Raw genomic sequence first — 55,142 nt, 5'->3', positions numbered from 1 at the left:
CGGTGGGCGCTGCGGCGCAGGCGGCGGACGCGATCATGAACCCGGTGACACCGATGACGAACAGCCGCTTGCGCCCGGCGATGTCACCGAGCCGGCCGCCGGTGATCAGCAGCACCGCGAACGGCAGGGTGTAGGCGGTCGTGAACCACTGGATGTCGGAGACCGACCCGCCCAGATCAGCATGGATCTTCGGTGCGGCGACCTGCACGATGGTCGCGTCCAACAGGTTCATCGCCTCACCGAGCAGCAGGGCGGTGAGCGCCAGCCACCGCCATCGGTACGCCGTGGGGTTCGGCGACAACACACGCTCAGCAGTCATCAGGGGATTCCTCTCCACCGTTGTCGACACGCCGGCCCGGCCTCGGCGAGCGAGGCTTCGTGGCCGACCACCACTGAGCGTGGCGGCGAGGAGAAGGGGTGCTCCAGCCAGAGCGGGGACTTGGCGGATTCCTTCCATCGGTGCCACCCCTGGAGTCGATTTCCCACAGGCCCACCGGGTGGGAGTACGGCGTCCGCGGCACCGTCGTCCGGGCCTGGGAGCCGGGCACGCGGTGTGAGGTTCCTTCAACAGGGCGCTCCCGATGGAAGAAATGCTCCAGTCCACCGCCGTCACTGGAGCAGCCGCCCGTGATCACTTCACGCTGGGGTTCCCCGGCCGCCACCGGCGTTCCGGGGCCCGACCCCGTCACGTACATCCTGTTCAGGAGCGCGCATGGCCGTAGTGCCCGCCACCCAGAGAGAAGTCCGCCTCCTCACCAAGCCGACCGGGCTGCCCCGTCCGGAGCATTTCGGTGTGGTCGAGACGCCCGTCGTACCGCCAGGGGAGGGGGAGGTTCTGGTACGCAACCTCTTCTTCCATGTCTTCGCCACCCTGCGCATCCTCATCGCGGGTGCGACCCAGGACACCCCGTTCCCGGTGCTCGGCGCCGGTGACACCCTCGTCGGCGCGGCGATCGGCGAGGTGGTCGAAGCACCGGAGGGCAGCGGCCTCGGGGCGGGCGACCTGGTCTCGCACTGGCTCGGCTGGCGTGAGTACGCCGTCGTACCGGAAGCCGAGTGCACCCGGCTGGACCGCACGGTGCTGCCGGACCCGGTCGCTCACCTCCAGCAGGGCTGGACGGCGTACGCGGCGCTGACCCGCGGGGTCGAACTCCGCCCCGGAGACACCGTGTTCGTCTCCGCCGGCGGCAGCGGCATCGGTTCGATGGCCGGCCTCATCGCCCGGCAGCTGGGGGCCGGGCGGGTCATCGCCAGTGCCGGTTCGCAGGAGAAGGCCGACCGGTTGCGGACCGAACTCGGCTACGACGACGTGGTGGTCCGCGGCGCGGGACCGCTCGCCGAGCAGCTGGCGAAGGCGGCACCCGACGGCATCGACGTCTACTTCGACAACGTCGGCGGAGAACAGCTGCGAGCGGCCGTCGACGCGGCGCGCCCGGGCGCCCGGTTCGTGCTCATCGGCGCGCTGTCCGGGCAGCTGGCACCGGAGGGCACCGGAACCACGGCCCCCGTCGAGCTGGACTCGCTGCCGCTCATCCACAAGCGGATCGAGATGCGCGGCTTCAGCTCCGACGACTACGACGACAAGGACGAATGGACCGAGCGCTTCGGTGCGTGGCTCAGGGCCGGGGAGATCACCTTCCCCCATGTACGCGTCAAGGGCATCGAGAACGCGCCGCGAACCCTCCTGGAGGTGATCGAAGGACGGCACATCGGTGCCGTCGTCGTCGAGCTGTAGCTCCGTAACCGCCCCGTTCACCCACCGAGTCAGGAGTCCCAGTGTCGCGAGCCGCAACCGAGGTCCTCGACCTTCCCATCGACGTCACGCCGGAGCCGGACGAGCTGATCCGAGCCGCCATGGCGTGGCACTTCGGCCCGGAGACGGGGTCACCGTTCTGGCTGGAACGGGCCAAGAGTCTGCCGTTCGATCCACTCACCGACGTCAGGACCCACGACGACCTCACCCTGTTCCCGAACATGGCGGCCGAGCTGCGGGACGTACCCGCGCAGGACCTCATACCGCGTGGGTACGGCCAATCGCCCGACGTCATAGGGGTGTTCGAGAGCGGCGGCACCACCGGGGCACCGAAGCGCGTCGTCCTGCTGCGGGACTGGCTGGAGCGGATGCTCCACTGGAGCAACCTCAACCTCGACGCCCACGGCTTCCAGCGGGGTGTCGACTGGCTCGGCCTCGTACCCAGCGGCCCGCACATCGTCGGCGAGTACTTCCGCAGGTCCGCGGCCACCCACGGACGGTACGGCTTCACCCTGGACCTCGACCCCCGCTGGGTGAAGAAACTGATCGCCTCGGGCCGCCGGGCCGACGCGGACGCCTACGCCGAACACCTCGTCGACCAGGCGGCGTTCGTGCTGCGCACCCAGGACATCGGCGTGCTGACGATCACTCCCCCGCTGCTCGAACGCATCGCCCGGCGGGACGACCTGACCGAGCTGGTCAACGAGAAGGTCCGGGCGATCCGCTGGGGCGGAACCCAACTGGACCCCGACTCGCGCCACCTCTACAAGACCGAGATCTTCCCCGATGTCGTTCTGTGCGGGAACTACGGCAGCACCATGATCCTCGGCTTCGCCGGCGAACGCCCGGGGCTGCCGGACGACGCCGGCTGTGTCTTCGACCCGTACAGCCCGTACGTCACGTTCTCCGTCGTCGACCCGAAGACACTGCGCCCGGTCGTCCACGGAGACCGTGGGCGCGTCCTCGTGCATCACGTCAGCAAGTCGTTCTTCCTGCCCAACAACCTGGAGCGGGACACCGCGACCCGGATCGAACCGCTCACCGGACACGCGGGCGACGCCGTGGCCGACATCGCGCCGGTGACGACCTTCGAGAACGAGGCCGTGATCGAGGGGGTGTACTGATGACCGGGCCCCGTTCCGACGTGGTCCCGCTCGACGCCCTGGGGCCCCGAGGACCGTACCGTGCACGCAACCGCCTGGCCGTGTCCGACGTGGCGGGCCGGGAGAGTGCCGAACTCAGCCTCGTACCGGCCCTGTTCGTCGATCGCACGATGAAGGCCCTGCACAGGGCCAGCACTCCCCCGCCCGACGAGCGGATCGGCATGATCGGCCGGGCCGCCGAACTCTTCGCCACCGCCACCCTGGACGGCCTGTCACCCGATGAGTACGCCCACCGGGTCAGCCGGGTCGGCGGAACACCGATCTCCGTGGTGCGGGCCACCGCGACAGCCATCTCGGCACGGCTGCGCAAAGCCCACTACAGCGTGGAGCACGCCAGGCCGACCGGTGCGGTGCACCGGTGGGACGACCCGCTGACCCGCACCGGGCGCGCGGTGTGGGTGCGGCGCGGGAACGTGTTCGCGGTGCACGCGGCCGGCAACCATCCCGGACCGCACAGCCTGTGGCCGGAGGCCCTCGCTCTGGGCTACCGCGTCGCCGTACGGCCGTCCCGCCGTGAGCCGTTCACTCCCCACCGCCTGGTCACGGCTCTGCGCGCGGCCGGCTTCGGCGACGACCAGGTGGCTCTCCTGCCGACCGACCACACGACGGCGGACGCCCTGTTGCGGGGCTCCGATCTCGGGCTGGTGTACGGGGGCGAGGACATGGTGCGCAAGTACGCGGGCGACCCCTCGGTGCTGCCGCAGGGTCCTGGCCGGTCGAAGATCCTGCTGACCCGGGAGGTGGACTGGCGGGAACACCTCGACACGATCGTCGACTCGGTGAGCGGTCACGGCGGCACGGGCTGCGTCAACACGACGGCCGTCTTCGTGGAGGGTGATCCCGCCCCGCTGTGCGCCGCGCTCGCCGAACGCCTGGCCGCCGTCCCGAGCCTGCCACCGGAAGATCCGGCGGCCGTCTTCCCCGTCCAGCCACTGGCCACCGCCAAGGCGCTCGAAGCCCATCTGCTGCATCGGGCGACCGGCACCACGCCGTGGCTCGGCGGCGACGGCATACGGGACGAACTCGGCGACGGCAGCGCCGTACTGCGCGCCGCGGTCCACCAGCTCGACCGGCCCGACGCTCCGCAGGCCGCCGTGGAACTGCCCTTCCCCTGCGTGTGGGTGGCGCCCTGGACGCGTGCGGCGGGTCTCGCTCCCCTGCGCGACAGCCTGGTCCTGACCGCGGTCACACACGACGACCGGCTGGTGGCCGAGCTGGTGGAGGAACCGTCGATCAGCAACGTGTACGTGGGGAAGCACCCGACGTACTGGATGGACTCCGGGCTGCCGCACGACGGCTACCTCGCCGAGTTCCTCATGCGGTGCAAGTCGGTGATCAGGGACTGACACAGGTTCCGTCGCCCGAGGCGGTGAATCCCCACCGCCCCCGCCGACGGGGGAGCTGCTTCCCTCCCCGTCGGCGGCCGTGTTTCATCCTGCCCCGCAGGATGCGTGAAGGATGGTGTGCGAATGCTCGACGAACTCGACCGCGCCCTGATCCACGCGCTGCACATCGACGGACGCGCCTCCTTCACTCAGCTGGCCACCGTGCTGGCGGTGTCCCCGCAGACGGTCTCCCGCCGCTACGACCGGCTCCGCGAACAGGCCGCTCTGCGGGTCGTCGGGCTGCCCGACCCTCAGCTGACGGGCCACGAGCAATGGCTGCTGCGCCTCACCGCCGCCCCCGAGACCGCCCTGGACCTCGCGCACGCTCTGGTGCGCCGGCCGGACACCTCATGGGTGTACCTCACCGGAGGGGGCACCGAGATCGTCGCCGTGCTGGAGACCCCCCTGGGCACCGCGCACGGCCACTCCCTGCTCCTGCACGAACTGCCGCCGAGTGTGGGTCTCACGGCCGTCTCCGCCCACCACCTGCTGCACACCTACCTGGGCTGGCGCACCCCATGGCGCATGAGCGCCAACACACTGACCCCGCGTCAGCAACGCATGCTGGGCGGAAGGACGTTCACCGGGTACGGCGGGACGCGGCCCCACGACGACTACCGCCAGGTCCAGCTGTCCCCCGCGGACCACGCCCTGATGGACGCGCTGCGACGGGACGGACGGGCCGCCGTCGCGGAACTCGCCGCCGACACCGGCTGGTCACCGGCGACGGTCTCACGACGACTCGATCACCTGCGCGCCTGCGGGGCGATCTTCTTCGACATAGAGATCGACCCCGTCCTGCTGGGCGGAAGCGTCAGGGTCCTGCTGTGGATGGCGGTCGCCCCGGCTCATCTCGACGAGGTGGCGGAGTCCCTGTCCCGCCATGACGAGCTGGCCTTCGTGGCCCACACCACCGGCCCCACCAATCTCGTGGCACACGCCCTGTGCCCGGACAGCGCCGCGCTGTACCACTACCTCACCCACGGCCTGGGCGCGGTCAAGGCGATCAGCACTCTGGAGACGGCACCGGTGCTGCGTACGCTCAAAGCGGTAGGGACGATCGCACCCCCAGGACGACCTGATCGCCGCGGATGAACCGTGCGGAGACCATCGTAGGAAACACGCCACCGCGAGGGCAGGCGAGAGAAGCAGCAGTTCAGAGGCAGTTTCGGGACGCGTGATCAGGACCGTTCGCTGATGGCTCGGTAGGCCGCGATGAACAGGGTGTAGGACAGGTCGATCAGTTCTTCGACGGCTGCCTTCTGGTGACCGAGCGTCCAGTCGACGAGGAGTTCGTTGACTCCGCCGACCAGGCTCATCGCGGTCATGGTGACCCGGCTGGAGGGGGCTTCCGGGGCGGGAAGCGGTCCGACGACGGCGGCGACCATCGCGGCGAATTCGTGCAGGACCTCACGGCGGCGTACTTCGAGGCGGGGGCTGGCGCCCACGACCTCGATGAGCACCAGGCGGGCCATGCGGGCGTCGCCGGCCAGTGTGCGGATGAACACCTCAAGGCCGGCGCGCAGTTGGGCGTCGACATCGGGTGCGGCGGCGGCTGCGGCCTGCGCGGTTTCGGCGCTGATCGTAGCGATCAGGTCGTTGTAGACCCCGGCGAGAAGGTCTTCGCGGTCCTGGAACGACTCGTAGAAGTAGCGCTGGGTCAGTCCGGCATGCGAGCACACCTGCTTGACGGAGACCGAGGCGTATCCGGACGTGCCGAACAGGTCGAGGCCCGCCTGGATGAGGCGGGTGCGGCGCTCCTGCTGTCGTTGCGCCGCTTCACGTCCGCCGTAGCGCCGCCCGGCGGTCTGTGTGCCGGTCATTTCTCCCCTTCGCAGAGGTGTTGACACCGGTGTGCTCCGAACTGACACTCTAGCTTGTCAGTTCATCTGACACGTCAACGTGTCAGAAGTGTGTGGGGGCCGCTTGCCGCTCAGCGGTCCGCTCACGCTCAGGGCAAGGAAGGGGCTCGACCGTGGCAGCACCGCCCAAACACCCGTATGCGTTCAGCCGGAGAGACCGCGACAGCCTTCCCCACACACAACCGCTGACCGGCCGAGTGATCGCGGTCACCGGGGCGGGCCGCGGGATCGGGCGTGCCGTCGCCGCCCGGCTCGCCGCGGCCGGAGCCGCCGTGGCGATCGGCGATCTCGACGCGGGGCTTGCCGGGGAGACGGCCGGCGCCATCGGCGCGCGTCCCGGTGGCCGACTGCTCGGACTGTCTCTCGACGTCACCGACACACCTTCCTTCGATGACTTCCTACGCACCGTCGAGACTGAGCTGGGGCCGATCGACGTACTGATCAACAACGCCGGAATCATGTGGGTGGGCCCCTTCGAGGAGGAACCGGAGGAAGCCGCCCTGCGCCAGTTCGACGTCAACGTCCACGGCGTACTGCGCGGGATGAAACTCGTGATCCCGGGGATGCGGAAACGCGGGCGCGGCCACGTGGTGAACATCGCCTCCGCCGCCAGCAAGGTCGCCCCGGCAGGCGAGGCGACCTACGCGGCGACGAAGCACGCCCTCCACGGCTACAGCGCAGCCGTCCGCGCCGAACTGCGCGGCACCGGCGTGCACGTGTCCCTGGTGATGCCCGGCGTGGTGGACACCGAGCTGGCCGTGGGCACCGCGACCGGCCCCACTCGGCGCCTGACGCCGGATCAGGTGGCCGACGCGGTGCTCGACGTCGTCCTGCGCCCGCGGTTCGAGGTCTTCGTTCCACGCCGGATAGCCGCCCTGCCCCGGTTGGCCGCGCTGCTGCCGGGCCGCGCCCGCGACGCCCTGCATCACTTCCTTGTCCCCGACCAGCTCGCCGCCCTGTCCGACCGGTCGGTCCGCGCGGCCTACGAGCAGCGCACCCGGACCGCCCGCCATCCCGAAAGGTGAGCCCGTGACCACCACGCCTGAGTCGTCGATCAGCGCGAAGAAGGCTGAGGACGCCGCCGCTCCGCGTCCCATCCCCGAATTCGAGGGCGTCCACGACGTATGGCCCCGCGGCGACCGGCTGCGCGCCGTGCGCGGCGCGGCTGCCGCCTACCGTGAGCGGTTCGTCCAGCAGGGCCGCATCCACGCCGTCCGCAGTTTCGACATCGCCGCCGCCCCGTACCCGACCCGGTTCGGCTTCCACGGCGCCGCGCTCGCCGTCAACCCGTTCGTGAGCATCGTCAACCGGATGCTCGTCGTGCGGTTCGACGGCTTCGACGGTGAGCCGAAAACACTGGTGTGGGAGCCGACCGTCGCCGCCGGAACGGCTCAAGCGCCGTTCTACGCGCAGCTCAAGCGGCTGGCGGGGGACTTTCTCACCGAGCATGCCTTCGCCCGCTTCTACCAGGATCCGGACACCGTCCTGCCTTCCTGCGGTCTGCGACCCGAGGACGTGGACTTCGTCAGCTTCGACCACCTGCACGTCCAGGACGTGCGCATGATCATGGGAAGTACCAGCACGATTCCGGGCGAACGAGCGCCCCGCGAAGCGCTGTTCCCGCGCGCCAGGCTGCTGGTGCACCGCAGGGAGCTGGGCACCTTCGAATCGGTGCATCCGATGCAGTGGGCCTGGTACGTCGACGGAGGCATGGACGGCGTACCGGCCGAGCGCGTCACCGCATTCGACGGCGATGTCGAACTCGGCGTCGGCGTCAGCCTGTTGTGGACCCCCGGCCACACGGACGGCAACCACTCCCTGGTGCTGAACACCCCCGACGGGGTGTGGGTCTCCTCCGAGAACGGCATCTCGGCCGACAACTGGCAGCCCGAGCTCTCCCGCATCCCCGGGGTGCGCCGCCACGCCGCGTTCTACGGCCGTGAGGTGGTCCCCAACGCCAACACCCTGGAGGACTCTCTCGACCAGTACGACTCCATGGTCAAGGAGAAGACCCTCGCCGACCCCAGCCGGCGCGACCCGCGCTGGCTGCAGATCCTGCCCTCCTCGGAGCTGGCCCCCTTCAAGCGGCACTGGCCGGTGCGGCCCAGCTTCTTCCACGGCGGTCTGAACTACGGCGAGTTGACCCCTGCCGGTGGTGGCCGATGACCGGCCCGGCCGCCCGCCGGATCGCCGTAGACAGCGTGGACGGCGTGGAGTTGGCCGCCTATCAGTGGGGAGCGTCCACGGCTCCTGCGGTGGTGCTGGTCCACGGCTATCCGGACACCAGCGCCGTGTGGCGCCCGGTCGCCGAACGCCTGGCCGACCGATTCCACGTCACCGCCTTCGACGTGCGGGGAGCCGGTGCCTCCCACCGGCCCAGGGGGCTGCGCGCCTACCGGATGTCCCGTCTGGAAGCCGACCTGGAGGCGGTGCTCGACGCCGTGAGCCCCGATCGTCCGGTGCACCTGGTCGGACACGACTGGGGATCGATCCATTCCTGGGAGTCGGTCACCGGCACCCGCCTGGCCGGGCGGATCGCCTCGTTCACCTCCATCTCCGGACCCTGCCTGGACCACGTCGGCCACCTGATCCGGGCCCGCCTCCGGCCGCGGCATCCGGATCTGCCGAAGATGCTGGGGCAGGCCGCACGGTCCTGGTACATCGCCTACTTCCATCTTCCGCTCCTGCCCGCCCTGACCTGGAGAGCACTGGGACACCGCTGGCGCGCCTTCCTCACCGGCGCCCAAGGCGTGCCCGGGGACACTCCCTACCCCGCGCAGACGCTGGCCCGCGACGCCGTGTCCGGCACCGCGCTGTACCGCGCCAACATGCTGCCCCGCCTGCTACGTCCCCGGGACCGGCGAACCACCGTCCCGGTTCAACTCATCATCCCCACCCGCGACTTCTGCGTCACCCCAGTGCTGTCGTACGGAGTGGAGCACTGGACAGGCCAGATACAACGGCGCCCGATCGACGCCGGGCACTGGGTACAGCTCAGCCACCCCGAGGAGATCGCGTCCCGGATCGCGGAATTCGCCCACCGCATCGAGGACACATCCCGCCGCACTCACGCTCCGGACCACACCGCGTACCCGATCTGACAGCTCAACAGACCAGCAGTGCTGGACGACTGCCCGACCACCCCTTCGCACACACCGACCGCTGACGGAGGAACCTGCCATGTTCCGAGCCGCACATGCCCACCCGGAGCGTCCGTCCGAGCCCATCGACCACCACGACCTGGTGCTGCAACCCCGGGACGTCACCTTCGACTGGGGTACCACGCCGCTGCACTGGCTGCCGGGTGAGCCCTTCGCGACCCACACCTTCGATGTGCTCCACCTCATGCTCCCCGAACTCGAACGCTGGTTCGTGCGCACCTTCGAGCAGGCACTGCCACTGATCACCGACGACCGGCTGCGCGAGGACGTGCGCGGTTTCATCGGCCAGGAAGCGATGCACGCCGAGGCGCACCAGGAGGTCCTGGAGCACCTGCTCACCAAGGGGCTGGACCCGGCTCCGTACACCCTGCAGTCCGAATGGATCTTCCGCAGGGTGCTCGGAGACCGGCCGGAGCTGACACCGGCCGCCGCACACGCGCACCTCCTCCAACGACTCGCCCTCATAGCGGCCTTCGAGCACTTCACCGCGTACATGGGTCACTGGATTCTCAGCAACAGGCACCTGGACCAGGCCGGCGCGGACCCCGCGATGCTCGATCTCTTCCGCTGGCACGGCGCGGAAGAGGTCGAACACCGTTCGGTCGCGTTCGACCTGCTGGTGCACCTCGATCCCCGCTACCGGCGCCGAACGGTCGGCATGCTCGTCACCGCTCCGGTGCTGACCCGGCTGTGGATCCGCGGAGTCCGCTTCCTGATGAGCGCCGACCCCGAACTCGACGACCGGGTCAAGGTCCGCTTCCGCGACTACCTGGCCGCGGCCCGCAAGGACCTGTTGCCCCCGCCGGTCTCGTTCGCCCGCTCGGTGCTGCGCTACTTCCGCCCTGGCTACCACCCGACGCAAGAGGGCTCGACCCAGCTGGCGGTCGCCTACCTGGCGGCGTCCCCCGCCGCCCGAGCGGCTGCCCAGTGACCCGGCGACCAGCAGGGCATCCCATGAGCACCAGCACACCCGTCACCCGGCCACCGGACCTGTACGGCAGGCCGCGCAGCGACTCCTTCATGCAGAAGCTGGCGGCTTTCAGCGACCACGCGGTCACACGCCTCGCGCGGCGCGGCACTCCTCGCACTCCTCCCAGGCGCCCGCCGGCCACCGAGATGCCCGTGATCCGGGAACTGGTGGTCGCCGCCAAACACCAAGAGGCCGAGGACGTCGTCTCCCTGCGGCTGGCAGCGCCCGACGGGTCACTACTCCCGCCCTGGCAGCCCGGCGCCCACATCGAACTGCACCTGTCCTCCGGCCGCAAGCGGCAGTACTCGCTGTGCGGCGACCCTGCCGACCGGTACCGGTACCGCATCGCGGTGCGTCGCATCGCCAACGGCGCAGGCGGCTCGGCCGAGGTACACGACGCCCTCGCAGACGGTATGCGGGTCGCCGTCACCGGGCCCCGGAACGCCTTCCCCTTCGCCGCCGAGGCATCCATCCTGCTCATCGCGGGCGGCATCGGCATCACCCCGATCCTGCCGATGGCCCGCGAAGCCGCCCGACGCGGGCTGGACTGGCGGCTCGTGCACACCGGCCGCAGCCGCGGCTCGATGCCCTTCGCGGCAGAGCTGGCCGACCTCGCGGCCGCAGCCCCTGGCCGGGTCTCCATCCGTCCTGACCACGAGTCCGGCGTGCCCGAAGCAGCCGATCTGTTGAGCTCGATCTCGGCGGCGGGTGCGGTGTACTGCTGCGGGCCCGCGCCCATGATCGACGGCGTTCGGCGCGCGTTCGGTGACAGCCGCGCGTCCGCCCTGCACTTCGAGCGTTTCGCCCCGGCCCCGATCACGGACGGCCGTCCCTTCGAACTCCAACTGGGCGGCACCGGGCGCGTTCTGCCGGTGCCGTACGACCGCTCCGCCCTGGATGTTCTCCACGAGGCCCTGCCGGACCTGCCGTTCTCCTGCCGCCAGGGGTTCTGCGGCACCTGCCGGGTACGGGTGGCCCAGGGCCACGTCGATCACCGTGACCGCCGGCTCACCGCCACCGAACGCGCGGCCGGCGCCATGCTGCCCTGCGTCTCACGTGCACCGGAAGGAGAGCGGTTGGTGCTGGAGGTGTGAGCGATGGCCGAGTGCCCGTCGAGGAAGTCTGCGTGACGCCCTCCGGCCCTCTTGCCAACACAGTCAGCGGGGTCTGCACGGTGAGCGGTGTAACTCTTGAGCTGGAAGCGGCAGTTGACGACTGACGTGACGAGTGACACCGAGGCCGGGAAGGCTGCTGTGAGGGGCGAGCGCCGTGGATGACGGCGGCACTCCAGGTGGCTCCGTCGAGCAGCCGCTGAGGCCATCGAGGGTGCGGTGGCCAGCGTATTCGGCCAGTTGTCAGCCGCTCTTGCGGCCGAGCGGGCCGAGCAGGGCACGGACGTAGTCACGCATCGTAGTCCCGCATACGGCGTCGCAGGTCCGCGCGGCCAAAGTGGTGGCCGATGCGGAGGAAGAGGTCTTCGAGTTCACGGTCCCAGGCCGTGTCCGCAGCGTCGTCGATCACGTTGGGAGACTGCCCGGATCGCACCGCGGCCAGTTCTGGTATCGACTCCGTGGAGGGGCGGTCCGCCAAGACCGCCCCTGACACGCCATCAGCCGACTGCACTCCGGGCGATGCCTCTCGGCCGGGCCAGAAAGCGAAACGCTGCTGGAGGCGCCCTTCTCCGGCCGACGACTCGTCAGCCGGCTCATCCGACTCCGTAGCAATGCGGGTTTTAAGGCTTGAGCACCGCCAAGACGTCGTCGAGCGAAACGTTGGCGGGGTCACTCATATCGAGACCATCGAACGTCTGCCAGACATAGGACGCCGTCCCGTTCACCCGCAGCGGATGGAAGTCGGCCAAGTCCGGAGCGTCCCGGAACCTGTTGAACGCCTCTTCGGACTCCCATTCGACGACAAACAGAACCTGCCGTGGCGCGAGGTCACCGGCCACGCTGTCTCGGAAACGGCCAAAGGCCACCATTCGGCCACCATATTGCGGAGCCTCTTCAGGCAAACGGCGGAAGTACGCGAGGTACTTCTCCAAGTCGGCCACGTCAAACATATTCAGGGCGTAGAACTTCTTCTGTGAATTCGCGCTCATTGCCAATACCCTCTCCGGTATCAGGAAACTGGCGTTCGCTGCTCTAGACGGGCACGGGGCACCGGCAGCAGGACGCACGCATTGTTGATGATGATGTTGACGTCGGTCGCGACTTGCGCCACCTCAGTGACCCTCGCAGCCACTATCGACGGAGTAATAGGGCGGTTGCCCTTTGCGTCGCACGGGGAAGCCATCCGTACTCCTGAGTAATGGGGTCGGAAATCGCCCGCCTCCGCAACGTAAACCGATCGGTTCCCTGATCGTAAACCGATCGGTTTTCGCGCGCAAGTCCGAGCGGAGGGATGCCGTCCGGTGTGCCCCGTTGTCCGCGCGAACTGACTGTTCGTGGCCGGTTCACGGTTGGACGGTCCGGCGGCGCCCGGCCGCTCGTCCGTATTGCGAAGCAACCCCACTCCGGCCCAGCGAAGGGCGCCTGGCCTGGGAGAGCTCCCCTCAGACACCTCCCCGCGACACCGCGCCCCGACACACCGCAGCCGACGCCGGCGCGGCCCGGCCGCCGAATTTCGAGGAACCCCCTGTCCCCGGGCTGAATGTGACGGAAGATCCCCGCATGACTCAACATCAGAGCGACCCGGCACCGGCGACCGGCGCGGCCGACTCCTACCTGGCGGGGCTTCGTGAACGGCTGGCCGCCGACGGGTCGGTGGTGACCGGGACCACCTGGCGCGACCGCCCGGTGATGATAGGCAGCCGGTCGGACCGCAAGGCGCGGTGGTTCGGCACCAAGGCGGAACTGTTCGTCCTCGCCGCCTCGGTCCCCGAGGTCGACCAGGCCCTGCTGACCGAGTACACCGGGTGGGCCCTGGACTACGCGAAGAACCTGCGGGGCGGGCTGGCCGGCGCCCGCAACGCCGCGCTGATCCTGCCCGCACTGGTCACGGGCAACGCCCGGCCCGACGCGCGGACTTGGGCCGCCAAGGACGCCCGGGTCCTCGGAACGTCTCTCATAGGACGGCCCATCACCGTGGAGACGTCGGGGTCGGGAGTCATCCGGGTCACCATGTACCGGGGCGGGAGCATGTACGGCGGGATGTTCACGGGGCACGTCCTGGCGAAGGCCGCACTCTACTTCCCCTAGTAACTCCCTTGATAACTCTCCCTGATTGATCGGGCATCGGACATCGGGCAGGGGCGGATACCGAGGACCGATACCGGGGACCACAACCCGGCCGAATCGTTCACCCCGCCGGACGGCGGGAGTTCGCCCCGCACGCTCACCTCGTCAGCCGATGGGCTCCGGCATCGGCCGGACGTCGTAGGAGAGGCCGATGACGTCCCCGCCCGCCGGGTCGGCCAGTTCGACACGCCAGCCGTCGGCGAACTGGTCGACCCCAACGGCCATGGGGATGGTCCCGGAGATCAGGACAGTCCCGGGAATCAGCTCGCCGCGGGAACGCAGAACCTCAACCCAGTAGGCCGGGGTGAGCAGTTCGGCCAGTGTGCCGGTCTGGATCTCGGTCTCCGTGCCGGCGTGACTGACCCACGCGCGCAGGGTGATCTCGTCGACACGGGACTCCACATCGGCCAGCCGCCAGGCGCGACGCGCGAGGACGTCGGGGCCGGCGTTCTTGCTCCAGGCCACCCCGTGCACCTCCAGGTCACGATCGGTGTGATCGCACGCGGCGGTCAGCAGCAGCTCCCCGTCCTCCGCGACGACCAGCGCCCACTCGGCCTCGCCGGAAGTGCGCCCGTGCTGGACCGCGACCCGCTCCGTCTGCTGGGCGAGGTACGGGGAGACGGGATAGAGCGCCGGCGTCACGGCCGGACCCGGCACACCCAGCTCGGCGAGTTCAGCGACGTGCGCGGCGACGTCGTCCTGGCAGCGCCCGGCGTACCCGGCGTTGAGGACCTGGACGACATCGACCTCGCGCGTCGATCCGTCGGGCAGGTCGAAGGTCAGCACGGACATGAGGGCACTCCCAGGGATCGGGGAACAGGGAACGGAAGCCCGGGGAACCTGATTTCTCCACGGTTAACTTCCGGCGCAGGGCTTGCGCATACCACCTGTATACAAGAAGTATGCCGGAAGGTCGATGTCCCCGAGCAAGGATGGGCCCCATGCACGACACCCCGAAGAGCGACGCCGGGGCCGCGGAGAAGCGCTCCGGCGTCCGCCGCGCCTTCGTCGCCAGCCTCACCGGCACCGCCCTGGAGTGGTACGACTTCGCCGTCTACTCCGCCGCGGCGGCCCTCGTCTTCGGCGACCTCTTCTTCCCCTCCGAGGACCCGCTCACCGGCACACTCCTCGCGTTCTCCACCTACGCGGTCGGCTACATCTCCCGCCCCCTCGGCGGCCTCGTCTTCGGCCGGCTCGGCGATGTGATCGGCCGCAAGAAGGTGCTGATCGCCACCCTCGTCCTGATCGGCGTGGCCACCTTCGCCATCGGCCTGCTGCCCGCCTACGGCACGATCGGCGTCGCCGCGCCCATCGCCCTGGTCGTGCTGCGCTTCGCCCAGGGCGTCGGCGTGGGCGGCGAGTGGGGCGGCGCGGTGCTGCTGTCCAGCGAGTTCGGCGACTCCCGCCGCCGGGGCTTCTACGCCTCCGCCGCGCAGGTGGGCCCGCCCGCCGGCAACCTGCTCGCCAACGGCGTGCTCGCCGCCCTCGGCGCCCTGCTGACCGAGGCGCAGTTCGAGTCGTGGGGCTGGCGGGTCGCGTTCCTGCTGTCCGGCGTCCTGGTCGGCTTCGGGCTCTGGATCCGCGCCAAGCTGGAGGAGACCCCGGTCTTCAAGGCGATGGAAGCCGAACAGTCCCGCCCCCAGACCCCGATCCGCGAGGTCTTCACCACCCAGCCCCGCGCCCTCACCGCCGCGATCCTCTGCCGGGTCGGCCCGGACGTCCTCTACGCGATGTTCACTGTCTTCGTGCTGACGTACGCCACCCAGGAACTCGACATGTCACGCGGCTCCGCCCTCGCCGCCGTGCTCATCGGCTCCTCGGTCCAGGTCTTCCTGATGCCCCTGGCCGGCGCCCTCTCCGACCGCGTCAACCGCCGCCTGCTGTACGGCATTTCAGCGATCGCCGCCGCGGTGCGGCCGTTCGTGTTCTTCCCGATGGCCGCCGGCGGTTCCTGGCTGCCGCTCGCCGCCGGAGTCCTCGTCGCCCTGGTGATCCACTGCTGCCTCTACGGCCCGCAGGCCGCCTTCATCGCCGAACAGTTCTCACCCCGCCTGCGCTACACCGGCTCCTCGCTGGCCTACACCCTGGCCGGAATCATCGGCGGCGCCATCGCCCCGCTCCTGTTCACCACCCTGCTGAGCGCCTACGACAGCTGGATACCGCTGGCCCTCTACATCGCCCTCGCCTCCGCGATCTCCCTGGTGGGCGTCATGCTGGGCCGCAATCCCGAGGCCGCCGTAGACGAGGACGAACAGCTCGCCGCGCCGAAGACCCCGGCCACGGCAGACCTCCACTGACCACACCCACACCACCCCGCCCCAGACAAGGAGGCACCGCGTTATGCGGATCGCCCTCAGCCAGCTGACCACCGGCCCCGACCCCGAGAAGAACCTGCGCCTCGTCGAGGAGTGGACGCGCCGCGCCGCCGACGCCGGAGCCCGGGTCGTCGTCTTCCCCGAGGCGTCGATGGCCTGCTTCGGCACACCGCTGACCCCGCTCGCCCAGCCCCTCGACGGACCGTGGGCCGACGGCGTCCGCGAGATCGCCCGGGCGACCGGCACGGTCGTCGTGGCCGGCATGTTCACCCCGGCCGACGAGGGCCGGGTGACCAACACCCTGCTGGCCACCGGACCCGGCGTCGAGGAGTCGTACGACAAGATCCATCTCTACGACGCCTTCGGCTTCCGCGAGTCCGGGACCGTCGCCCCGGGTTCGCGCCCCGCCGTGATCGACGTGGACGGCGTCCGGCTGGGTCTGGCGACCTGCTACGACGTCCGCTTCCCCGAGTTGTTCCGGGCGCACGCCGACGCCGGGGCGGTGGGCACCCTGCTGGCTGCCTCCTGGGGCGCGGGCCCCGGCAAGCTCGACCAGTGGGAACTGCTGGTGCGGGCCCGCGCGCTGGACGCCACCGTCTGGATCGCCGCCGTCGGCCAGGCCGATCCCGGCACCGGTCCGGGCCCGGTGCCGACCGGCATCGGACACAGCCTGGTGGTCGGCCCCGACGGGACCGTACGGGCCTCCCTCGGCGCCGAGCCGGAGCTGCTCGTGACCGACCTGGACGTCGACGAGGTCGGCGCGGTCCGCGAGAAGACGTCCGTGCTGGCGAACCGGCGGCCGGAGGTGTGGCGATGAGCGGACCCGAGTTGGAGTTCCACCTTCCCGACGGACCCTGGCGCCCACCGGCCGGCGCCGGACCCGGTGTCGAGGAGTGCGTGCTGGCCGAGGATCCGGAGAGCGGTCGGCGTACCGCGCTCGTCCGGTGGGCGCCGGGCACGGACTCCTCGGCCGCGGGCGTGGCGCTGCACGACGTATGGGAGGAGGTGTATCTCGTCGAGGGAGCGATGCACGACCTGACGCTGGACCGCACCTTCACGGCGGGCATGTACGCCTGCCGTCCTCCGGGCATGCCGCACGGGCCGTGGACCTCGGCGGACGGTGTGACGATGCTCGTGATCACCTACCCCTGACCGCCGAGGAGCGGCTTCAGCCGTCGAGGAGCACCTTGAGGGTCGACTGCAGGTGGTGGTCGATGGCCGCGCACGCGGCCTGCGCGTCACCGGCGGCGAGGGCGTCGACGATGGCCTCGTGCTCGTCGAGCACCGCCTTCTGCCGGCCCTGCTGGTTGAAGACGGCGACCACTCCGGCGCGGACCTGGCGGCTGCGCAGACCGTCGTAGTGCCGGTCCAGAAGAGTGTTCCCCACGGCCGACACCAGGGACGCGTGGAAGCGGTGGTCCACGGCGATGAACTCCCGGGTCTCCTCGGCGCCGGTGAGCGCGCGCTGCTGTTCCAGCAGGGAGCGGAGTTCCTCCAGGGGCACCCGTCCGGCCGCGACGAGCCGCTCGGCCGCGTACCGCTCGGCCATGCCGCGCAGCTCCATCAGCTCCCGGACCTCGCGCCCCGTCAGAGGCGCCACCCGGGCACCGCGCTTGGGCACGAGTTCGACCAAGTCCTCCGCGGCGAGCATCAGCAGCGCCTCGCGGATGGGGGTGCGGGAGACGCCGATACGATCGGCGAGCTCCTGCTCCGACAGGAAGGCCCCCTGCATCTCGGGGTCCGTCAGCACCGTGTCCTTGAGATACGCGTAGGCCTTCTCCCGACCGGACGCCACGGCAACCCCCAGACATCGCATACAGTTTGTATACCGACGCTACCACGCACGCTCCCGCCCACCGGAGCCGTACGGCGCCCCGCCTCCGGAAGCCGGCGCCGACGCACGAGTTCTGCTCTGTGGATAGAGGTGGATAGAGTTCGACGGACTGGACTCCGATCAGAGCCCTTTGACGTAACGGCCTGGCGTTCGGCACACGGTCACGCCAGGCAGAGGGTGCAACACACCGAAAGTGACAGAATTGACCATGAGCAACGTCTACTTCGACATCACCATCGACGGCGCCCCGGCCGGCCGCATCGTCTTCAACCTCTTCGACGATGTCGTCCCGAAGACCGCCCGCAACTTCCGCGAGCTGGCCACCGGGCAGAACGGTTACGGCTACGCCGGTTCCGGCTTCCACCGCGTCATCCCGCAGTTCATGCTGCAGGGCGGTGACTTCACCAACCACAACGGCACCGGTGGCAAGAGCATCTACGGTGAGAAGTTCGCGGACGAGAACTTCGACCTGAAGCACGACCGCCCGTACCTGCTGTCGATGGCGAACGCCGGCCGCAACACCAACGGCTCGCAGTTCTTCGTCACCACCGTCGTCACCTCGTGGCTCGACGGCAAGCACGTCGTCTTCGGCGAGGCCGTCGAGGGCACGGAGATCATCGACAAGATCGAGTCCCTGGGCTCGCAGTCGGGCGCCACGAAGGCCAAGATCGAGATCGCCGCTTCCGGCGTCGTCGAGGGCTGATCCGGACGCAGGAACAGCGCAATCTCAGCTGCGGGCCCCGAGGACGAAGCTTCGTCCTCGGGGCCCGCGGCAGCATGTCCAGGAAGGCAGGCTAATCCACCGCCTCGACCGCTCCCCCTACGATTGCCGCGAGTGCCGCCAGGACTTCTTGACCGGGTCCGATTTCCGAACAGGCCGCGCGGCCCGAGGCAGCCGTTCCCTGATGGCGTCGGCAGCTTTCTCCGACGTGTGGAACAGGTAATCCGCAAGGGAGCCGGAAAAACCCACAGGGCAAAGCAATTCATCACGAACCGTAAGTATCTTGAGGCAGGCGTAGAAGGTGAGCCGGGCGACGTCGTCCGGGGTCGGTGCCGTCGCGACCGTCACGAGACACAGGACGGCGAGGGGGTAACGGCGTCGCCACGCGAGCGAGGCCGAGGCCAGGAACACCAGAATGACCAGGTCGGTCATGCGGTGCCGGTGGGCCTCGTCGTAGCCGTCGCCCCACGCGTACTGGACCGACACGAAGGTGAGAACGAGCGCCAGTGCGGCGTCGACGAGCCGCTGTTGCCCTGTAGGGCTCGGTAGTTGACCACCGGGGCGCAGCAGCGCGCCGACCGCTCGACGCAGCCGAACCGGAACTGGTCGGGCCGGGACTTCCTCTCCCACCGTCAGCGGCCCATTCTCGCGGGTGCCGGCGGCGCCCGGAATCCCTCCGACGGACGGGCCGCGTACATCCGTCGGCTACATCGCAAGGATGGCCTTGTGGGCCATCACCCCAGTGCGGTACGGGAATTGGTCCGGGCGACCGGCGCCCGACCTCAACTCCACCACGCAGTACGTCGATCTGAAACCCGGCACGGACGCGCACGCGTATCTCACCGCGCTCAACGCCGAGTTGAAGCCCCTGGGGGTCACCGCGAGCACCACCAAGTCCTCGAACGGCAGCGGCACCGCCACCGTCCTCGACTCGCTCACCGCGCTGCTCACTCTGATGCTGGTGTGCGTCGCCGGGCGCGGTGTGCTGGGCGGGGTCGTCCTCGACACCCATGAGTGCGTCCACGACCTGGGCATTTACAGGGCGCTCGGCATGACACCCCGGCAGACCGTCACGATGGTCGTCACCTCGGTCGTCCTGCCTGGGATGGCCGGTGTCGCCGTCGCCGTACTCGGGTCTCTGCTACCGGCCGGCTGGGCGGCACGCATCCGTACGGCGACCGCACTCCGAGCCGAGTAGAGGCGAGTAGTGCCGAACAGCTACGCCCCACAGGCACGCAACCCTCTCGCAACCTTGCGTGTGATGCCCTGGGTCGACGATCCGCATCCGGCTCCTGGGACGGCTGACATGGACGACAACACCCCGCGCGTCGAACTCACCCCCGCCGCAGCCGATCTGCTGCGCCAACTCCACGCACAGCACGGCCCGTTGATGTTCCACCAGTCCGGCGGCTGCTGCGACGGCAGCGCGCCCATGTGCTACCCGGAGGGCGAGTTCCGCACCGGCGGCTCGGACGTGCTGCTCGCCGAGCTGGAGGTCGAGGGTGTGCCGGAGCCCGTGACCTTCTGGATCTCGCGCAGTCAGAACGAGGTGTGGAGCCATACGCGGCTGATCGTGGACGTCGTAGCAGGCCGTGGCAGCGGTTTCTCGTTGGAGGCACCCGAGGGGGTGCGTTTTCTCACCCGTTCCCGTGTAGTCGGCGCCTAGCAGCCCCGCCGGTCACCGTCATCTGATGCACTTCCCCTGAGACTTGAGAGAGTTGACGAGACATCAGGGGACCCTGTGACGCACCGTCAAAAACGTTTAAGAGCAGGCAGATCCGTACTCACACTTCTCACGGCATTCGGCGCGCTGGCCGGTGCGGCCCTGGTGGGGGCCGCACCGGCCGGCGCCGTGCCGGACACCACACAGCTCGCGCCCGGCGTCACCTACCGGCAGTTCGACATCACGGCGGCCAAGGGTGTGACCCACGCCCATGTGGTCGTCGTGGACCTGCGCAACACCCATGTCCGGGTCAACCTGCTGTACCCGGGCGCGGTGGCGGCCCGGGAACCCGTCTCCCGGCTGGCCGACTCGGCGGGCGCCGTCGCGGGCGTCAACGGTGACTTCTTCAACATCACCGAGACCCAGCACCCGGGTGTCGAGGCCACCGGCTCCACCGACGGACCCGCCGTCGCGAGCGGCATCGCGCTGAAGGCCGCGGTGCCGGACGGCCAGCGCTTCGGGCCCGCGCTGCCGCCCGGCACGAACACCCGCAACGTGCTCGGTGTGGGGGTCGACCGGGTGGCCCGGCTGAACAGTCTCGCCCTCAGCGGGTCGGTCCGCACCCCGCACGAGCTGCTGACGCTCGGCGGGTTCAATCAGTACGCGCTGCCGGAGAACTCCATCGGTGCGTTCACCACACAGTGGGGCAGCGTCTCCCGGGTCCGTGCCACATGTGGCACAGACACGAACCGGGCCGGCGCCTGTAGTGCCGACACCTATGAGGTAACCGTCCGTGGGGGCCGGGTCGTGTCGGCATCCAACACCCCCGGCAGCGGTGCCATCGCCGCGGGCACCACCGTTCTCGTCGGCCGTGAGACGGGGGCGCAGCGGCTGCGGAAGCTGTACAACGGCGAGCGGGTCCAGGTGCAGCACCGTCTCGTGGCGTCGAGGTCCGGGGTTCCGTACCGCTTCGCCCTCGGCGGCTACCCCGTCCTGCGCAACGGCCAGCCTTTGTCCGGTCTCGACAACACGGCCTCGGCCGTCCGCACCGCCGTGGGGATCGCGAACGGCGGCCACCGTCTACTGCTGTTCGCGACGGACGGCGCGGCCGCCTACCGCAACGGTCTGACGATCGCCGAAGTCGCCACGCAGATGCGGGAGTTGGGCTCGGTCGACGCCTTCAGTCTGGACGGCGGCGGCTCGACGACCCTGGTCGCCCGCGCACCCGGCGCGAGCGCCGCCTCGGTACGGAACCATCCCAGCGGCGGCGCCGAGCGTCCCGTACCGAACGGCGTCGGGGTCTTCTCGACCAACTGATCAACCACCTGATCAATCAACTGGTCGACCGGCTGACCTCACGGATGCAGGCCGCTCACCAGATCCGCGGTGGCCGTCAGGCCACTGTGGATCGTGGGCGCCATGCTGGTGCTCGCCATGAAGAACCCGAGCAGTGCGCAGACCAGCGCATGGGAGAGCTTCAGCCCGCCGCTGCGCATGAAGATCACCGCAAGGATCAGGAGCAGCAGCACCACAGAGATGGAAATCGCCATCGTCACCCTCCTCCGCCACGCCGCCATGTCTGGTTCACGGCGTTCGGCCGCAAGTGTGGCGTAGCGGAGGGTTCGTCCGGGCTACTGACGTGTCCCCCGAACGGGTGTCACACAGACCGGCGCGCGTCCAGGAACGCTTCCAGCCCGGCCAGGTCGTCGGTGTTGAGGAAGTCCACACCGGCGGCGAACAGTTCGTCCCACAGCGCGTCACGGGCGGGGCCCGCCACGTCCGGGGTGTTCCAGAACCGCACGGTCTGCCCGTGGGCGTGCGCCTGCGCGACGATCGATCGCAGCTTCTGCCGTTCGGCGTCGGGGAAGGTCCCGGCGCCGAGCCAGGTGAAGTTGGTCTGCCAGTTGTCGCTGATGAGCGAGATGAAGGAGGCGGGCGCCGAGCCGCCGAGGTCGGCGAGCCGGCCGTCGTAGAAGGCGCGTCGTGCGGTCTGTGCCTCCATCGGGATACGGGCCGCGCGGTCGCCGGAGATGACGTTGGTGACGGCGCCGGGGTGGACGCGTCCGTGGGCGTAGGTCGTGAACAGGTGCTTGTAGCGCTGGAGATGGCGGTCGAGTTCGAGGTACGTCGAGGAGCCCTCGGTCTTGATGTCGATCAGGAGTTGCAGCGGATGGCGCCAACCCCGGTACACCGAGCCGTGGTTGGCCTTCACGAGGGCGGAGAGGGGGTCCAGGTAGAGGGATTCGAGGGTGCGGCTCGGGTCGAGTTCGGATGCGTCGTGCCCGATGAGGAGCTGGTCGCCGACGAGGAAGATGTCGGCCTCGACGCTGCCGAAGCGGTGGTCGAGGGCGTCGAAGAGCGGCCGGGGGTGCTCGTAGTCGTTGTGGGCGTGGGCGCGCCACAACGGCCGCTTGCGGTGCCCTTGTTCGCCGGCGAACGCGCTGCCGGCGGGCGGCGCGAGGACTGCCGCGACGGTGGCGCCGAGCGCGGTGAGGGCTCTGCGACGGGTGATGAGGGCCATGGTGTTCCTCCCTGTGGGGCGGGTTCGAACCACAGGGAGTATGAGGCTGTGAGCACGCCAACGAACCTGTACATGCCAGGAGTTGGCCGGACTGCCCTCGCTTGTTCACTCCTTCGGCGAGAGCGCACGGAAAAGCCCGCCCCAGGTGGGACGGGCTTCACCGGATGGACGACCGGTGGTCAGGGGGCTGACAGATCGACCAGTTCCGCCAGCGCCTCGCGATGGGCGCCCGCCGTGCCGTAGGCGATCGAGTCGGCCTTGGCCCGCTTCAGGTAGAGGTGGGCCGGGTGCTCCCACGTCATGCCGATGCCGCCGTGCAACTGCACGGCCTCCTCGGCCGCGTGGACGGCGACGGACGCCGCGTAGGCCTGCGCGACGGCGACCGCCACATCGGTGTCGTCACCGGTCGTGAGGGCGTCCGCGGCGTTGCGCGCGGCGGCCCGCAGGCTGACGACCTCCAGCCACAGCTGCGCCAGCCGGTGCTTGAGCGCCTGGAACCCGCCGACGGGCCGGTTGAACTGCTTGCGCTCCTTCAGATACCGGACGGTCTCCGTCAACGTCCAGTCGGCGACGCCCAGTTGTTCGGACGCGAGCAGCCCGGCCCCGGCCCGCAGAGCACGTCGTACGGCGGGTTCGGCGTCCCCGATCCGGCGCCCGGCGGCCCCGTCGAACACCACGCGCGCCAGCGGCCGGGTCAGGTCGAGGGACACCTGCGGTACGACGGTCACGGCGGCCGCGTCGACGGCGTACAGCCCGCCGTCCGCCCCCGGCACCAGCAGCACATCGGCGGCGGCCGCGTCCGCGATCCCGGTCAACTCCCCGTACAGGGAGCCTTTTTCCTGCCGTACGGCCTTGTGGGCGCCGCCCGGTGCGACGCTCAGGGAGACGGCGAGGACGCCGATCTTCCGGCCCGAGGCCAGGTCCGCGAGCAGGTCGTCCGCATCGCACGCGAGGAGTGCCTCGGTGGCGACGACCGCGCTCGTGAGGTACGGGACCGGGGCGACCGCGCGGCCCAACTCCTCCAGGACGACGGCGACTTCGCGGTGCGTGGCGCCCTGGCCGCCCTTCGCCTCGGGCACCAGGAGACCGGCAAGGCCCATGCCGTCGGCGAGGGACTTCCAGAGGGACAGGTCGTGCGGGGTGTCCGACTCGGTGCGCACGATGACACTCGCCGCGTCGCAGTGGTCGGTGAGCAGGTCCCGGACGGCCGAGCGCAGCGCCTCTTCCTCCTCCGAGTAGAGAAGATCTGTCATCGGGAGAGGTCCTTCCACGCGACGTTCTTGTCGGTGCGCGGCTCGGCCGGGAGGCCCAGGACGCGCTCGGCGACGATGTTCAGCAGGACCTCGCTGGTCCCGCCCTCGATGCTGTTGCCCTTGGAGCGGAGGTAGCGGTAGCCGGCGTCGCGGCCGGTGAAGTCGACCATTTCCGGGCGCCGCATGGTCCAGTCGTCGTACAACAGGCCTTCCTCGCCCCGGAGTTCGACCTCCAGGGCGCTGATCTCCTGGTTGAGACGGGCGAAGGAGAGCTTCATGCCGGAGCCCTCGTGGCCGGGCTGGCCGGCGACGAGCTGCTGGCGCAGCCGCTCGCCGGAGAGCCGGGCGACCTCGGCCTCCACCCAGACCTTGAGGAGGCGCTGGTGGAGGTCGTGCGTGCGCAACTCCGGGCGTTCGCGCCAGGTTTGGCTGATCGGGCCGATCATGCCGCCCTCGCGCGGGATGCGCATGCCACCGATGGAGACACGCTCGTTCATCAGCGTGGTCTGCGCGACCCGCCAGCCGTCGCCGACCTCGCCGAGGCGATGGGCGTCCGGGATACGGACGTCGGTGAGGAAGACCTCGTTGAACTCGGCCTCGCCGGTGATCTGGCGCAGCGGCCTGACCTCGACGCCGGGGTCGGTCATGTCGCAGATGAAGTAGGTGATGCCCGCGTGCTTGGGCACGTCCGGGTCGGTGCGCGCGATGAGGATGGCCCAGCGGGCGAGATGGGCGCTGGACGTCCACACCTTCTGCCCGTTGACCACCCACTCGTCGCCCTCACGGACGGCACGCGTACCGAGCGCGGCCAGGTCGGACCCGGCACCGGGCTCGCTGAAGAGCTGGCACCAGACCTCCTCGCCCACCCAAAGCGGCCTGAGGAAGCGCTGCTTCTGCTCCTCGGTGCCGAAGCGGAGGACGGTCGGCGCGGCCATTCCGAGGCCGATACCGATCCGGCGCGGGTCGTTGTCGGGAGCGCCGGCCGCCTCCAACTCGGCGTCCACGACGGCCTGGAGAGCGCGCGGGGCACCCAGCCCGCCGAGGCCCTCGGGGTAGTGCACCCACGCGAGCCCCGCGTCGAAACGGGCCTTGAGGAAGTCGAGCCGGTCGGTCTCCAGCGGCGGGTGCGCGGCCAGCAACTCCTGGGTGCGGCGGCGCAGTTCGGCCGCGCTGGTGGCCGCGCCCGTGGTCTCTTCGCTCATACGGCGGCTCCGTTCTCCAACGACGGTACGACGACGACCCGGCCGGTGGTGACACCGTCGCCGAGGCGCTGCACGGCGGCGGCCGCACCGGCCAGCGGGACGCGCTCACTCACCAACGGCTTGATGACGCCGCGTGCGGCCAGGTCGGTCAGCTGCTCGTGGCAGTGCTGGATCAGCTTCGGGTTCTTGGTGGCGTACAGGCCCCAATGCAGGCCCTGGATCGAGTAGTTCTTCACCAGGGCGTGGTTGAGGCTGGGGCTGGGAATCGTCCCGCTCGCGAAGCCCACGACCACGATCCGGCCCTCGAAGGCGACCACCTTCGTGGACTGCGTGTAGGCGTCGCCGCCGACCGGGTCGAAGATCACGTCGGCACCGCGTCCGCCGGTGGCCGCCTTGACGGCCGCGACGACGTCCTCGGTACGCCGGTCGATCACGACGTCGCAGCCCAACTCCCGTGCCACGACCGCCTTTTCGGCGCCGCCGACGACACCGATGACGGTGGCACCGGCGGCCTTGCCGAGCTGCACGGCCGCGCTGCCGACCCCGCCGGCGGCGGCGTGCACGAGCAGGGTCTCGCCTGCCTCCAGGTGGGCGCGCCGGTGGAGCGCGAACCAGCCCGTCTGGTAGCCGATGTGGAGTGCGGCGGCCTCGGCGTCGTCCAGCGAGTCGGGGGCGGGCAGCAGGGCAGCGGCGTCCGCGACGGCGTACTCGGCGAAACCGCCGTACGGCAGCGCGGGGTTGGCGATCACGCGGCGGCCGTCCTCGGTCTCGCCGCAGATCTCGACACCCGGGGTGAACGGGAGCGGGGGCCTGACCTGGTAGTGGCCTCGGCACATCAGGACGTCCGGGAAGTTGATGTTCGCGGCGCGTACCTTCAGCAGGACCTGGCCGTCGCCCGGCGTGGGTCGTTCCACCTCCGCCAGGCGCATCGCCTCACTTGGCTCGCCGTTCTCGTGCACTTGCCATGCCTGCATGCGGGGCCTCCACGGGACTGCTCTGTCTGACCGGGGTCGGTTGCATACTAAGCGGTCGCTTGCCGATGAGGGAACAGTCGGGTTCGTCACGGTGCGGTGGGTGCCGGTAGTTCTTTGGCTGCGGGCTCGTGGGGGCTGGTCGCGCAGTTCCCCGCGCCCCTGAAAACGGGGCGCTGCAGGGGGCGGCGTGTTTACTGGCCCCTCTTTGGTCTTGCCCTTACGTGCATTCGTTCGCCCTGGGGGCCGAACAGGCTCAGGAATTCCACCGGGCCCTCGCCCGTCGAGCCGAACCAGTGCGGTACCCGGGTGTCGAATTCGGCGGCCTCCCCCGGCCCCAGCACCACGTCGTGCTCGCCCAGCAGGAGCCGCAGGCGGCCGGACATCACGTACAGCCACTCGTAGCCCTCGTGCGTCCGGAGATCCGGCTCGACCTTCCGCTGCGGTTCCAGGACCTTGTAAGCCTGGAGGCCGCCGGGCTGGCGGGTCAGGGGCCAGTGGGTGCGGCCGCCTCGGACGATCGGCTCGGCGCGTACGCGCGGGTCTCGGACCGTCGGCGCCCCGACCAGTTCGTCCAGGGGCACCTGGTGCGCCCGCGCGATCGGCAGCAGCAGCTCCAGGCTGGGCTTGCGGAGGCCGGACTCCAGGCGGGACAGGGTGCTCACCGAGATGCCGGTCGCCTCCGAGAGGCCGGCGAGCGTCGCGCCCTTCTCCTTGCGGATCCGTCGCAGCCTCGGGCCGACCTCCGCGAGTACGTCGTCCGTGTCGTCGTTCATGACCGATATTGCAGTTTCGGCAAACACGTTTGTCAATACGGCAGTGATGGGTCGACCTTCGGGAGTGGAGGTGGTCACCGTGACCGAGACACATACGGGAACCTACGAAGTGGTCGTCATCGGCGGCGGAGCGGCAGGGCTCTCCGCCGCGCTGGTCCTGGGCCGGTCCCGGCGTCGCACACTGGTCGTCGACGCCGGTGAGCCGCGCAACACACCCGCCGCTCACATGCAGGGCTATCTGACCCGGGACGGCATGTCACCCGCCGAGTTCCTCGCCCTGGGCCGCGAGGAGATCGCGCGCTACGGCGTCGGCCTGGTCCGGGACCGCGCGGTGGACGTCACGAAGATCGAGGGCGAGGACTTCGCCGTGGCGCTTGCCGGTGGGGAGACCGTGCACGCGCGGCGGATCGTCGTCGCCACCGGGCTCAAGGACGAACTGCCCGCCGTCCCCGGAGTCGCCGAGCGCTTCGGGCGTGACGTGATCCACTGCCCGTACTGCCACGGCTGGGAGGTCCGTGACCAGGCCTTCGGGGTGCTCGCGACGACGGCGATGAGCGTGCACCAGGCGCTGATGGTCTCGCAGTGGTCGAAGGACGTGACCCTGTTCCTGCACACGGTCGCCGAGTCCGAGCTGACGGACGACGACCTGCGCAGGCTGGCCGCGGCCGGGGTCGCCGTAGTGCCTGGTGAAGTCGCGGAACTGGCCGTCGAGGACGACCGGCTCACCGGCGTCCGCCTCACGGACGGCACCACACACCCCCGCGAGGCCCTGTTCGTAGCGCCTCGGGCCGTCCCGCAGACCGGGCTGCTGGAGAAGCTGGGCGCCGAGCTGCAGGAGACCCCGTTCGGCGCGTACCCCGTGGTCGATCCGACGGGTCTGACGACCGTGCCCGGGGTGTGGGCGGTCGGCAACGCGATGGGCTTCGGAGAGCAGGTCGTGAACGCGGCTTCCGCCGGGTACCGGGCGGGCGCGACGATCAACGGCGAGCTGCTCATGAGCGATCTCGACGCGGCCGTCCGGGTGTAGACCGCCCGCCTCCGTTGCACGATGGCTGCATGCTGCTGACCCGGCTCGCGCATGTGTCCCAGGAGGTCGCCGCCACCTCGGCGCGGTCCCGGAAGATCGCCCTGCTCGCGGAGCTCTTCCGGGACGCGGAGGCCGACGACGTCCCGATCGTCATCCCGTATCTGGCGGGCCGCCTGCCGCAGGGCCGCCTCGGCATCGGCTGGAAGGTGCTGAGCCGGCCCGTCGAACCGGCATCGGAACCCACTCTCACCGTGCGCGAGGTGGACGCCCGGCTCACCGGCCTCGGCAAGGTGTCGGGCGCCGGTTCACAGGCCGAACGCGCCCGTCTGGTGGGCGAGTTGATGGGCGCGGCCACCGCCGATGAGCAGCGCTTCCTGTTCGGGCTGATCACCGGCGAGGTCCGGCAGGGCGCGCTGGACGCCGTCGCCGTGGAAGGGCTGGCCGAGGCAACGGGCGTGCCAGCGACGGATGTTCGGCGGGCCGTGATGCTGGCCGGTTCGCTCCAGACGGTGGCCGAGGCCCTGCTCGCGGACGGGCCCGCCGCGCTCGACCGTTTCCAACTGACCGTGGGGCGCCCGGTCCTGCCGATGCTCGCGCACAGCGCTTCGTCCGTCGCGGAGGCGGTCGAGAAGCTGGGCGCCTGCGCGGTCGAGGAGAAGCTCGACGGCATCCGCGTCCAGGTCCACCGCGACGGCGAGGCCGTACGGCTCTACACCCGCACCCTCGACGACATCACCGACCGGCTTCCCGAACTGACCGCCGCCGCACTGGAGTTGAGAGGCGAGCGGTTCATCCTGGACGGTGAGGTCATCTCCTTCGACGAGGACGGGCGGCCCCGTTCCTTCCAGGAGACGGCGGGCCGGGTCGGCTCCCGGGTGGACGTGGCCACGGCCGCCGAGACGGTCCCCGTCTCCCCCGTGTTCTTCGACGTGCTGTCCGTGGACGGCCGTGATCTGCTCGACCTGCCGTTCGCCGAACGGCACGCGGAACTGGCCCAGTTGGTGCCTGAGCCGATGCGGGTACGCCGGACTCTCGCGTCCGGCCCCGAGGACATCCCGGCGGCCGAGGCCTTCCTCGCCGAGACCTTGAAGCGCGGCCACGAGGGGGTCGTGGCCAAGGGACTCGACGCTCCCTACAACGCGGGCCGCCGGGGTGCCTCTTGGCTGAAGGTGAAGCCCGTCCACACGCTCGACCTCGTCGTCCTGGCCGCCGAGTGGGGCCACGGCCGCCGCACCGGCAAGCTCTCCAACCTCCATCTGGGCGCCCGGAGTTCGGACGGTTCCTTCGTGATGCTCGGCAAGACCTTCAAGGGCATGACCGACGCCATGCTGACCTGGCAGACCGAGCGCCTCCAGGAGCTGGCCGTGGAGAGCGACGGCCATGTGGTGACCGTACGGCCCGAACTCGTTGTGGAAATCGCGTATGACGGATTGCAGAAGTCGACCCGCTACCCGGCCGGTGTCACTCTGCGCTTCGCGCGGGTCGTGCGCTACCGCGAGGACAAACGACCCGAGGAGGCCGACACCGTGGAGACACTGCTGGCCGCGCACCCGGAGGTGAAGCCGTGAGCGGGACGGGGAAGCGGAGTGCCGGGCTGTTGTTGTTCCGGCACACCGATCGTGGGCTGGAGGTGTTGCTCGGCCATATGGGTGGCCCGTTCTTCGCTCGGCGGGACGCTGGGGCGTGGAGTGTGCCCAAGGGTGAGTACGAGCCCGATGAGACCGCCTGGGACGCGGCCCGACGGGAGTTCCAGGAGGAGCTGGGGATCGCGCCGCCGGACGGTGAGGCGATCGAGCTCGGCGAGGTCCGGCAGAGCAACGGGAAGGTCGTCACCGCGTGGGCGATCGATGCTGATCTGGATCCGGCGGCCATGGTTCCCGGCACCTTCCGGATGGAGTGGCCGCCGAAGTCCGGGCAGGTCCAGGAGTTCCCGGAGCTGGACCGGGTGGAGTGGTTGAGCCTCGTACGGGCGCGGGAGGTCGTCGTCACAGCGCAGGCCACGTTTCTCGACCGGCTGGCGGAGCACTCGGGCTGAAGGGCCGTGTACGCGTTGCGGTCCCCCGTGCCACGCGGGAAGGTCGAAGCACAGCCCGCTCCAGGAGGTCAGCCATGCCCATCGCGACGGTCAACCCGGCGAACGGCGAGACGCTCAAGACGTACGAGGCCATGGGTGCCGAGGAGATCGAGCGCCGGCTCCAGCTCGCGGAGGCCACGTTCCGTACATACCGGACGTCTTCCTTCGCCGAGCGCGCCCGGCTCATGCACCGGGCCGCCGATCTGCTCGACGAGGACCAGCAGGACATCGGCCGGACCATGACCACCGAGATGGGCAAGCCGGTCAAACAGGCCCGCGCGGAGGCCGCCAAGTGCGCGAAGTCGATGCGCTGGTACGCCGACCACGCGCAGGAACTGCTCGCCGACGAGCTGCCCGCCGCGGCGGATGTCAAGGACTCGGGCGGTTCACGGGCCCTGGTCCGTTACCGGCCGCTCGGCCCCGTCCTCGCGGTGATGCCGTGGAACTTCCCGTTGTGGCAGGTGATCCGCTTCGCCGCGCCCGCGCTGATGGCGGGCAACGTCGGCCTGCTCAAGCACGCGTCGAACGTCCCGCAGACCGCCCTCTACCTGGAGGACCTGTTCCACCGCGCGGGCTTCCCCGAGGGCGCCTTCCAGACCCTGCTGGTCGGTTCCGGCGCGATCGAGGAGATCCTGCGCGACGAGCGGGTGAAGGCGGCCACGCTCACCGGCAGCGAGCCCGCGGGCCGGGCGGTCGCGTCCGTCGCCGGGGACATGGTCAAGAAGACGGTGCTGGAGCTGGGCGGCAGCGACCCGTACGTCGTCATGCCGTCCGCCGACATCGAGCGGGCCGCGCAGATCGCGGTGACCGCGCGGGTGCAGAACAACGGGCAGTCGTGCATCGCCGCGAAGCGGTTCATCGTGCACACGGATGTCTTCGACGCCTTCGCCGAACGCTTCGTGGCGGGCATGAAGGCGCTCACGGTCGGTGATCCGCTGGAGGAGGAGACCGAGGTCGGACCGGTCGCGAGCGAGCAGGGCCGTAGCGATCTGGAGGAACTCGTCGACGACGCGGTGGAGAGCGGGGCGACCGTGCTGTGCGGTGGTGAGCGGCCGGACGGGCCCGGCTGGTTCTACCCGCCGACCGTCCTCACCGACATCACCCGCGAGATGCGCGTCCACCGCGAGGAGACGTTCGGACCCGTCGCCACGCTGTACCGGGTCGCCGACCTCGACGAGGCCGTCCTCCTCGCCAACGACACGCCGTTCGGGCTGAGTTCCAACGTGTGGACGCGGGACGAGGCGGAGGTCGAGCGGTTCGTACGGGACCTGGAGGCCGGTGGGGTGTTCTTCAACGGGATGACCGCGTCGCATCCGGCGTTCCCGTTCGGCGGGGTGAAGCGGTCCGGGTACGGGCGGGAACTGTCGGGGCACGGAATCCGCGAGTTCTGCAACATCACCACGGTATGGCACGGAGCGTGAGCGTTCCGCGGCTACGATCCCCTCTGTGAACCGCGAAGTGACTCTGCCTCTGATCGTCGACGACCGCGGGACCCTGCAGGTGGCTGCCGCCGACGTCAGCAAGCTTTTGCGCACCGTGGGTGGGCGGTGGCTGCACCTTGTCGAGGCCGGGGAGGACGGGCTCGATGAGGACACGGTGGCCGCGCTGACGATCGAGCTGGCGAAGCTGGCTGATCGGATTGACGTCGCGTGCATTGCGCACAGCAGTGGGGGCGCTTCGTAGTTCTGCCGGTGCGGGTCCGTTGTGGCTTGTCGCGCCCACGCGGCGGAGCCGCACGTAGATACAGCCCCGCGCCCCTAGGGGGTGCCCCGAGCCTGCGTCGGAAGACTCGCCCTGCCCAACAGCCGCCCCATTCCGCGAAGTTGGACGTCCGGGCGAGGACCACGTCCGCTGGATTCGCGGTCGTCGCGTGCCCTGTCGATGGGGGCCGGATACTGATCCGACCTTTACACAGGGTCCCTGAATTGGAGTAGTCCACCGAGAGATCGTCGCTCTCAAGGGTGATCGTGGGTGCACCACCCTCTGAGGTGAACCACCTTCTGACCGGCGGGCGAAGGCCTTCCGGAAGGCGAAAGCAGGGACGGTTCATGGCGACTTTGTGCAAACCCTCGGTGTCGGTTCCCGAGCACGTGATCACGATGGAGGAGACGCTGGAGCTGGCGCGCTCCCGTCACGCGGACCACCCCAACCTGCCGCTGGCCCTCCGGCTGATCGAGAACACCGGTGTGCGCACCCGGCACATCGTGCAGCCCATCGAGGAGACCCTGAAGCACCCCGGGTTCGAGGACCGCAACAAGATCTACACGGCCGAGGCGAAGGCCCGGGTCCCGTCGGTCGTGCAGCGCGCGCTCGACGAGGCGGAGCTCCTCACCACCGACATCGACGTGATCATCTACGTGTCGTGCACGGGCTTCATGATGCCCTCGCTCACGGCCTGGCTGATCAACGAGATGGCCTTCCAGTCCACCACCCGCCAGATCCCCATCGCCCAGCTGGGCTGCGCGGCCGGCGGCGCGGCGATCAACCGGGCGCACGACTTCTGCACGGCCTACCCGGAGGCCAACGCGCTCATCGTGGCCTGCGAGTTCTGCTCGCTGTGCTACCAGCCGACCGACCTCGGCATCGGCTCCCTGCTCTCCAACGGCCTCTTCGGCGACGGCATCGCGGCGGCCGTGGTGCGCGGGCGCGGCGGCACGGGCATCCAGCTGGAGCGCAACGGGTCGTACCTGATCCCCAAGACCGAAGAGTGGATCATGTACGACGTCCGGGCCACCGGGTTCCACTTCCTGCTGGACAAGCGGGTGCCGGCCACCATGGAGCCCCTCGCACCGGCGCTCCAGGACCTCGCGGGACTGCACGGCTGGGACGCGGCCGACCTGGACTTCTACATAGTCCACGCGGGCGGGCCCCGAATACTCGACGACCTGAGCAAGTTCCTCCAGGTCGACCCGCACGCGTTCCGGTTCAGCCGGGCCACCCTCACCGAGTACGGCAACATCGCCAGCGCCGTCGTCCTGGACGCGCTGCGCCGGCTCTTCGACGAGGGCGGCGCCGAACACCGGGCGCGTGGACTGCTCGCCGGGTTCGGCCCCGGTATCACCGCCGAGATGGCCCTGGGCCGCTGGCACAACGACGACCGAGAGACGGCTTGAGTACGGCATGACTGAAGAGACGCTCACCGAGACCCTGCCCCCGGTCCGGCCCTGGCCGGCCCTCGATCTGACCGGGGTGGACTTCGACCCGGTCCTCGCCAAGCTGATGCGGGAGGGTCCGGTCAACCGGATCAAGCTGCCCAACGGCGAGGGCTGGGCCTGGCTGGTCACCCGGCACGACGACGTGCGGATGGTCACCAACGATCCCCGGTTCAGCCGCGAGGCGGTGATGGACCAGCCGGTGACCCGGCTCGCCCCGCACTTCATCCCGGCCCGCGGCGCGGTCGGCTTCCTCGACCCGCCGGACCACACCCGGCTACGGCGCTCGGTCGCCCCCGCGTTCACGGCGCGCGGGGTGGAGCGGGTGCGGGAGCAATCCCGGCTGCTGCTCGACGAGTTGGTCGACGATCTGCTCCAGCACGGGCCGCCGGCCGATCTCACCGAGACGGTGCTGAGCCCCTTCCCCATCGCGGTGATCTGCGAGCTGATGGGAGTCCCGGCCGCCGACCACCACGGCATGCACACCTGGACCCAGCTCATCCTGTCCTCCTCGCACGGCGCCAAGGTCAGCGAGAAGGCGAAGCAGGAGATGGGCGCCTACTTCGGCGATCTCATCGGTCTGCGGGAGGGCAGCGACGGCGAGGACGTCGCCTCGCTGCTCGGTGCCGCCGTGGGCCGGGAGGAGATCACGCTGGAGGAGGCGGTCGGGCTCGCGGTGCTGCTGCAGATCGGCGGCGAGGCGGTCACCAACAACAGCGGGCAGATGTTCTACCTGCTGCTGACCCGTCCGGATCTCGTCGAACGACTGCGCGCGGAGCCGGAGTTGAGGCCCCAGGCCATCGACGAGCTGCTGCGCTACATCCCGCACCGCAACGCGGTCGGGCTGTCCCGGATCGCCATGGAGGACGTGGAGATCCGCGGCGTACGGATGCGGGCGGGCGACCCGGTGTACGTGTCGTACCTGGCCGCGAACAGGGACCCGGACGTGTTCCCGGACCCGGACCGGATCGACTTCACGCGCAGCCCGAACCCGCATGTGTCCTTCGGCTTCGGCCCGCACTTCTGTCCCGGCAACATGCTGGCGCGACTGGAGTCCGAGCTGCTGGTGGACGCCCTGCTGGACCGGATGCCGGGGCTGCGGCTCGCGGTCCCGGCCGACGAAGTGCCGTTCAAGAAGGGCGCGTTGATCCGCGGGCCCGAGGCGCTGCCGGTGACGTGGTGAGGTGTCGATGACGGCGACGGAGGGGCTGCTGGTGCCGCCGGGTCACGGCCGGGTCGTCCAGACACCCGCCCAGCACGTGACGTTCAAGGTGACCGGCTCGCACTCCCGGACCGCGTCGACCTTCGAGGTGGTGGTGCCGCCGGGGTTCGACGTCGGGGCCCATGTGCACACCCGCAGCGAGGAGTTGTTCTACGTGCTCGAAGGCGAGCTGGATGTCCTCGCCTTCGAGCCGCGGATCCGTACGCCGGACAACTGGCAGCGCTGGGAGTCGAGTTCGGGGACGCGGGCGGTACGGGCGACGCCGGGCACGGTGATCGTCGTACCGCCGGGCTGCCCGCACGCGTTCGCGAACCCGACGGAAGCGTCGGCGAAGATGTTCTTCCAGGCGTCTCCGCCGCCGGACCACGAACGGTATTTCGAGGAGCTGTTGGAGATCCTCGGCAGCGGGGGTCCGCCGGATCATGCGGCGATCGAGGAGTTGCGGGGGCGGTACGACATCGAGCAGCTGACGCCCCTCAAGCACCGTTGACCCTGCGACGCGGTCGGTAATCGAGTTGATCGGCGTTGAGCGGGTCGACTAAGAACAGTCCATGCTGCGAGGAACCAAGATCGGGCTCCGGGCCCGGCACGAGTCGGATGTCCCGGTCCTGCACGCCGAGTTGTACGACGACGTGGTGACGAGATCGCGAGTGGACTCACGGCCCTGGCGTCCCGTCTCACCGGGCAGCGAGGCTTCGCCGTTCGCGGTCACCGAACCTGCCGACGATGCCGCCCCCTTCGCTGTCGTTACCCTCGACAACGACGAGTTGGCGGGGACCGCGGGGCTGTGGGGCATCGACACCCACAACAGAAGCGCCCACCTGGGCATGTCGCTGCGGCCGGGGTTCCGTGGCCGCGGACTCGCCGTCGATGTCGTCGAGGTGCTGTGCACCTACGGCTTCACCGTCCGCGGCCTGCACCGGCTGCAGTTGGAGACCCTGGCCGACAACACAGCGATGATCCGGGCCGCCTCCCGCGCCGGGTTCGCGCAGGAGGGGACCCTCCGTCGTGCGGCGTGGGTCAACGGGGAGTTCGTCGACGAGGTGATCCTCGGGTTGCTGGCCGAGGAGTGGAATTCCGGTGCGCAACGGCGCCCCTGAAGGGGCGCGGGGCTGAGTCGATATGCGGCTCCGCCGCGTGGGCTTTTTGGGGGCGCGGGACTGTATCGATGTGCGGCTCCGCCGCGTGGGCGCGACCAGCTCTCGACATCGGCGAGCGCAGGTTTTTAAGGGGCGCGGGGAACTGCGCGACCAGCCCCCACCGACCCGCACCCGAAACTCAACGAATCGGCATCCCCGACAGCGTCCTCGCGATCACCAACCGCTGAATCTCACTCGTGCCCTCGAAGATCGTGTAGATCGCAGCGTCACGGTGCATCCGCTCGACCGGATACTCACGGGTGTAGCCATTACCGCCGAGGATCTGAATCGCCTGCCCCGTGACCTTCTTCGCCGTCTCGCTCGCGAACAGCTTCGACATCGACCCCTCGGCCGCCGTGAACTGCTTGCCGTTGACGGCCATCCAGGACGCCCGCCACACCAGCAGCCGCGCCGCGTCGATGGACGTACGCATGTCGGCGAGCTGGAAGGCCACACCCTGGTTGTCGATGATCGGGCGGCCGAACTGCTCGCGGGTCATCGCGTAGTCGAGGGCGACCTCGTACGCGGCACGGGCGGTGCCCACCGCCATCGCACCGACGGCCGGGCGGGACGCCTCGAACGTGGCCATCGCCGCGTTCTTCACCCGCTCGCCGCCGCCGGCCTTCGCGCGCTCACGGGCGCGGGCGAGGCGCTCGTCGAGCTTCTCCTTGCCGCCGAGCAGGCAGGAACCGGGGATGCGCACGTCCTCCAGGACGACCTCGGCGGTGTGCGAGGCACGAATGCCGTGCTTCTTGAATTTCTGGCCCTGGGACAGTCCCGGCGTGCCGGACGGGACGATGAAGGAGGCGTGGCCCTTGGAGCCGAGGTCCGCGTCGACGACCGCGACGACGACGTGGACGTTGGCGATACCACCGTTGGTCGCCCAGGTCTTGGTGCCGTTGAGCACCCACTCGTCCTTGGCCTCGTCGTACACGGCACGCGTGCGCATGGAGGCCACGTCGGAGCCGGCGTCGGGCTCGGAGGAGCAGAAGGCGGCGACCTTGACGTCGTTGGCGTCGCCGTACATCTGGGGAATCCAGGTGCCGATCTGCTCCTCGGTGCCGTTGGCGAGGACGCCGACCGCGGCGAGACCGGTGCCGACGATGGAGAGGGCTATGCCCGCGTCGCCCCAGAACAGTTCCTCCATGGCCATCGGGATGCCGAGGCCGGTGGGGTCGAAGTACTGCTGGGCGTAGAAGTCCAGGGAGTAGATGCCGACCTTCGCGGCCTCCTGGATGACCGGCCAGGGAGTCTCCTCACGCTCGTCCCATTCGGCGGCGGCGGGGCGGATGACGTCGGCGGCGAAGCCGTGCAGCCAGTCCCGCACCTCCTTCTGTTCGTCGTTGAGTTCCATGGTGAACTCGGCCATGACTCCTCCAGCAGCGCACTAGCATGTTACTTGCGGTAACGACAGAGTCTGTTACCGACGGGTAGGAAAAGTCAACTCCCGATGACCACTCGGCAGCCCGTTCGAGGTGTTGGGCACATTGAGTGTTAGTTTGCGCAGGCGTCACCGATTCAGCACGGGTGGGGAGAGCTCATGGACACCACGCAGCGGACCGATCAGCAACGGTCCGCCGATCGCCGACGGCGCGAGTTGTTGGAGGCCGCGGACAGAGTGGTGCTGCGTGATGGTCCGCAGGCCTCGATGAACGCGATCGCCGCGGAAGCGGGTATTACGAAGCCGATTCTGTACCGGCACTTCGGGGACAAGGGTGGACTGTACGCCGCCCTTGCCAAGCGGCATACGGATGCCCTGTTGTCGTCGTTGCGGGCGGCGTTGGATGCGCCCGCTGAACGTCGGGAGCGGGTTGAGTCCACGCTCGACACGTACCTCGCCGCGATCGAGGCGCTGCCTCAGGTGTATCGGTTTTTGATGCATCCCGTGGAGGGTGGGCAGACCGCGGATCAGGGGTTCGACACGGGGAATCACTCGGTTCCGCTGCTGCGGCGTATGGGCGAGGAGTTGGCCCAGGTCATCGAGGAGCGGGTGGATCTTGGGCCCAACAGTCAGCAGCTGGCTCGGGTGTGGGGGCATGGGATTGTCGGGATGATGCACGCGGCGGGTGACTGGTGGCTGGGCGAACGGCCTTGCTCCCGGGCCGAGTTGGTGCGGAGTCTGGCTGATCTGTTGTGGGGGCGACTGGCTGCCGCCGGGGACAAGGTTGGCGGGCCGGGGTTCTAGGGGTCGTATTCGACTGCGGGTGCGTGGGGGCTGGTCGCGCTCACGCGGCGGAGCCGCAAATCGACACAGCCCCGCGCCCCTCGAAGACCTGCGCTCGCCCGTGTTGAGAGCTGGTCGCGCCCCTAAAAGGGCATCACCTTGGCCGGTGCCAAGAAGCCCGAGACACCTGTCGCATCAAGCGTTTGTGGCGCCAGCCCGTCAGGTGGTCCGCGTATACCCGGCCCTCCACGTGGTCGTATTCGTGCTGCAAGCACCGTGCGAACCAGCCCGTGCCGTGCACGGTGACCGGGTCGCCGGTCATCGTGAAGCCCTCGACAACAGCGTGGTCGTAGCGCTCCGTTCCTGCCTCCAAGCCAGGCAGGGACAGACACCCCTCCGGTCCCCGCAACACCACACCGTCCGTCTCCACCAGGCGTGGGTTCACCACATGGCCGAGGTGGCGGGTCTCCTCGTCGTCGGGGCAGTCGTAGACGAACACCCGCGAGGATTCGCCTACTTGGTTCGCGGCGAGGCCGACGCCCTGGGCGGCGTACATCGTCGCGAACAAGTCCTCTACGAGGCGGGCGAGTTCGGGGCCGAAGTTCGTGACCTCCTCGCACGGGGCATGCAGGAGGGGGTCGCCGAGCAGGGTGAGGGGACGGACTCGCCCGCGGGCGCCCGGGATGGAGCCGTATCGCATGGGCGCAAGGGTACGGTTCTCTACGGCGCACGCCCGCCGCGAGGGGTTCGCGGTGCCGCGGTTCGGGCACCGATAAGGATCTCGATAGGCTGAGGTCCACACCACGTTGCCGGAGGCAGAGGCGCGGCGCGTACGCAAGGAGGATCGAGAACTGATGGCAGGCAACTCGGACCCGCTCACGCCGCGGGCCAAGCTGGCCGTGACGGCGGGCAAGGCGGTCGCGGCGGCATCGCGTGCCGCGGGGCGGGGCAGCGGATCGGTGATCGGCGGCCGAGTGGCACTCAAACTCGACCCCGACCTGCTCGCCCGGCTCGCGCAGAGCCTGGATGTGACGCTCGTCTCGGCCACCAACGGCAAGACCACGACAACGCGACTGATCGCCGAGGCCCTCGGGGCTGCCGGGCCGGTCGTCTCGAACGCGCTCGGCGCCAACATGCCCGCCGGTATCACCTCGGCGCTGGCCGGTGGCTCGGACGCCAAGTTCGGTGTCATCGAGGTCGACGAGAAGTACCTCGCCGGCGTCGCCCGCGACACCGACCCCAAGTGCATCGCCCTGCTCAACCTCTCCCGCGACCAGTTGGACCGCGCGGCCGAGACCCGCATGCTCGCGGAGAACTGGCGTGAGGGGCTGTCGGGTTCCAAGGCCGTCGTCGTCGCCAACGCGGACGACCCGCTGGTCGTGTGGGCCGCTTCCTCCTCCCCCAACGTGATCTGGGTCGCCGCCGGGCAGATGTGGAAGGACGACGCCTGGTCGTGTCCTTCGTGCGGTGGCGTGATGCAGCGGCCGGGCGACGACTGGTTCTGCGGCGAGTGCGGGTTCCGTCGGCCTACGCCGAGCTGGGCGCTGTCCGGCGACCATGTCCTCGATCCGCACGGCTCCGCCTGGCCCATTCACCTTCAGCTGCCTGGGCGTGCCAACAAGGCCAACGCCGCGTCCTCGGCCGCCGTCGCCGCCGTCTTCGGGGTGCCGCCACAGGTCGCCCTGGAGCGCATGTACCGGGTGCAGGCCGTCGCCGGACGCTATGACGTCGTCCAGTTCATGCAGCGCGACCTGCGCCTGCTGCTGGCGAAGAACCCGGCGGGCTGGCTCGAAACGTTCAGCCTGATCGACCCGCCGCCGACCCCGGTGATCCTCTCGGTGAACGCGCGCGGCGCCGACGGCACCGACACCTCGTGGCTCTGGGACGTCGACTACACCCGACTGACCGGCCACCCCATCTTCGTCGTGGGCGACCGCAAGCTGGACCTCGCGGTCCGACTGGAAGTGGCCAACCAGCACTTCCAGGTCTGCGACAACCTCGACCAGGCCGTGCAGATGGCCCCGCCCGGCCGCATCGAGGTCATCGCGAACTACACCGCGTTCCAGGACCTGCGCCGCCGCGTCGGCAACTGAGACTCAGAGGACGAATTGACCATGAGCGACAACCAGCTGCGTCTGGTGTGGATCTACCCCGACCTGCTGAGCACCTACGGCGACCAGGGCAACGCCCTTGTCGTGGAACGCCGGGCACGGCAGCGCGGCCTCGACGTGGCCCGGCTGGACGTGCGCAGCGACCAGCCCATCCCGACCTCGGGCGACATCTACCTGATCGGTGGCGGTGAGGACCGTCCGCAGCGGCTCGCGGCGGAGCGGCTGCGCCGCGACGGCGGTCTGCACCGGGCGGTCGGCAACGGCGCGATCGTCTTCTCGGTGTGCGCCGGCTACCAGATCCTCGGCCACGAGTTCATCAACGACCTCGGCCAGCGCGAGCCCGGCCTCGGTCTGCTCGACGTGGTGTCGACGCGTGGCGAGGGCGAGCGGTGCGTCGGCGATGTCCTGGGTGACATCGACGCGCGCCTGGGTCTGCCCCAGCTGACCGGCTTCGAGAACCACCAGGGCGTCACCCACCTCGGCCCCACCGCGCGCCCCTTCGCCACCGTCCGCCTCGGCAAGGGCAACGGCACGGGTGACGGCACGGAGGGCGCGTACAACGACACGGTGTTCGGTACGTACATGCACGGGCCCGTGCTCGCCCGCAACCCGCTGATCGCGGACCTGCTGCTGAAGCTGGCCCTCGATGTGAACGCGCTGCCGCCGATCGACGACCGCTGGTACGAGGCGCTCCGCAACGAACGCATCGGCGCAGCTCAACAGCCTGCCTGAACCAGGTGTCCATCTCCACTTCGGCTACCGGAAACCAGCCCGTCTGACGGCCTGTCCGCGCAGGTGAGCGGGGTCGTCCAGCTGGCGGACGCACGCTACGGTCCCGCCCCCTCCTGCCGTTAGGGTGGCGGGGTTCGTACCGGACGATGTGGTCCGGTTTCGGCCCACGTTGAGAAGGTTCTTCGGGCTATGCGCATTGGTGTCCTCACGTCCGGCGGCGACTGCCCCGGCCTGAACGCCGTCATCCGGTCCGTCGTGCACCGCGCCGTCGTGGACCACGGCGACGAGGTCATCGGCTTCCGGGACGGCTGGAAGGGCCTCCTGGAGTGCGACTACCTCAAGCTCGACCTCGACGCGGTGAGCGGCATCCTCGCTCGCGGCGGCACCATTCTCGGCTCCTCCCGCGTCCAGCCCTCCCAGCTCCGGGACGGCGTCGAGCGGGCCAAGGGCCATGTCGAGGAGCTCGGCCTCGATGCGATCATCCCGATCGGCGGCGAGGGCACGCTCAAGGCGGCCAAGCTGATGTACGACGCCGGTCTCCCGATCGTCGGCGTCCCCAAGACCATCGACAACGACATCGCGGTCACGGACGTCACCTTCGGCTTCGACACGGCCGTAGGTGTCGCCACGGAAGCCCTCGACCGGCTCAAGACGACCGCCGAGTCCCACCAGCGCGTCCTCGTCGTGGAGGTCATGGGCCGCCACACCGGCTGGATCGCGCTCCACTCCGGCATGGCGGCCGGCGCGCACGCCATCGTCGTACCTGAACGGCCCTTCGACATCGAGGAGTTGGCGGCGCGGGTCGGCGAACGCTTCGAAGCGGGCAAGCGGTTCGCGATCGTTGTCGCCGCTGAGGGTGCCAAGCCGCGGGCAGGGTCCATGGACTTCGACGAGGGCAAGAAGGATGTCTACGGGCACGAGCGCTTCGCGGGGATCGCGCGGCAGCTGTCCATCGAGCTGGAGGAACGGCTCGGCAAGGAAGCGCGGCCGGTGATTCTCGGGCATGTGCAGCGTGGGGGTACTCCTACCGCGTACGACCGTGTGCTTGCCACCCGGTTTGGGTGGCATGCGGTGGAGGCCGCGCATCGGGGGGAGTTCGGGAAGATGACCGCGCTTCGGGGGACCGACATTGTGATGGTGTCGTTGGCGGATGCGGTGGAGACCCTGAAGACTGTGCCCGCTGATCGGTATGAAGAGGCTGAGTGCGTGCTCTGAACGCCGTGAGGTAGTTCGTCGGGTGCGGGTGTGTGGGGGCTGGTCGCGCCCACGCGGCGGAGCCGCAAATGTGACAGCCCCGCGCCCCTTAGGGGGTTCCGCTGGCCCCGGTCGTAGAAGTGGCCGGGGGCAGTTCTACCCTGGTGCGGACAGACGACGCACAACCCCACGAATCAGGAGCCGTTCGATGGATCACGGCGGGCACGGTATGACCATGGATCTGCCGCCGTTCACCTTTGCGCGCGGGCTTGAGTGGTCGGCCGACCCGTTCTTCCTCATCGCCTGCCTGGCCGGGCTCGGGCTGTACGGCTGGGGGGTCGTGCGGTTGCGGCGGCGGGGGGACTCGTGGCCTGTGGGGCGGACGATCTCTTTCGTCATCGGTGTGCTGACCATCGGGCTGGTGATGTGCACCAAGCTCAACGACTACGGAATGGTCATGTTCAGCGTGCACATGGTGCAGCACATGGTCATCAGCATGTTGACGCCGATCCTGTTGTTGCTCGGTGCCCCGATCACGCTGGCGTTGCGTGCGCTGCCGCCGGCGGCCCGGGGTCGCAAAGGGCCCCGTGAGCTGCTGCTGATGTTCCTGCACAGCCGGTACATGAAGATCATCACGCATCCCGCGTTCACGATCCCGCTGTTCATCGCGAGCCTGTACGCGCTGTACTTCACGCCGATCTTCGATTTCCTGATGGGGTCGAAGACCGGGCACATCGCGATGATGGTGCACTTCCTCGCCGTGGGTGTGGTGTTCTTCTGGCCGATCATGGGTGTGGATCCGGGGCCGAACCGGCCCGGTTATCTGATGCGGATGCTGGAGTTGTTCGCCGGGATGCCGTTCCACGCGTTCTTCGGCATCGCGTTGATGATGGCGTCGGAGCCGATGGTCGAGACGTTCAAGAACCCGCCCGCCTCGCTCGGCATCGACGCGCTCTCCGATCAGAACGCGGCCGGCGGTATCGCCTGGGCGTTCAGCGAGGTGCCGTCCGTGCTGGTGCTGGTCGCCCTGCTGTTCCAGTGGTACAGCTCGGAACAGCGGCAGGCCAAGCGCCAGGACCGGGCCGCCGACCGGGACGGCGACAAGGAACTTGAGGCGTACAACGCCTATTTGGCCTCATTGAACACACGAAGCAATTGAACACATGCGGCAACTGAACGGAAATTTCGTTCAGTAGCATAAGCGCGATGGGGGAACCGCCACCGGGGGGAGCGGTAATGACATGTCGTGCTGTTGTGCGAAGGACCGGAATTCCGGTGATCCGCAGGATCGCCGTGCTGCTCGTCTGTGTCCTGGCCGTGAGTGGGTTGAGCGCATGCGGCGGGGGCGCACATATGTTCGCCGTGAAGGCGGTCGCCGCCGGAGTTCCGTCGCTCGCGTCTTTCTTCGACGAGAAACAGGGACTGGGGCAGGACGCCGAGGTCCGATCGGTGCCCGTGCAGGGCAGTTTGCAGCAGGGGGACACGCCTGGTCTGTACGGGGGCACCAAGAAGCCGACCATCTGTGACGTGGCGAAACTCAAGAGGTTTCTGACCGATCCCGCGAACCATCAGAAGGCGGTCGCCTGGTCGGGTGTGCTGGGTATCACCACGGACCAGATACCGGCTTATCTGAACCGGCTCACACCCGTGCTCCTGCGTCACGACACTCTCGTACAGAACCACGACTACAAAAAGGGAAAGGCCACGCCCTACAACTCCCTTCTCCAGGCGGGAATCGCGATTCTCGTCGACGAGCAGGGGGAACCCGCAGCGAAGTGCTCGTGCGGAAATCCACTGCGCCCCTTCAAGGGCGACGCGAGCCGAATTTCCGTCAAGTTCGCGGACGGCAACAAGAAGTGGAACGGATATCACGCGTCCTCGGTCGTGGCCGTACGTCCGGCGCCGCGGAAGGTGGAGGGGCTCGCCCTCGTCGACGTCGACGATCCCGACATCGGCATCACGCGTCGGGTCGGTACGACGGGCACGCACGACACCACCTTCGACACCCGGAAGCAGCACGCTGTGCCCAACCTCGCGGGGATGACCTTCGGAGCGGCGCGGCAGCGACTGGTGAGCAGTGGTCTGGCCGTGGGGTACGGCGGGAGTGCGCTGCCGTCCGACGACGCGCACGTCACGGCGAGCGATCCGCCGGCCGGGACCGAGCTGCGGTTCGGGGAGTACGTGACGTTGAGCGTGGCCGGTGGGACGAGTGGAGGTGCTGCTTCCACTCCCCCGGTTCCGACGACGTCCGGGCCCACGCTGGCTCCCCCGACGTCCAAGGCACCGCCTTCGACGTCCGCACCAGCATCGCCCACGTCCTCGCCACCGCCTTCGTCGCCACCGCCGTCCGTGCCCCCGAGCGACCCGCCGCCGTCGAGCAGTTCGCCTACGACCAGTTCGCCCTTGGTGGTGTCCCACTCGCCCTCCACGAGCGCACCGGTCACCAGCAGCGTCCCGGTGACGAGTGCTCCCGTGACGAGCAGCGCGCCCGTCACCGCCAGCGCCTCCGTGACGACCGGCACGCCCACCGCCGCCACCACCACCGCCACCGCCACCACCGAGACGTGACGCGGACCCGGAAGGAGGAGTCCGGATGCCACAGGGATCGCCGACCTCGGGAGTGGGCCGGGTCATCGCCGGTCGTTATCTCCTGCTGAACCGGCTGGGCAGTGGCGGGATGGGACATGTGTGGCTCGCACATGACCAGCGGCTGGCCTGTGAAGTCGCGCTCAAGGAGATCGTGTTCAGCAACCCGGCCTCCGCCGACGCCGAGCGGGAGGCCCGGGTGGCGCGTGCCCGGGCCGAGGCGCGGAACGCGGCGGGGCTGCGCGGGCACCCACATGTGGTGACCGTCCATGACGTGCTGGAGCACGAGGGGCTGCCCTGGATCGTCATGGAGTACGTGGCGGACGCCGTGGACCTGCGCGACATGGTCGGCCGGTACGGCTCCCTGGCCCCCGCCGAGTGCGCCCGTATCGGCCTCGCCGTACTCGACGCGCTGACCGCCGGGCATCAACGGGGCGTGATGCACCGGGACGTGAAACCGGCGAACATCCTGCTCGCGCCGGACCGCACCGGTTCGCCGTACGCCCGCGTCCTGCTCACCGACTACGGCATCTCGGTGCAGCCGGACGCCGGGGAGACGCGGTACACGCTGACGTCCGTGCTCGTCGGTACGGCGGGCTATCTGGCGCCGGAACGGGCCACGGGCGGGCCGCCGACCGCCGCGGCCGACCTGTTCTCGCTGGGCTGCACGCTGTACCACGCCGTCGAGGGCCACGGCCCCTTCATGCGCGAGACCCCGCTCGCGGAGATCACCGCGGTGGTCATGGAGGACCCGCTCCCCCCGGTCCGCGCGGGCGCCCTGGCCCCGGTGCTCCACGCGATGCTGGAGAAGGATCCGCTACGGCGGATTCCGGCGGCGGAGGCCGAGGCGGAGCTGGCGCGGATCGTGACGCCGCAGACGAAGGCGGAGGCGTACGCACGGACCCAGACCGACCTGGGCTCGCCGTCACCCTGGGAAGGGCAGGCGGCGCCTTTCACGCCGGGGCCGTCGGCTCCCTCGTCCTCCCCCACTGGCCGGCGCCGTCGCCCGCGTCCCCGGCTCCGCCAGGCCGTCCTCGCGGGCCTGCTCGGACTCGCCCTCGCCCTGGGTGGCGTCTGGTACGCCGTGGCCCACCAGTCGGCCGGCGACAACACGAGTACGAAGAAGGACAGTCCGCCGTACGGCACAGCCATCGGGCTCTCCGCGCCGCTCAAGGACGGCGACTGTGTCACCGCCGACTGGCCCGGTGGGAAGCGGTTCGGGGGGACGCCCCGGCTCGCCGTCGACTCCACCTGCCGTAACTCGGTGCCCGACGGTCAGGTGATGGCCTTCGTGTCCACCGCGTCGGCGGGTGAGGCACGCGAGGTCGGGGCGGGCCGGTGTGCGCAGCGGACGCAGGAGACGCGGGAGAAGCTCGCGGACGTGCGGGGCTTCGCCGTCGTACCGACCGACGCGGGTTTCGAGGCCGCCGGACATCGCACCGCGTGTCTGGTGCTGGGCGCGCACGGGCCGGTCTACGGGCCGCTCGGCGGTCGGCGCGCCCTCGGGTCGGCGTTCGCGGACATCTCGACCATGCAGCGGCGGGACTGCCTGGACGTGCCCTCGGACCGGGCCGCGAGCCTGGTCTCCTGCACCGGCAGGCACGACCAGGAAGTGCTCGGGTTCACCCGGTTGGGCGCGGGCGTCACGCTGGCCCGGGCCCGTACGGAATCGGACGCGGCGTGTGCCCGGGACGTCCCGCCGGCCGACTACGGCTTCGATCCGTCGGTCTACGAGGCGGCCTCCTGGACCGGCCGGGGACCGTGGAAGTCGGGCACGCATTTCGTCGTGTGCGCCGTTCGGAGGCAGAACGGGGGCACCATGGAGGGGGACGAACCATGAGGAGGGTGTTGCGATGCCCGGTTCCACGAAGACCATGGGGGTGATCACCGTCGGCGGTCTGGTGGTGGTGACGGCCTACACGGTGGCGCTCGGCAGTAACGGCTGGCTGTGGTTCGGCTGGGTCGTGCTCGGGCTGATCACCCTCGGGATGGTGGCCACGCGCAGCACCTGACGCCCGCTACGCCTCACTCCGGCGGCTCGCCGAGTGCACGCCCGGCTGGTACTTCGGCAGCCGGGCGGTGATCTTCATGCCCGCTCCTACGGCGGTCTCGATGACGAGGCCGTAGTCGTCGCCGTAGACCTGGCGGAGCCGGTCGTCGACGTTGGACAGGCCGATGCCGCCGGAGGGGCTGACCTCGCCCGCGAGGATGCGGCGCAGCAGGTCGGGGTCCATGCCGGCGCCGTCGTCCTCGATGACGACGAGTGCCTCGGCGCCCGCGTCCTGCGCGGTGATGCTGATGCGGCTCTTGTCGGCCTTGCCCTCCAGGCCGTGCTTGACGGCGTTCTCGACCAGCGGTTGCAGGCAGAGGAACGGGAGCGCGACCGGCAGTACCTCGGGGGCGATCTGCAGGGTCACCGAGAGCCGTTCGCCGAAGCGGGCGCGGACGAGCGCCAAGTAGTGGTCGATGGCGTGGAGTTCGTCGGCGAGGGTGGTGAAGTCGCCGTGCCTGCGGAACGAGTAGCGGGTGAAGTCGGCGAATTCCAGGAGGAGTTCGCGGGCCCGCTCGGGGTCGGTGCGGACGAACGAGACGATCACCGCGAGCGAGTTGAAGATGAAGTGCGGGGAGATCTGCGCCCGAAGTGCCTTGATCTCGGCCTCGATCAGGCGGGTACGGGACTGGTCCAGATCCGCCAACTCAAGTTGCACGGAGACCCAGCGGGCCACCTCTCCGGCGGCTCGGACGAGGACGGCGGACTCGCGCGGTGCGCAGGCGACGAGCGCGCCGTGGACCCGGTCGTCGACGGTGAGCGGGGCGACCACCGCCCAGCGCAACGGGCAGTCGGGGGCGTCGCAGGTGAGCCGGAACGCCTCGCCGCGGCCGGTCTCCAGAGGGCCCGCGAGCCGTTCCATGATCTCGGTCCGGTGATGGTCGCCGATGCCGTCCCAGGCGAGGACCTGCTTCTGGTCGGTGAGGCACAGCGCGTCGGTGCCCAGCAGCGTGCGCAGTCTGCGGGCCGAGCGGCGGGCCGTCTCCTCGGTGAGGCCGGCGCGCAGCGGGGGCGCTGCGAGGGACGCGGTGTGCAGGGTCTGGAAGGTGGCGTGCTCGACCGGGGTGCCGAGCCCGCCGAGGCTCTCGGGCCGTGCGGTGCGCCGCCCGAGCCAGAAACCGGCGGCGAGCAGCGGGAGTACGGCGACGCAGAGGCCGGCCAGGAATCCGCTCATGCGGCCATCTCCGTAAGGGAGTTGGGCGATCCGCTCACGGTGATGCCGGGACCGCCCGTGGGTGTCGTCACGCCTTCACCTCCGCCCGTAGTTCCTCCGGCAGATGGAACCGCGCCAGGATCGCCGCCGTTCCCGTCGGTACCCGGCCCGGGGTGGCCAGGGACACCAGCACCATGGTGAGGAACCCCAGCGGCACCGACCAGAGCGCGGGCCAGGCGAGCAGCGCGTGCAGGGGCCCGGTGCCGGGGAAGCCCGCCATGGTCGCGGCCACCGCGACGAACGCCGACCCGCCGCCCACCAGCATCCCGGCCGCCGCGCCGGGCGGGGTGAGCCGCGTCCACCAGATGCCGAGGACCAGCAACGGGCAGAAGGAGGACGCCGATACGGCGAACGCGAGCCCCACGGCGTCGGCGACGGGCAGCCCGCCGACGAGGACGCTCGCCACCAGCGGTACGGCCATGGCGAGGACCGTGCCGAGTCTGAAGTGCCGTACCCCGCGCGACGGGAGGACGTCCTGGGTGAGGACGCCGGCGACGGCCATGGTCAGTCCCGACGCGGTGGACAGGAACGCGGCGAAGGCGCCGCCCGCGACCAGCGCGCCGAGCAGATCGCCGCCGACTCCGCCGATCATGCGGTCGGGGAGCAGGAGGACGGCCGCGTCCGCGTCGCCCGTGATGGTGAGTTCGGGGGTGTACAGGCGGCCGAGGGCGCCGTAGACGGGCGGGAGGAGGTAGAAGGCGCCGATCAGGCCGAGGACGGCGACCGTGGTGCGGCGGGCGGCGACTCCGTGCGGGCTGGTGTAGAAGCGGACGACGACGTGCGGCAGGCCCATGGTGCCGAGGAAGGTGGCGAGGATGAGGCCGTACGTCGCGTACAGCGGGCGTTCCTCGCGGCCGGCGGCGAGGGAGGTCGACATGCCGTCGTTGGTACCCCGGTCGGCTACGGGGACGCGGGCGCCCTTGGCGAAGGTGAGGCGGGTGCCGCGCTCGATGTGGTGGGTGCCGGTGGGGAGTTGGAGCTTCGCGCCGTCATGTGTGTGGCCGTCGACCGTGCCGGTCACCGTGACCGTGAGGGGGCGGTCGAGCCTGAGGTCGAGTGTCTCGTCGACCCGAACTGCCCGTTGTTCGCGGAACGTTGCCGGTTCCTCGAAGGCGTGGCGGGGTGCTCCGTCGCTCTGCCAGGCGAGGACCAGGAAGAGGGCGGGGACGAGCAGCGCGGTGAGCTTCAGCCAGTACTGGAAGGCCTGCACGAAGGTGATGCTGCGCATGCCTCCGGCCGCGACGGTGGCGACCACGACGACCGCCACGATCAGCCCGCCGAGCGAGTCGGGCGCGCCGGTGAGGACGGTCAACGTGAGCCCCGCGCCTTGGAGTTGGGGCAGCAGGTACAGCCAGCCGACACCGACGACGAAGGCTCCCGCGAGGCGTCGTACGGCGTGCGAGGCGAGGCGGGCCTCGGCGAAGTCGGGGAGGGTGTAGGCGCCGGAACGGCGCAGGGGGGCGGCGACGAACAGCAGCAGCACCAGGTATCCGGCCGTGTAGCCGACCGGGTACCAGAGCATGTCGGGGCCCTGGACGAGGACCAGGCCGGCGATGCCCAGGAATGAGGCCGCGGAGAGGTATTCGCCGCTGATGGCGGCCGCGTTGAGGCGGGGGCCGACGGTGCGGGAGGCGACGTAGAAGTCGGACGTGGTGCGGGAGATACGCAGGCCGAAGGCGCCGACGAGGACCGTGACCACGACGACGAGGGCGACGGCCGGTACGGCATAGCTGGAGTTCATCGGTCCTCGACGAGGCGCACGAAGTCGCGTTCGTTGCGTTCGGCGCGGCGCACGTACCAGAGGGCGAGGAGGACGAGCGGGGCGTAGAGGCAGAAGCCGAGGACGAGCCATTCGAGGCGGTGGGAGCCCGGGGTCGCCGCGAAGACGAGGGGCAGGGGGCCGACCAGGAGCACGAGGACCGCGAACACCGTGAGGGCGGCGCGGAGTTCGGCATCGGGGTCGGGGGCCGGTGAGCGGTCGCGCAGGAGGGTCACGACGTCGTAGCGGGACTGGAGGACGGTCGCGATGTGCGGGTCCGTGAGGTGGCCGGCGTAGGCCTCCTCGATGCGTTCGGCGGCGCGGGCGCGGACGACTCGGGGGGTGGGGTCGACGCCGTCGAAGGACGTGTACGGGAAGAGGGCCTTGGCCGTTTCCGGGAAGTGGGCGTCGCCGGTGCCGACGTCGAGCCAGCTCTCCGGTTCGGGGAGGAGCCGGAGGATCGCGCGGGCCAGCGCGCGGTGGCGGCGGCGCGCGTCGAGGGTGCTGACGCGCGTGCTGACGCGGGTGCGCAGGCTGTTCATGGGCGGCTCCCGGAGACGTACGACAAAACGGTGCAAAGCGATACGTACGGGATCCAGATCTTGAGGGCAAGGACGTCCGGGGCGCGTGGTGGCCATGTGGCGCTGTCGCGTTCGATCGCTGCCGGTACTGTTCGGCGAATGAGCTCGCTTAATCTCGACGACTTCACCGATCTGATCGAGCGCCCCGACGGCGGTGTGCGCCGTGACGCGGAGGCGCGCCGCGAACGTCAGATCGTGCCGCCCGGGTCGCTGGGGCGACTCGACGACCTGGGTGAGTGGCTGGCGGCGGCGCAGGGCGCCGTGCCGGTGCGGCCGGTCGAACGGCCGCGTGCGGTGTTGTTCGCGGGCGACCACGGGGTCGCCGAACTCGGCGTCTCGGCCCGGCCGGCGGGCAGCGCCGGGGAGTTGGTGCGGTCGGTGCTGGAGGGCGGCAGCCCGGCGGCGGTGCTCGCGCGGCGGCTCGGGGTGCCGGTGCGGATCGTGGACATGGGCCTGGACTGCGACCCCGGCTCGCTGCCGGACGCGGTCGTGAAGCACCGCGTCCGGCGGGGCAGCGGGCGTATCGACATCGAGGACGCGCTGACGCTGGAGGAGGCGACGGCCGCGTTCGAGGCGGGCATCGCCGTCGCGAACGAGGAGGCCGACTCCGGTACGGATCTGGTGGTTCTCGGCGATGTGAGCGTCGGCGGTACGACGCCTGCCTCCGTGCTGATCGCGGCGCTGTGCGGCACCGATGCCTCTGTGGTCACCGGGCGCGGCGGGCTCGCGATCGACGACCTCGCGTGGATGCGCAAGTGCGCGGCGATCCGGGACGCGCTGCGGCGGGCCCGGCCCGTGCTCGGCGACCAGTTGCAGCTCCTCGCGACCGTGGGCGGCGCCGACCTCGCCGCGATGACCGGGTTCCTGCTGCAGAGTGCCGTACGGAAGCTGCCGGTGATCCTGGACGGCGTTGTCGCCGCCGCGTGCGCGCTGGTGGGCCAGCGGGTCGCGTTCCGGGCACCGGACTGGTGGCTGGCCGGGCAGAACAGCGGCGAACCGGGCCAGGCGAAGGCGCTCGACCGGATGGCCCTGGAACCGCTCCTCGACCACGGCGTGACCGTCGGCGAGGGCGCGGGCGCGCTGCTCGCACTGCCGCTCGTGCAGGCCGCGGCGGCACTGGCCGCCGAACTCCCCCTGAAGCCGGAGGAGTTGGAGCAGGCGGAGGGAGCGTCGGCGGAGGCGGAAGAGTCGGCGGAGCCTTCCGCGACCCCCGAAGCGGCGACTGAAGCGGCAGCTGAGCCGGAGCGGGCCGCGGGGTTGGAGAAGGCAGCGGAGCCAGAGAAGGCGGCGGGGTCGGAACAGGCCGCTGAACCGCACCAGGCCGCGGAGCCGGAAGCGGCCGCGGGCCCGGAGAAGGCCGATGCCCCGGCCGAGGCCGAGAAGCCGACCGACGCGTAGCAGCCGACCTGCGCCGAGAACCGACCGAGACCGAGAACCCGACCGGGCTCCGAGAAGCCGACCGGCACACAGCAGCTGGTCGACGTACGGCAGCCGGTCGATGTACGGCAGGCGGCCGGGGTCGACAAGTCGGTCGGCCAGGGGCGGGAAGTCCGAGGAGTGACCGGGGCGTGATCGTTGCGGCGGCGGATAAGAACCGTTCGCCGCGACAACGCCCATATGATCCTCCTTCATGGGAGATGTCCGGGTCGGGCCCGTTCAGGAACGTCACAGCTCAGGCGCCTCGCGGCGGGCCGCGGCCTTCGCCGTCTGGTATCTGCGGGCCGTCGCGTTCATCAACTTCCTCAGCGCGGCGTGGGTTTCGCTGGGGCAGGACGTACGACGGCACAACCAGGAGAACTTCTTCACGCCGTATCTGCTGACGGCAGGCTTCGCGTCCGGGGTGTTCACGGCGTTCCTCGCCATCACCATGCGGCGCCGCAAACGCGCCGCGTGGATCCTGAACCTGGTGGTCAGCGGGCTGTTCCTGGCGCTGTTCGGGTTCGCCATGTCGTTCCAGGAGATCCGCCAGTACCCGCAGAACTGGATCTCCCTGGTGCTGACCGCGGCCTTCGTCGGCGCACTCCTCGTGGGGCGGCGGGAGTTCTACGCGAAGGGCGACCGGTCCAACCCCCGGCTCGCCGCCGTCGTCGCCGTCGGCGGGACCCTGGCCGCCTCACTGCTCGCCGCGCTGCTGGTGACGGTCACCAACCAGGCGCACGACGCGTCCCGTTCGACGTTCGTGGAGCGCTGGCGCTACGGCGCGTTCCGGCTGGTGTCCATCGCCGCGCCGGAGAATCGCTTCCCCGGCATCTGGACCCCGAACTGGGTCAACGTCGTCATCAACGTGCTCAGCACGGTCCTGGTCCTCGCGGTCTTCTACGCCGCGTTCCGCTCCCGGCGTGCCGTCGACCCGCTCACCGAGGACGACGAGAAGAAGCTGCGGGCGCTCCTGGAGCGGCAGGGCGAGCGGGACTCGCTCGGGTACTTCGCGCTGCGCCGGGAGAAGAGCGTGGTGTGGTCGCCGACCGGCAAGGCGGCCGTCGCGTACCGGGTCGTGGGCGGGGTGTCGCTGGCCTCCGGCGACCCGATCGGCGACCCGGAGGCGTGGCCCGGCGCGATCGAGCCCTGGCTGGCGGAAGCGCGCGTTCACGGGTGGATTCCGGCCGTCATGGGCGCGAGCGAGGAGGCGGGCACCGTCTACGCACGGCATGGCCTCGACGCCCTCGAACTCGGGGACGAAGCCCTCGTCGAGGTGGCCGAGTTCACCCTTGAGGGGCGGGCCATGCGAACCGTCCGGCAGGCCTACAACCGGGTGAAGCGCGCCGGTTACACCGTACGCATCCGCCGCCACGAGGACATTCCGGCCGAGGAGATGGCGTACCTGCTGAAGCGGGCGGACGACTGGCGGGACGGGGCCACCGAGCGCGGGTTCAGCATGGCGCTGGGACGGCTCGGGGACCCGGACGACGGGCGGTGCGTGATGCTCGAATGCACCGACGGCGAAGGCGAGTTGAGGGCGGTGCTGTCCTTCGTCCCGTGGGGCCCGCACGGGCTGTCGCTCGACCTGATGCGCCGGGACCGCGACTCCGACAACGGGCTGATGGAGTTCATGGTCATCGAACTCCTGCGCCGCGCCCAGGAGATCGGCATCACCCAGGTCTCGCTCAACTTCGCCATGTTCCGCTCGGTCTTCGAACGTGGGGCGCGGATCGGTGCCGGGCCGGTGCTGCGGCTGTGGAGGTCACTCCTCAGCTTCTTCTCGCGCTGGTGGCAGATCGAGTCGCTGTACCGCGCCAACGCCAAGTACCGGCCCATCTGGGAACCCCGGTTCCTGCTCTTCGAGAAGAGCGCGGACCTGCTGCGCATCGGCCTCGCGGCGGCGCGGGCGGAAGGGTTTTTGGAGGCGCCGGGGCTGCCTAAGTGGCTGCACCGCAAGCACCTGGAGACGCACAGATGAACCGCCTCGCCCGCTGGGCCCGCGCCGAATGGGGACTGCTCTACGTCACCGTGCGCGAGCCGCTGCTGAAGCGGCGCCGGCGGGCGATCCCGATGACGATCGGCGCGGTGCTGCTGACCGCGTCGCTCCAGTTCGTGCAGAACCAGTCGTGGGGCTACCAGTTCGTGCAGGACACGGGTGCGGTACGGGCCGTGGACCCCCTCTGGCTGGCCCTCCTCCGCACCCCGCTCTCCCTCTTCGTCCCGGCCCTGGACCTCCCCGTGTGGGGCGCCCTCGCCCAGATCCTCTTCGTGTTCGGCATCGCGGAGATCTGCCTCGGCCGCCGGCGCACCCTGGTCATCGCGTACGCCGCGACGCTCGCCGGCACGCTGTACGCGCGGCTGGGCATCTGGCTCGGCTTCGACAACCCGTTCGGACTGCCCAGCTCGGACCGGCTGGTCGTGGACACGGGTCCTTCCGCGGCGGTGGTCGGCCTCGCGGTGTTCGTCGCGTGGCGCTACGGCGCGTACGTCACGGCCCTCGCGGTGACCGCGGCGATAGCGATCGAGGTGATGCTGAAGGGCAACCTCGCGGGCAAGGAGCATCTGGCGGCGATCATCGCGGTGGGGTTGTTGTGTCTGGCGTCGGCGCTACGGCATCGCAGGCGAGGTGCCAGGTAGGCGGGGCCGGGTGTGCTCAGCGGTGCCCGGGTAGCCGTACCGGCTCCGGGTCCGGTTTTCCGCCGATCCAGTCCTGGACGGCTCGGCGCGGGCCCGCCCAGCGGCGGTCGTGGTGGTAGGCGCGGAGGGTGGAACGGGCTCGGGCCCGGTGGCGGCGCCTGCGGTAGAAGCGCTTGGCCCAGGGGGAACCCGGGCGGGCCAGGCGGATCGCGCCGACGAGGGCGACCAGCGGGACCAGCACGCCGAAGACCGCCGTGCGGGCCTTGCCCTTGCTCAGGGCGATGAGGGAGAAGAGGAAGTTGACCGCGACGCTCACGATCACGCCGGCGCGGTCGTGGAGTTCGGCGGCTGTGAGGTCGTTGACGCCGAAGGGCGAGAAACCGGCGAGCACGAAGCCGACCAGGGCCGCCGTGAGCACCACCGCCTCGACGCTCTTGCGGCCCGCCTCGGTCCAGTACACGTCGTCGAGGTAGAGGATCAGCGCGAACTCGTCCAGCACCAGGCCCGCGCCCATGCCGAAGACGATCGCGAACACCGCCGATCCGACGCCGTAGCGCGTGCTGGCCACCGCGCCGAAGCCGCCGATCACGGTGAGGACCACGCCCGGGACGACGTGGTGGATGTGCACGTCGCCGGCCTTGATGTTGCCGAAGGGGCCCTTGCCGGCGCGGATCAGGCGGGTGACGACCCGGGTGATGAGGAAGGTCAGGACGAAGGCGGTCAGCGCGAGGAGGAGCGGGAGTTTGCCCGGCTCGACGATGTTGCGGTGTAGCCAATGTCCCATATGGGCACTTTAGCTACGGCCGCGGAGGGTGCCCTGCTGACCGCCGGGTAATCTGCGCCGGTGTCCAAGACCCCGCCCTTCGACGGCCTCCGCTTCGCGTTCGGCACGCTGACTGTTCTCCCGGTCACGGTGACCCGCTGGGATCGGGATGCCGCGCGCGCCGGGATGCTGGCGGCGCCGGTCGTGGGGGTGGTCGTCGGGGGCTGTGCTGCGGGGCTTGGGCTGCTGCTTCTGTTCCTGGGGGCGAGTCCGCTGCTTGCCGCCGTCGGAAGCGTCGCCGTGCCTGCCGTTCTTACGCGCGGGCTGCATCTGGATGGGCTTGCGGATACCGCCGATGGGCTTGGTAGCGGGAAACCCGCCGAGGACGCGCTGCGGATCATGAAGCAGTCGGACATCGGGCCGTTCGGGGTGCTCGCTCTTGTCTTCGTGCTGCTGGCTCAGGTGGCTGCGCTGTCTCAGCTCTACGGCGACTCTTGGGCTCGGGGGGCGGTCGGGGCCGTTGTTTCGGG

At 70.0% G+C, this 55,142-nt stretch carries 56 protein-coding genes and 1 pseudogene (1 of these 57 running past the window's edge); 38 read left to right on the top strand and 19 right to left on the bottom strand.

Going from position 1 to position 55,142, the window contains the following annotated elements:
• Positions 1-319, bottom strand: partial view of an MFS transporter gene (locus tag AC31A1_RS02005; protein WP_489651491.1) — the beginning only. The gene continues 1,133 nt to the left of window position 1, outside the view; the window shows 319 of its 1,452 coding nt (coding positions 1-319); its start codon is at positions 317-319; its stop codon lies beyond the left edge, outside the window.
• A 393-nt stretch (positions 320-712) separates the two neighbouring features.
• Here AC31A1_RS02005 and AC31A1_RS02000 point away from each other — a divergent pair, with 393 nt between their 5' ends.
• The 4 genes from AC31A1_RS02000 (at position 713) to AC31A1_RS01985 (ending at position 5,396) form a co-directional block, all read left to right on the top strand.
• Positions 713-1,735, top strand: a complete 1,023-nt coding sequence (locus tag AC31A1_RS02000; protein ID WP_489651490.1) for an MDR family NADP-dependent oxidoreductase — start codon at positions 713-715, stop codon at positions 1,733-1,735.
• Positions 1,736-1,776: 41 nt separating this feature from the next.
• On the top strand, positions 1,777-2,877 hold the full coding sequence (locus AC31A1_RS01995; RefSeq protein WP_489651489.1) for a phenazine antibiotic biosynthesis protein: 1,101 nt from the start codon (positions 1,777-1,779) through the stop codon (positions 2,875-2,877).
• The gene (locus AC31A1_RS01990; protein ID WP_489651488.1) at positions 2,877-4,262 is read left to right on the top strand and encodes an aldehyde dehydrogenase family protein; all 1,386 of its coding nucleotides are present in this window, start codon (positions 2,877-2,879) and stop codon (positions 4,260-4,262) included. The genes AC31A1_RS01995 and AC31A1_RS01990 overlap by 1 nt, the downstream gene beginning before the upstream one ends.
• Positions 4,263-4,385: 123 nt before the next feature.
• Complete coding sequence (locus AC31A1_RS01985) at positions 4,386-5,396, top strand: Lrp/AsnC family transcriptional regulator (protein WP_489651487.1); 1,011 nt, start codon at positions 4,386-4,388, stop codon at positions 5,394-5,396.
• Positions 5,397-5,482: 86 nt separating this feature from the next.
• Here AC31A1_RS01985 and AC31A1_RS01980 read toward each other — a convergent pair whose 3' ends face one another.
• Positions 5,483-6,124 (bottom strand): TetR/AcrR family transcriptional regulator, encoded by a 642-nt coding sequence (locus AC31A1_RS01980; protein ID WP_489651486.1) that lies wholly within the window; start codon positions 6,122-6,124, stop codon positions 5,483-5,485.
• 152 nt (positions 6,125-6,276) lie between these two features.
• Between AC31A1_RS01980 and AC31A1_RS01975 the strand changes: the two genes are divergently transcribed.
• The 5 genes from AC31A1_RS01975 (at position 6,277) to AC31A1_RS01955 (ending at position 11,388) form a co-directional block, all read left to right on the top strand.
• The gene (locus AC31A1_RS01975; protein WP_489651485.1) at positions 6,277-7,188 is read left to right on the top strand and encodes an SDR family oxidoreductase; all 912 of its coding nucleotides are present in this window, start codon (positions 6,277-6,279) and stop codon (positions 7,186-7,188) included.
• 4 nt (positions 7,189-7,192) lie between these two features.
• Positions 7,193-8,329 carry an MBL fold metallo-hydrolase gene (locus AC31A1_RS01970; RefSeq protein ID WP_489651484.1) on the top strand — a complete coding sequence of 379 codons (1,137 nt, stop codon included), beginning with the start codon at positions 7,193-7,195 and terminating at the stop codon, positions 8,327-8,329.
• Complete coding sequence (locus tag AC31A1_RS01965) at positions 8,326-9,264, top strand: alpha/beta fold hydrolase (RefSeq protein WP_489651483.1); 939 nt, start codon at positions 8,326-8,328, stop codon at positions 9,262-9,264. Before AC31A1_RS01970 ends, AC31A1_RS01965 begins: the two co-directional genes overlap by 4 nt.
• 79 nt (positions 9,265-9,343) lie before the next feature.
• Positions 9,344-10,255 carry a metal-dependent hydrolase gene (locus tag AC31A1_RS01960; RefSeq protein WP_489651482.1) on the top strand — a complete coding sequence of 304 codons (912 nt, stop codon included), beginning with the start codon at positions 9,344-9,346 and terminating at the stop codon, positions 10,253-10,255.
• Positions 10,256-10,278: 23 nt separating this feature from the next.
• Complete coding sequence (locus AC31A1_RS01955; protein WP_489651481.1) at positions 10,279-11,388, top strand: PDR/VanB family oxidoreductase; 1,110 nt, start codon at positions 10,279-10,281, stop codon at positions 11,386-11,388.
• A gap of 187 nt (positions 11,389-11,575) precedes the next feature.
• On the opposite strand, the pseudogene AC31A1_RS01950 reads toward AC31A1_RS01955, so the two are convergent.
• Positions 11,576-11,812: pseudogene (locus AC31A1_RS01950) on the bottom strand (IS701 family transposase); the annotation flags it as partial.
• Between the two features lie 214 nt (positions 11,813-12,026).
• On the bottom strand, positions 12,027-12,395 hold the full coding sequence (locus tag AC31A1_RS01945) for a DUF1330 domain-containing protein (protein WP_489651480.1): 369 nt from the start codon (positions 12,393-12,395) through the stop codon (positions 12,027-12,029).
• A gap of 571 nt (positions 12,396-12,966) precedes the next feature.
• On the opposite strand from AC31A1_RS01945, the gene AC31A1_RS01940 reads away from it, so the two are divergent.
• Positions 12,967-13,494: a hypothetical protein gene (locus tag AC31A1_RS01940; RefSeq protein WP_489651479.1), complete on the top strand. Its 528-nt coding sequence runs from the start codon at positions 12,967-12,969 to the stop codon at positions 13,492-13,494.
• A 144-nt stretch (positions 13,495-13,638) separates the two neighbouring features.
• On the opposite strand, the gene AC31A1_RS01935 is transcribed toward AC31A1_RS01940, so the two are convergent.
• Positions 13,639-14,325, bottom strand: coding sequence for a DUF2848 domain-containing protein (locus AC31A1_RS01935; RefSeq protein ID WP_489651478.1), 687 nt, complete (start codon positions 14,323-14,325; stop codon positions 13,639-13,641).
• A gap of 149 nt (positions 14,326-14,474) precedes the next feature.
• Between AC31A1_RS01935 and AC31A1_RS01930 the strand changes: the two genes are divergently transcribed.
• The 3 genes from AC31A1_RS01930 to AC31A1_RS01920 are packed head-to-tail and all read left to right on the top strand — an operon-like array spanning position 14,475 to position 17,000.
• The gene (locus tag AC31A1_RS01930) at positions 14,475-15,830 is read left to right on the top strand and encodes an MFS transporter (RefSeq protein ID WP_489651477.1); all 1,356 of its coding nucleotides are present in this window, start codon (positions 14,475-14,477) and stop codon (positions 15,828-15,830) included.
• A gap of 43 nt (positions 15,831-15,873) precedes the next feature.
• Positions 15,874-16,665 (top strand): carbon-nitrogen hydrolase family protein, encoded by a 792-nt coding sequence (locus tag AC31A1_RS01925; RefSeq protein ID WP_489651476.1) that lies wholly within the window; start codon positions 15,874-15,876, stop codon positions 16,663-16,665.
• Entirely contained in the window at positions 16,662-17,000 is a 339-nt protein-coding gene (locus tag AC31A1_RS01920; protein ID WP_393753686.1) for a cupin domain-containing protein, read from the top strand. The genes AC31A1_RS01925 and AC31A1_RS01920 overlap by 4 nt, the downstream gene beginning before the upstream one ends.
• A gap of 16 nt (positions 17,001-17,016) precedes the next feature.
• Here AC31A1_RS01920 and AC31A1_RS01915 read toward each other — a convergent pair whose 3' ends face one another.
• Positions 17,017-17,643, bottom strand: a complete 627-nt coding sequence (locus AC31A1_RS01915; RefSeq protein ID WP_489651475.1) for a GntR family transcriptional regulator — start codon at positions 17,641-17,643, stop codon at positions 17,017-17,019.
• A 247-nt stretch (positions 17,644-17,890) separates the two neighbouring features.
• Between AC31A1_RS01915 and AC31A1_RS01910 the strand changes: the two genes are divergently transcribed.
• Positions 17,891-18,385, top strand: coding sequence for a peptidylprolyl isomerase (locus AC31A1_RS01910; RefSeq protein ID WP_393753688.1), 495 nt, complete (start codon positions 17,891-17,893; stop codon positions 18,383-18,385).
• Positions 18,386-18,502: 117 nt separating this feature from the next.
• Here the strand turns inward: AC31A1_RS01910 and AC31A1_RS01905 are convergent, their stop codons facing one another.
• Positions 18,503-19,033: a DUF7134 domain-containing protein gene (locus tag AC31A1_RS01905; RefSeq protein WP_489651474.1), complete on the bottom strand. Its 531-nt coding sequence runs from the start codon at positions 19,031-19,033 to the stop codon at positions 18,503-18,505.
• A gap of 88 nt (positions 19,034-19,121) precedes the next feature.
• On the opposite strand from AC31A1_RS01905, the gene AC31A1_RS01900 reads away from it, so the two are divergent.
• The 3 genes from AC31A1_RS01900 (at position 19,122) to AC31A1_RS01890 (ending at position 21,383) form a co-directional block, all read left to right on the top strand.
• Positions 19,122-19,601: an ABC transporter permease family protein gene (locus tag AC31A1_RS01900; protein ID WP_489651473.1), complete on the top strand. Its 480-nt coding sequence runs from the start codon at positions 19,122-19,124 to the stop codon at positions 19,599-19,601.
• Between the two features lie 108 nt (positions 19,602-19,709).
• Positions 19,710-20,069 (top strand): DUF779 domain-containing protein, encoded by a 360-nt coding sequence (locus AC31A1_RS01895; RefSeq protein ID WP_366498194.1) that lies wholly within the window; start codon positions 19,710-19,712, stop codon positions 20,067-20,069.
• A gap of 162 nt (positions 20,070-20,231) precedes the next feature.
• Positions 20,232-21,383, top strand: a complete 1,152-nt coding sequence (locus tag AC31A1_RS01890; protein ID WP_489651472.1) for a phosphodiester glycosidase family protein — start codon at positions 20,232-20,234, stop codon at positions 21,381-21,383.
• 38 nt (positions 21,384-21,421) lie between these two features.
• Here AC31A1_RS01890 and AC31A1_RS01885 read toward each other — a convergent pair whose 3' ends face one another.
• The 6 genes from AC31A1_RS01885 to AC31A1_RS01860 all read right to left on the bottom strand — a co-directional run bounded on the left by AC31A1_RS01885 (position 21,422) and on the right by AC31A1_RS01860 (position 26,789).
• A complete protein-coding gene (locus AC31A1_RS01885; RefSeq protein WP_026150825.1) occupies positions 21,422-21,616 on the bottom strand; it encodes a hypothetical protein in 195 nt (64 codons plus the stop codon).
• A 107-nt stretch (positions 21,617-21,723) separates the two neighbouring features.
• The gene (locus AC31A1_RS01880; RefSeq protein ID WP_489651471.1) at positions 21,724-22,587 is read right to left on the bottom strand and encodes a phosphatidylinositol-specific phospholipase C/glycerophosphodiester phosphodiesterase family protein; all 864 of its coding nucleotides are present in this window, start codon (positions 22,585-22,587) and stop codon (positions 21,724-21,726) included.
• 179 nt (positions 22,588-22,766) lie between these two features.
• Positions 22,767-23,840, bottom strand: a complete 1,074-nt coding sequence (locus AC31A1_RS01875) for an acyl-CoA dehydrogenase family protein (protein WP_489651470.1) — start codon at positions 23,838-23,840, stop codon at positions 22,767-22,769.
• On the bottom strand, positions 23,837-25,042 hold the full coding sequence (locus AC31A1_RS01870; protein WP_489651469.1) for an acyl-CoA dehydrogenase family protein: 1,206 nt from the start codon (positions 25,040-25,042) through the stop codon (positions 23,837-23,839). Before AC31A1_RS01870 ends, AC31A1_RS01875 begins: the two co-directional genes overlap by 4 nt.
• The gene (locus tag AC31A1_RS01865) at positions 25,039-26,016 is read right to left on the bottom strand and encodes an NADPH:quinone oxidoreductase family protein (RefSeq protein ID WP_489651468.1); all 978 of its coding nucleotides are present in this window, start codon (positions 26,014-26,016) and stop codon (positions 25,039-25,041) included. Before AC31A1_RS01865 ends, AC31A1_RS01870 begins: the two co-directional genes overlap by 4 nt.
• Positions 26,017-26,207: 191 nt before the next feature.
• Positions 26,208-26,789, bottom strand: coding sequence for a helix-turn-helix domain-containing protein (locus AC31A1_RS01860; protein WP_384171558.1), 582 nt, complete (start codon positions 26,787-26,789; stop codon positions 26,208-26,210).
• A gap of 46 nt (positions 26,790-26,835) precedes the next feature.
• Between AC31A1_RS01860 and AC31A1_RS01855 the strand changes: the two genes are divergently transcribed.
• From AC31A1_RS01855 to AC31A1_RS01815, 9 genes are all read left to right on the top strand, one after another.
• Positions 26,836-27,816 (top strand): NAD(P)/FAD-dependent oxidoreductase, encoded by a 981-nt coding sequence (locus tag AC31A1_RS01855; RefSeq protein WP_489651467.1) that lies wholly within the window; start codon positions 26,836-26,838, stop codon positions 27,814-27,816.
• Positions 27,817-27,845: 29 nt separating this feature from the next.
• Positions 27,846-29,384, top strand: coding sequence for an ATP-dependent DNA ligase (locus tag AC31A1_RS01850; RefSeq protein ID WP_489651466.1), 1,539 nt, complete (start codon positions 27,846-27,848; stop codon positions 29,382-29,384).
• Positions 29,381-29,851 (top strand): NUDIX hydrolase, encoded by a 471-nt coding sequence (locus AC31A1_RS01845; protein WP_489651465.1) that lies wholly within the window; start codon positions 29,381-29,383, stop codon positions 29,849-29,851. Before AC31A1_RS01850 ends, AC31A1_RS01845 begins: the two co-directional genes overlap by 4 nt.
• A gap of 74 nt (positions 29,852-29,925) precedes the next feature.
• The gene (locus tag AC31A1_RS01840; RefSeq protein ID WP_489651464.1) at positions 29,926-31,311 is read left to right on the top strand and encodes an NADP-dependent succinic semialdehyde dehydrogenase; all 1,386 of its coding nucleotides are present in this window, start codon (positions 29,926-29,928) and stop codon (positions 31,309-31,311) included.
• Positions 31,312-31,336: 25 nt separating this feature from the next.
• Positions 31,337-31,573 carry a DUF6213 family protein gene (locus tag AC31A1_RS01835; RefSeq protein ID WP_079309507.1) on the top strand — a complete coding sequence of 79 codons (237 nt, stop codon included), beginning with the start codon at positions 31,337-31,339 and terminating at the stop codon, positions 31,571-31,573.
• Positions 31,574-31,938: 365 nt separating this feature from the next.
• Positions 31,939-33,003, top strand: a complete 1,065-nt coding sequence (locus AC31A1_RS01830) for a type III polyketide synthase (protein WP_393753705.1) — start codon at positions 31,939-31,941, stop codon at positions 33,001-33,003.
• A gap of 7 nt (positions 33,004-33,010) precedes the next feature.
• Positions 33,011-34,225 (top strand): cytochrome P450, encoded by a 1,215-nt coding sequence (locus AC31A1_RS01825; RefSeq protein WP_489651463.1) that lies wholly within the window; start codon positions 33,011-33,013, stop codon positions 34,223-34,225.
• Positions 34,226-34,232: 7 nt separating this feature from the next.
• Positions 34,233-34,754 (top strand): cupin domain-containing protein, encoded by a 522-nt coding sequence (locus AC31A1_RS01820; protein WP_489651462.1) that lies wholly within the window; start codon positions 34,233-34,235, stop codon positions 34,752-34,754.
• A 61-nt stretch (positions 34,755-34,815) separates the two neighbouring features.
• Positions 34,816-35,364: a GNAT family N-acetyltransferase gene (locus AC31A1_RS01815; protein ID WP_489651461.1), complete on the top strand. Its 549-nt coding sequence runs from the start codon at positions 34,816-34,818 to the stop codon at positions 35,362-35,364.
• A gap of 178 nt (positions 35,365-35,542) precedes the next feature.
• Here the strand turns inward: AC31A1_RS01815 and AC31A1_RS01810 are convergent, their stop codons facing one another.
• A complete protein-coding gene (locus AC31A1_RS01810; protein ID WP_033278259.1) occupies positions 35,543-36,772 on the bottom strand; it encodes an acyl-CoA dehydrogenase family protein in 1,230 nt (409 codons plus the stop codon).
• A 171-nt stretch (positions 36,773-36,943) separates the two neighbouring features.
• Between AC31A1_RS01810 and AC31A1_RS01805 the strand changes: the two genes are divergently transcribed.
• Positions 36,944-37,588: a TetR/AcrR family transcriptional regulator gene (locus AC31A1_RS01805; RefSeq protein ID WP_393753709.1), complete on the top strand. Its 645-nt coding sequence runs from the start codon at positions 36,944-36,946 to the stop codon at positions 37,586-37,588.
• 133 nt (positions 37,589-37,721) lie between these two features.
• Here the strand turns inward: AC31A1_RS01805 and def are convergent, their stop codons facing one another.
• Entirely contained in the window at positions 37,722-38,267 is a 546-nt protein-coding gene (gene def / locus AC31A1_RS01800; RefSeq protein WP_489651460.1) for a peptide deformylase, read from the bottom strand.
• Positions 38,268-38,421: 154 nt separating this feature from the next.
• On the opposite strand from def, the gene AC31A1_RS01795 reads away from it, so the two are divergent.
• The 7 genes from AC31A1_RS01795 to AC31A1_RS01765 all read left to right on the top strand — a co-directional run bounded on the left by AC31A1_RS01795 (position 38,422) and on the right by AC31A1_RS01765 (position 46,202).
• Positions 38,422-39,660 carry a Mur ligase family protein gene (locus AC31A1_RS01795; protein WP_393753711.1) on the top strand — a complete coding sequence of 413 codons (1,239 nt, stop codon included), beginning with the start codon at positions 38,422-38,424 and terminating at the stop codon, positions 39,658-39,660.
• A 21-nt stretch (positions 39,661-39,681) separates the two neighbouring features.
• Positions 39,682-40,410 carry a type 1 glutamine amidotransferase gene (locus AC31A1_RS01790; protein WP_489651459.1) on the top strand — a complete coding sequence of 243 codons (729 nt, stop codon included), beginning with the start codon at positions 39,682-39,684 and terminating at the stop codon, positions 40,408-40,410.
• A 189-nt stretch (positions 40,411-40,599) separates the two neighbouring features.
• Entirely contained in the window at positions 40,600-41,625 is a 1,026-nt protein-coding gene (locus AC31A1_RS01785) for a 6-phosphofructokinase (protein WP_393753713.1), read from the top strand.
• A 187-nt stretch (positions 41,626-41,812) separates the two neighbouring features.
• Complete coding sequence (locus AC31A1_RS01780) at positions 41,813-42,763, top strand: cytochrome c oxidase assembly protein (RefSeq protein ID WP_489651458.1); 951 nt, start codon at positions 41,813-41,815, stop codon at positions 42,761-42,763.
• A gap of 116 nt (positions 42,764-42,879) precedes the next feature.
• Complete coding sequence (locus AC31A1_RS01775; protein ID WP_489651457.1) at positions 42,880-44,172, top strand: DUF6777 domain-containing protein; 1,293 nt, start codon at positions 42,880-42,882, stop codon at positions 44,170-44,172.
• A gap of 25 nt (positions 44,173-44,197) precedes the next feature.
• Positions 44,198-46,030, top strand: a complete 1,833-nt coding sequence (locus AC31A1_RS01770) for a serine/threonine-protein kinase (protein ID WP_489651456.1) — start codon at positions 44,198-44,200, stop codon at positions 46,028-46,030.
• 13 nt (positions 46,031-46,043) lie between these two features.
• Positions 46,044-46,202, top strand: a complete 159-nt coding sequence (locus AC31A1_RS01765; RefSeq protein ID WP_019070924.1) for a hypothetical protein — start codon at positions 46,044-46,046, stop codon at positions 46,200-46,202.
• Positions 46,203-46,208: 6 nt separating this feature from the next.
• Here the strand turns inward: AC31A1_RS01765 and AC31A1_RS01760 are convergent, their stop codons facing one another.
• The 3 genes from AC31A1_RS01760 to AC31A1_RS01750 form a co-directional block, all read right to left on the bottom strand.
• On the bottom strand, positions 46,209-47,414 hold the full coding sequence (locus AC31A1_RS01760) for a sensor histidine kinase (protein WP_489651455.1): 1,206 nt from the start codon (positions 47,412-47,414) through the stop codon (positions 46,209-46,211).
• Positions 47,415-47,481: 67 nt separating this feature from the next.
• The gene (locus AC31A1_RS01755; RefSeq protein WP_489651454.1) at positions 47,482-49,194 is read right to left on the bottom strand and encodes a sodium/solute symporter; all 1,713 of its coding nucleotides are present in this window, start codon (positions 49,192-49,194) and stop codon (positions 47,482-47,484) included.
• Positions 49,191-49,754, bottom strand: a complete 564-nt coding sequence (locus AC31A1_RS01750; protein ID WP_489651453.1) for a methyltransferase domain-containing protein — start codon at positions 49,752-49,754, stop codon at positions 49,191-49,193. The genes AC31A1_RS01755 and AC31A1_RS01750 overlap by 4 nt, the downstream gene beginning before the upstream one ends.
• A gap of 138 nt (positions 49,755-49,892) precedes the next feature.
• Between AC31A1_RS01750 and cobT the strand changes: the two genes are divergently transcribed.
• The 3 genes from cobT (at position 49,893) to AC31A1_RS01735 (ending at position 53,849) form a co-directional block, all read left to right on the top strand.
• The gene (cobT, locus tag AC31A1_RS01745; protein ID WP_489651452.1) at positions 49,893-51,191 is read left to right on the top strand and encodes a nicotinate-nucleotide--dimethylbenzimidazole phosphoribosyltransferase; all 1,299 of its coding nucleotides are present in this window, start codon (positions 49,893-49,895) and stop codon (positions 51,189-51,191) included.
• Between the two features lie 232 nt (positions 51,192-51,423).
• Positions 51,424-53,190: a phosphatidylglycerol lysyltransferase domain-containing protein gene (locus tag AC31A1_RS01740; RefSeq protein ID WP_489651451.1), complete on the top strand. Its 1,767-nt coding sequence runs from the start codon at positions 51,424-51,426 to the stop codon at positions 53,188-53,190.
• On the top strand, positions 53,187-53,849 hold the full coding sequence (locus tag AC31A1_RS01735) for a hypothetical protein (protein WP_489651450.1): 663 nt from the start codon (positions 53,187-53,189) through the stop codon (positions 53,847-53,849). The genes AC31A1_RS01740 and AC31A1_RS01735 overlap by 4 nt, the downstream gene beginning before the upstream one ends.
• A gap of 16 nt (positions 53,850-53,865) precedes the next feature.
• Here AC31A1_RS01735 and AC31A1_RS01730 read toward each other — a convergent pair whose 3' ends face one another.
• Positions 53,866-54,633, bottom strand: coding sequence for a hypothetical protein (locus AC31A1_RS01730; RefSeq protein ID WP_489651449.1), 768 nt, complete (start codon positions 54,631-54,633; stop codon positions 53,866-53,868).
• A gap of 60 nt (positions 54,634-54,693) precedes the next feature.
• On the opposite strand from AC31A1_RS01730, the gene AC31A1_RS01725 reads away from it, so the two are divergent.
• On the top strand, positions 54,694-55,142 hold a 449-nt coding region (locus AC31A1_RS01725; RefSeq protein ID WP_489651448.1), incomplete at its 3' end, for an adenosylcobinamide-GDP ribazoletransferase.

Source organism: Streptomyces sp. P5F9 (genome assembly GCF_057961495.1).
Note: the sequence above shows the minus strand (reverse complement) of the source record. Positions and strands in the feature narration are given on the sequence as shown.

Coding starts and splice junctions, on each gene's coding strand:
- AC31A1_RS02000 (WP_489651490.1), top strand. CDS start 713: ATGGCCGTAGTGCCCGCCACCCAGAGAGAAGTCCGCCTCCTCACCAAG.
- AC31A1_RS01990 (WP_489651488.1), top strand. CDS start 2,877: ATGACCGGGCCCCGTTCCGACGTGGTCCCGCTCGACGCCCTGGGGCCC.
- AC31A1_RS01985 (WP_489651487.1), top strand. CDS start 4,386: ATGCTCGACGAACTCGACCGCGCCCTGATCCACGCGCTGCACATCGAC.
- AC31A1_RS01980 (WP_489651486.1), bottom strand. CDS start 6,124: ATGACCGGCACACAGACCGCCGGGCGGCGCTACGGCGGACGTGAAGCG.
- AC31A1_RS01965 (WP_489651483.1), top strand. CDS start 8,326: ATGACCGGCCCGGCCGCCCGCCGGATCGCCGTAGACAGCGTGGACGGC.
- AC31A1_RS01960 (WP_489651482.1), top strand. CDS start 9,344: ATGTTCCGAGCCGCACATGCCCACCCGGAGCGTCCGTCCGAGCCCATC.
- AC31A1_RS01955 (WP_489651481.1), top strand. CDS start 10,279: ATGAGCACCAGCACACCCGTCACCCGGCCACCGGACCTGTACGGCAGG.
- AC31A1_RS01945 (WP_489651480.1), bottom strand. CDS start 12,395: ATGAGCGCGAATTCACAGAAGAAGTTCTACGCCCTGAATATGTTTGAC.
- AC31A1_RS01940 (WP_489651479.1), top strand. CDS start 12,967: ATGACTCAACATCAGAGCGACCCGGCACCGGCGACCGGCGCGGCCGAC.
- AC31A1_RS01935 (WP_489651478.1), bottom strand. CDS start 14,325: ATGTCCGTGCTGACCTTCGACCTGCCCGACGGATCGACGCGCGAGGTC.
- AC31A1_RS01930 (WP_489651477.1), top strand. CDS start 14,475: ATGCACGACACCCCGAAGAGCGACGCCGGGGCCGCGGAGAAGCGCTCC.
- AC31A1_RS01925 (WP_489651476.1), top strand. CDS start 15,874: ATGCGGATCGCCCTCAGCCAGCTGACCACCGGCCCCGACCCCGAGAAG.
- AC31A1_RS01920 (WP_393753686.1), top strand. CDS start 16,662: ATGAGCGGACCCGAGTTGGAGTTCCACCTTCCCGACGGACCCTGGCGC.
- AC31A1_RS01910 (WP_393753688.1), top strand. CDS start 17,891: ATGAGCAACGTCTACTTCGACATCACCATCGACGGCGCCCCGGCCGGC.
- AC31A1_RS01900 (WP_489651473.1), top strand. CDS start 19,122: ATGGCCTTGTGGGCCATCACCCCAGTGCGGTACGGGAATTGGTCCGGG.
- AC31A1_RS01895 (WP_366498194.1), top strand. CDS start 19,710: ATGGACGACAACACCCCGCGCGTCGAACTCACCCCCGCCGCAGCCGAT.
- AC31A1_RS01885 (WP_026150825.1), bottom strand. CDS start 21,616: ATGGCGATTTCCATCTCTGTGGTGCTGCTGCTCCTGATCCTTGCGGTG.
- AC31A1_RS01880 (WP_489651471.1), bottom strand. CDS start 22,587: ATGGCCCTCATCACCCGTCGCAGAGCCCTCACCGCGCTCGGCGCCACC.
- AC31A1_RS01875 (WP_489651470.1), bottom strand. CDS start 23,840: ATGACAGATCTTCTCTACTCGGAGGAGGAAGAGGCGCTGCGCTCGGCC.
- AC31A1_RS01870 (WP_489651469.1), bottom strand. CDS start 25,042: ATGAGCGAAGAGACCACGGGCGCGGCCACCAGCGCGGCCGAACTGCGC.
- AC31A1_RS01865 (WP_489651468.1), bottom strand. CDS start 26,016: ATGCAGGCATGGCAAGTGCACGAGAACGGCGAGCCAAGTGAGGCGATG.
- AC31A1_RS01860 (WP_384171558.1), bottom strand. CDS start 26,789: ATGAACGACGACACGGACGACGTACTCGCGGAGGTCGGCCCGAGGCTG.
- AC31A1_RS01855 (WP_489651467.1), top strand. CDS start 26,836: ATGGGTCGACCTTCGGGAGTGGAGGTGGTCACCGTGACCGAGACACAT.
- AC31A1_RS01850 (WP_489651466.1), top strand. CDS start 27,846: ATGCTGCTGACCCGGCTCGCGCATGTGTCCCAGGAGGTCGCCGCCACC.
- AC31A1_RS01840 (WP_489651464.1), top strand. CDS start 29,926: ATGCCCATCGCGACGGTCAACCCGGCGAACGGCGAGACGCTCAAGACG.
- AC31A1_RS01830 (WP_393753705.1), top strand. CDS start 31,939: ATGGCGACTTTGTGCAAACCCTCGGTGTCGGTTCCCGAGCACGTGATC.
- AC31A1_RS01825 (WP_489651463.1), top strand. CDS start 33,011: ATGACTGAAGAGACGCTCACCGAGACCCTGCCCCCGGTCCGGCCCTGG.
- AC31A1_RS01820 (WP_489651462.1), top strand. CDS start 34,233: ATGACGGCGACGGAGGGGCTGCTGGTGCCGCCGGGTCACGGCCGGGTC.
- AC31A1_RS01815 (WP_489651461.1), top strand. CDS start 34,816: ATGCTGCGAGGAACCAAGATCGGGCTCCGGGCCCGGCACGAGTCGGAT.
- AC31A1_RS01810 (WP_033278259.1), bottom strand. CDS start 36,772: ATGGCCGAGTTCACCATGGAACTCAACGACGAACAGAAGGAGGTGCGG.
- AC31A1_RS01805 (WP_393753709.1), top strand. CDS start 36,944: ATGGACACCACGCAGCGGACCGATCAGCAACGGTCCGCCGATCGCCGA.
- def (WP_489651460.1), bottom strand. CDS start 38,267: ATGCGATACGGCTCCATCCCGGGCGCCCGCGGGCGAGTCCGTCCCCTC.
- AC31A1_RS01795 (WP_393753711.1), top strand. CDS start 38,422: ATGGCAGGCAACTCGGACCCGCTCACGCCGCGGGCCAAGCTGGCCGTG.
- AC31A1_RS01790 (WP_489651459.1), top strand. CDS start 39,682: ATGAGCGACAACCAGCTGCGTCTGGTGTGGATCTACCCCGACCTGCTG.
- AC31A1_RS01785 (WP_393753713.1), top strand. CDS start 40,600: ATGCGCATTGGTGTCCTCACGTCCGGCGGCGACTGCCCCGGCCTGAAC.
- AC31A1_RS01780 (WP_489651458.1), top strand. CDS start 41,813: ATGGATCACGGCGGGCACGGTATGACCATGGATCTGCCGCCGTTCACC.
- AC31A1_RS01770 (WP_489651456.1), top strand. CDS start 44,198: ATGCCACAGGGATCGCCGACCTCGGGAGTGGGCCGGGTCATCGCCGGT.
- AC31A1_RS01765 (WP_019070924.1), top strand. CDS start 46,044: ATGCCCGGTTCCACGAAGACCATGGGGGTGATCACCGTCGGCGGTCTG.
- AC31A1_RS01760 (WP_489651455.1), bottom strand. CDS start 47,414: ATGAGCGGATTCCTGGCCGGCCTCTGCGTCGCCGTACTCCCGCTGCTC.
- AC31A1_RS01755 (WP_489651454.1), bottom strand. CDS start 49,194: ATGAACTCCAGCTATGCCGTACCGGCCGTCGCCCTCGTCGTCGTGGTC.
- AC31A1_RS01750 (WP_489651453.1), bottom strand. CDS start 49,754: ATGAACAGCCTGCGCACCCGCGTCAGCACGCGCGTCAGCACCCTCGAC.
- cobT (WP_489651452.1), top strand. CDS start 49,893: ATGAGCTCGCTTAATCTCGACGACTTCACCGATCTGATCGAGCGCCCC.
- AC31A1_RS01740 (WP_489651451.1), top strand. CDS start 51,424: ATGGGAGATGTCCGGGTCGGGCCCGTTCAGGAACGTCACAGCTCAGGC.
- AC31A1_RS01735 (WP_489651450.1), top strand. CDS start 53,187: ATGAACCGCCTCGCCCGCTGGGCCCGCGCCGAATGGGGACTGCTCTAC.
- AC31A1_RS01730 (WP_489651449.1), bottom strand. CDS start 54,633: ATGGGACATTGGCTACACCGCAACATCGTCGAGCCGGGCAAACTCCCG.